This is a genomic window from Variovorax sp. ZS18.2.2 (genome assembly GCF_024701975.1).
In the GTDB taxonomy this organism is placed as follows: domain Bacteria; phylum Pseudomonadota; class Gammaproteobacteria; order Burkholderiales; family Burkholderiaceae_C; genus Variovorax.
Map to the genome: position 1 here is coordinate 56,609 of NZ_JANLNM010000014.1, position 57,177 is coordinate 113,785.

Consider the following 57,177-nt stretch of genomic DNA (forward strand, 5'->3'; position numbering starts at 1 on the left):
GAGTAAGCCTCACAACTTCATCGTCAGTGGTGGTCAGCCACTTGTAGTAGCTGGAAATCATCCCAGCGAGCGTACCCAGGCTCTCAAACGCTTGATCGGGCGACTTGTCGCCGGCCTGCCTTGCCGCAATCTCAACGTATGCAACTCTTTCGCCATTCATCGTCGCGATGGGCATCTCGTCCTCCCAGGCGGAATGGAACATGAGGTAGAACGCGATCTGTTGCTCCCGCTCGTTCAAGATTTCTTTGTTCTCGATATAGAAACTTAGAGCACTGATCGTGAAGCTTGCTTGATTGTTTTTTTGTATTGAGCTGGGGCGATCGGAGGCTGCATGTATTCGGCAGACCAAAGGAGGGATGGTCGCCACCATCCGGTCGCCAAAATCACCGGCGATGCTCCTCTGATACGCATCAACGAAGCGCAGGATGATTGTTCCGTTTTTGGTTTCAAAATCTTCGACCTTATTGATGGTCCACGTTCTCAGGTCGTTCCAATAGACGGCAATCAACAGAGGATGCCCTTTGAGTTTGGCGTAGTGCTTGAGCCTGGACAAGTAGGCGTTGCCGAAGGTGACGGGTGTGTGGATCGTCTTGGGCTCAGTGTTCTTAACCTCAACGAAGAATCTTTGACCGGTCTTGAGCGACACGAAGTAATCCGGCGCCTGCACTTCAATTCCGGCATACAAGGGGGCAGATACATCTTCCGCGGTAATCAAGTCTGCCTTTCCAAGCGACGCGACCACATACTCAAACATGCGTTCAGCCCTTCGGGCATACATCAATGAACGGTTCTCTCTGGCTAGTTTCGTGGCCACTTCGAATGAGAATTTCTCGCTCAACCGATCCAACGGCAGATTGAACTCTCGCCCCACTTGGTCAGCCAAGTCCACCGCGCCAAACCTGGACGGTTGCCGTTTCACACGCTTCATTTCAGGCTCTTTCTGCACAAAGGCGATCCCGTTCTCATTTGCACCCTCAATGACTGAGCTTGCATCGGCGGAGGCATCACGTCCGCATGCATGCGCTAGGCCCGAGCGGGCCTGCTTGCGGTCGCCGCCGAATGAGCGCCAAGTTGGCCGTCATCATGGCCGCAACCAGCGTGACCAGCCACGAGAAGTACACCCATAACAAGAACACGGGGAGCGCCGCGAACGCTCCATACAGCGCCTTGCACGCCGGCAACTTGACGAGGTAGGTGGTGAAGCCGCGCTTGCCGAGTTCGAAAGCCACGCTGGCGATCAAGCCACCCGCGAAGGCGTCACGCAGCCGTATCTTGGTGTTCGGAACGAGGCAGAACATGCTCGTCAGAACAGTGACACCGAGCAGGAGCGGACCGAGATCGAGGACGAATGCGAGCGAGTGTGGCAGCGTGCCGATTAGGTCCATAGAAATGGCTGACTGCTCTTGAACAACTTGCAGGAATCCCACGAAGGTGAAGTTGATCCTATACTCACGACGCCTTGGCAATATGCACAGATTATCAACAATCAATTAACATGTTATTCACAGCAAAATTCGCAGACTGACGCGCCCCTCACGGGGCTTGCCTTTCCGACTACTTTGAACATTCAAAACAACACTGAAGGTTCCCCGTCCGAGTTCGCGCGCTCCGCATTGGAAGCGCTGCGCGAGCCGCTGGAGACCGGCACGATCACGATCGTCCGTGCTGCGCGTCGCGCCGAATTCCCCGCACGCTTCCAGTTGATCGCGGCGATGAACCCCTGCCCTTGCGGCTACCTCGGTTCGTCGCTGAAGTCCTGCCGCTGCACGCCGGACCAGGTCTCGCGCTACCAGAGCAAGCTCAGCGGGCCGCTGCTGGACCGCATCGACCTGCACATCGAAGTGCCTGCGGTGTCGGCGCAGCAGCTGCTCAATTCACCCCCGGGCGAATCGACCGAGAGCATCCGCAGCCGCGTGGTGGCGGCACGCGAACGCGCCATGCAGCGCCAGGGCCACGCCAACCAGAACCTGCAGGGCAGCGCGATCGACAAGCATGCGGAGCTGGATGCCACGGCGCTGAAGTTCATCTACAACGCGGCCGCCAAGCTCGGCTGGTCGGCGCGCAGCACGCACCGCGCGCTGAAGGTGGCGCGCACGATTGCCGACTTGGCTTCGTCGGAGACGGTGCAGGTCGTGCATGTGGCAGAGGCGGTGCAATACCGCAGGGGGTTGCATGGCGTGGCGTGAACCCACCGGACTACAGCAAGCCGCGCGCCCCCAGATTCCGCATCAACGCGCTCAAACCGAACGTCCACCTCGGCGCCTTGTCCGAATGCACGACGCGGTTGAACAACGCGCCCAGTTCCGGCGCACCGACGCGCACGTGGTCGCCCACGACGTGGGTAAATCCTTGCCCAGGGCCGTGACGGTCTTGCGTCGGCGCAAACATGGTGCCGAGAAACAGCATGAAGCCATCGGGATAGTCATGGTGAATACCAACAGCCTGCGACACGATGTCCAGCGGATCTCGGCTGATCTTCGTGAGCGAGCTCGAGCCTTCGAGCACGAAGCCTTCGGGCCCGGTCACTTCCAACGCCACGGTGATGCGCCGCACATCGGCAATTCCGAAGTGATCGTCGAAGAGGCGGATGAACGGACCGATCGCGCACGAGGCGTTGTTGTCCTTCGCCTTGCCGAGCAGCAGGGCGCTGCGGCCTTCGAAGTCGCGCAGGTTGACGTCGTTGCCGAGCGCGGCGCCCAGCGTTTCGCCGCGGCTGTTCACGGCGAGCACGACTTCGGGCTCGGGGTTGTTCCAGACCGAGCCCGAGTGGATGCCCACGTCGGCGCCGGTGCCCACAGCGGCGAGCACCGGGGCCTTGGTGAAGATCTCGGCATCGGGGCCGATGCCGACTTCGAGGTACTGCGACCACACGCCCTGTGCGATCAGCACCTCCTTGACGCGCGCGGCCTCGGGCGAGCCGGGCACGATGTCCGCGAGGTTGTCGCCGAGCACCTTGCCGATGGCCGCGCGCGTGGCCTCGGCTTTCGACGCATCGCCGCGGGCCTGCTCCTCGATCACGCGTTCGAGCAGGCTCGCCACGAAGGTCACGCCGCTGGCCTTGATGACCTGCAGGTCGCACGGCGCGAGCAGCCAGGGCCTGGCGTTGTCACGCGCGGTCTCGTCGCTGTTGGCGAGCACGGCATCGAGCGCGGCGATGCGCGGCGCCTTGCCGCTCTTCAGCGCTTCGCGCACGGCGGCGGATGGCGAGCCCTTGGCTTCGAGCAGGTCGCTCATGGTCGGCGCGAGCTTCGAGAGGTCATGCAGGCCGCCTTCGTGCACGGCCACCAGCACCGGGCCCACATCGGGTTGCCAGATGCGGCCGACCAGGGTGGCGCGTTCGGCGTCGCTGGGGAGGCTGGTCGAGGGCGAGAGGTTCAGGGCCATGGTGCTGTGTGTCTCCGTTGATGGTGTTCAGTGCAGCGCGCGAGCGAACGATGGGGCCGATGCGCGACGCCGCATCGTAGCGTCGGCGGTGCGCTCGCGGGCGCACCGGGGCACTCCGCTCAGTGCCCCGCGCCGTGCGCCTTGGCGGCGCGTGCGCGCGCCACCTGCCCTGGCAGATCGGTCCACGCGGGCTCCTGCGGCGCGAAGCGCGCGCGCATGTAGCCGGCCAGCTCGGCGATCTGCCGGTCGTCGAGCGCTTCACGAAACGCGGGCATGAAGCCGATGTCGCGGTTCGCGGGCTCGCGCACGCCGTCGAGGATGGTGCGCAGCAGGTTGTCGGGCCGCGCGCTCGTGAGGCTGCTGTTGAGCGCGAGCGGCGTGTTCACGCCCAGCAGCGTGGGGCCGTTGCCGTCGTGGTGGCATGAGGCGCAGGCGCTGTCGAACATGCGCTGCGCGGGGCCGAGCAGCTGGCCTTGCGTGCGGGCTGCGTTGTCGATGGCTTGTTGCGCGAGGGCTTGTGGCTCCGCTGCCGGCACGGGGTTAAACGAGCCGAGATAGACGGCCATCGCGCGCACGTCGGCATCGGGCACCTGGCCGAGTTCGCGCACCACCTCGGCCATCGGGCCGCCGGCGATGCCGTGGCGTTGCGTGTGGCCGTTGCGCAGGTACCGGTAAAGCTCATCGGCGTCCCACGGCACGGCGGACTTCGACAGGTGCGTGAGCGCAGGTGCCTCCCAGCCATCGACCATCGCGCCCGAGAGGAATGCACTGCCGCCCTGCTCCGCTCCGAGCGCATTGCGCGGCGTGTGGCAGGCGCCGCAGTGGCCGAGGCCGTTGACGAGGTAGGCGCCGCGGTTCCATTCGGCGCTTTGCGTGGCGACGGGCTGCAGGGGCGCGGGGTCGTGGAAGAGCGCGTTCCATCCGGCCATGAGCGGCCGCATGCTGAACGGGAACTTGAGCTCGGACTTCGGCGTTTCCGCACGCACCGCTGGCATCGACATGAAGTACGCATAGAGCGCCTGCAGGTCGTCGTCGCTGGTCTTGGCGAACGCGGTGTAGGGGAACGCCGGATACAGGTGATGCCCGTCGCGCGAGACGCCTTCGCGCATCGCGCGCTGGAACGCGCTGAACGACCAGCGGCCCAGGCCCGTGTCGGCATCGGGCGTGAGGTTGGTGGTGTAGAGCGTGCCGAAGGGCGTGTCCATCGCGCGGCCACCTGCGTTGGCCGCGCCGCCGGGTGCGGTGTGGCAGACCGCACAATCGCCGAGCGCGGCGAGCACGCGGCCGCGCTCGATGGTGGACTCGCTGTAGACCGGTGCGGTGAGCGAGACGGGCGCGATGACGGAGCGCCAGCCGAGCAGGCCGGCGACGACGCCGATGCCGCCGATGAAGAGCGCGGCGCCGGTGGCCCACACACCTTTGCGTCGAGGCCAGATGGCTTCTGTATTGCTCCTTCCCCCTCTGGGGGAAGGTTGGGATGGGGGCACGGCAGCGTCACCACTCGAGCGCCGCAGGGCCCCCCCCCCGCCCCGCCCCCCGGGGGGGGGGGGGCAACCCCCCGGGGAGTGCAGCCCCCCCCCGGGCCGCGGGGAGCGGGGCGCCCCGGGCGCCGCCCCCCCCCCGGCAGCGTCACCACTCGAGCGCCGCATGCCCCCACCCCCGCCCTCCCCCAGAGGGGGAGGGAGCAAACCCCGGTTCAGTTCAGCCAGCACCGTCTCCGGCGTGAACGGCGGCGCCCTGAACCGCACCCCTGTCGCATCGAAGATCGCATTCGCAATCGCCGCCGTCCCCGGCACCGACGACGATTCGCCCGCACCCAGCGACGGCTCGCCCGGCCGCGGCATGTGCATCACCTCGATCACCGGCACGTCGCGGAAATTGATGATCGGGTAGCTGCCCCACTCGCGGCTCGCGACCACACCGGTCGGCAGCACGCCCGGCAACTGCGCGCCGCCCGAAGGCGAGCCCTGCTGCGGCGCGAACTTCACCTCTTCCATCAGCGCGCGGCTCGTGGTCTGGATCACGTTGCCATGCACCTGGTGCTCGACGCCCGCGGGGTTGACCATCAGCCCCGCGTCGTGCCCCACCACCACGCGGCGCACATGCACCTCGCCGGTCTTGCGGTTGACCTCGACGTCGGCCACCCACGCGGCCCACGCGGCGCCGAAGCCCGGCCACTTGCTGTGGATGTAGCGTGCGTACGCGAAGCCCTGGCCGAAGAGGATGTCGCCGCCTTCGCCGAGCCCGCCGTCCGCGTTCTCCTGCGGACCGGTGCGCATGCGCCAGCCGGCCTTCTGTGCGGTGGCCTGAACCAGCTCGACCGCGCGCGGATCGTCCAGGTGGCGCAAGCGGAACTGCACCGGATCGACCCCCGCTGCCGTCGCCAGCTCGTCGATGTACGACTCGTGCGCAAACGAACTCGGCAGCGCCGACACGCCGCGCAGCCACGAGGCGCGGACGATCGGCGCCATGTCGTTGACCTTCACGCGCAAGTTGTCGTAGCTGTACGGCGGGCGCGCGGTGCGGTCGCCCATCTCGTAGGCCTGCGCGACCGGCTCGATGGTGCGCGTGAGCAGCAGCGCGAGCGTGGGGGCGCCGTTCGATGGGTAGGAGGTCTCGAAGTCGTAGGCGGCGATGCGGCCGTCGGCCATCAATCCGCCATCGACCTCCATCAGCTGCGCCGCGCCCTTGGGCTCCCACGCATGCTCTTGCTCGCGCGTGAGCTGCACGCGCACCGGCATGCCGACGGCGCGTGCGAGCAATGCGGCATCGGCGGCCACGTCGTCGGCGCCATTGCGGCCGTAGCAGCCCGCGGCTTCCATGCGGACCACGTCGACCTGCACGTCGTCCACGCCCATGAGCTTGGCCAGATCGGCGCGCAGCACATGCGGGTTCTGCGAGCCCGCCCACACACGCAACTGCATGCCGCTTCCGTCGGCCGGCTGCCAGTCGGCGAGCGCGCACGAGGGGCCGATGGAAGCATGCATCTGGTACGGCCAGACGTAGGTGCGCTGCATCGGCTGCGCCGCGGACGCCATGGCGCCATCGACATCGCCTTCGTCGACCAGCAAACGCTGCGTCAAAGGGTTGTCGCGCAAGGCCTGCGCGAGATCGCCGAGGTCAGGCATGCCCGGCCACGGCTTCCATGTGACGCGCAGCTCGCGCAGCGCCTGCTCGGCGTGCTCTTCGCGCTCAGCCACGATGCCGACGAAATCGCGAACCACGACGACGGCGCGAATGCCGGGGATGTGCGCGATCGACGATTCATCGACCGCTTCGAGCGTGTTGCCGATGAACTCGCCGTGGTCCGCGCCCGCGTACGGCGGGCGCACGACGCGGCCGTGCAGCATGCCGGGCACGCGCATGTCGTGCACGAACACGAGCTCGCCCGCGAGCTTGGCGGGAATGTCCACGCGCGCCTGGCGTGTGCCGACGATGCGGTAGTCGGCCGGGTCCTTGGGCTTCGCAGCGGGGTCGAGGCGCAGCACCGTGCGCTGGCCGGCCACGAGGTCCGCATAGTTGACGTGGTGGTCCGGCGTCTCGATGACGCGCACCACGCCATTGCGCACCTGCAGCGCATCGACCGCGACGCCCAGGCGTTCGGCCGCGCGCGCCAGCAGCCAGGCGCGCGCCTGCGCGGCGGCAAGGCGCAGCGGTTGCGCGTGGATCTGGATCGACGCGCTCGCGATCGTCGCGCCCTGGTTCGGCACGCGCGCGGTGTCGCCCAGCATCATGCGCACGCAGGGCATGCCGAGGTCGAGTTCTTCGGCCACGATCTGCGACAACGCGGTCTGGATGCCGGTGCCGAGATCGACGTGGCCGTTGAGCGCGGAGACGCTGCCGTCGTCCCACACCGCGATCAGGATCTCGTCGCCTTCGATGGGGTTGCCGGCGATCACCGCGGGCTGGCCGTTAGCGGGTGCCAGTGCGGCGGGCGTCTCGCGCACCACGAGCAGCACGCCATCGGCAGCGAGGAACTCCGCGCGGGTCTGCGGCAGGTCGGCGCGGCGCGTCATGGTCTTGCTCCCTCTCCCCGCGGGGAGAGGGTTGGGGTGAGGGTCGGCGGCGATGGCAAGGGCAGTGCTTGTGCAAAGGCCGATGCCCTCACCCTGGCCCTCTCCCAGAGGGAGAGGGGACAAGACCGGCCGCTCATGAATTCGCCTTCGCGCTCATGCGCACGGCCGCGCGCTGCACGGCATCGAGGATTTCGATGTGCGTGCCGCAGCGGCACAGGTTGCCCGACAGCTCGCCGCGGATGCGCGCTTCGCTCGCATGCGGATCGCGCGCAAGCAGCGCCGCCGCCTGCATCACCATCCCGTTGAGGCAGTAGCCGCACTGCGCGGCCTGCGCGTCTTCGAAGGCCGCCTGCACCGGATGCCAGCGCCCGCGCATGCCCAGGCCTTCCAGCGTGGTGACGGCCCGACCTGCGACGCCATGCGCGGGAATCACGCACGAACGCGCGGCCACACCGTCAACATGCACCGTGCACGCACCGCACTGCCCCAGCCCGCATCCGTACTTTGGCCCGTTGAGCCCGAGGTCGTTGCGCAGAAAGTGCAGCAGCGACGCTTCGCGAGGCACGCCCGCGAGCGACTGCGCCTGCCCGTTGACCTGCAGGTACAGCGGCTCAGCGCCGCAACTGGCCGTCACGGGTGTACATCTCCAGGTCCACGAAGGTCGAGCCGTTGTGGTTCTTCGCGCTGTAGTCGATGGGGAAGTCGCCGAAGCGCGTGCTGCCGATGCTCTCGAGCCCGGCGATGAAGCTGTCGCGCGTGAGCGTCTTGCCCGCGCGGCGCAGGCCCTCGACCATCACGCGCGCGACGATGTAGCCCTCCAGCGTGGTGTAGCTGTCGATCTTCTCGCCGAACTCGGCGCGGTCGCGCTGGTAGTCGGCCACGATGGGCACGCGCTGCGCCGTCGGCGGCGGCACGATGCTGGCCGTGACCAGTCCGGCGAGCTTGCCGTCGAGCCGCTTGGCCGAACCGGCCGCGTCGGTGATGCCGACCGACAGCGTGTACAGCGGCGCGCCCACGCCGCCCGCGCGGTAGTCGCGAATGAAAGTCTCGACCATGCGGCCGGCCATGATCATCACGACCGCGCCGGGCTTGGCCGCGGAGATCTCGGTGGCGACCTGCTTGGCGTCTTCCGCGGTGATGGCCAGCGGCAGCGTCTTGACCACCTGCACCTTGTACTCGGCCGCGAGCTGCTCGCAGGTGGCGAGGTTCGACTTGCCGAAGGGGCTGTCCTGGAACACCACCGCGATCGACGAGATGCCGATGGTTGAGAGGTGGCTGATGATCTTGCGCAGCTCCAGGTCGTAGCCCGCGCGCACATGGAAGAGGTAGCGGTTGACCTTGGTGCGGAACGAGGTGGTGCCCACCAGCGGCGCGAACATCGGAACGCCCGCCTTCTCGGCGAGCGGCATCGCCGCCGCGAGGTTGCCGGTGGCCACGAAGCCGGTGAGCGCGAAGACCTTGTCTTCGTCGATCAGCTTGGCCGTGTTCACCGCCGTCTTCGCTGGATCGTAGGCATCGTCATACGTGACGAGTTCGATCTTGCGGCCGTTGATGCCGCCCGACTTGTTGACGCGATCGAAGTAGAGCTTGATACCGGCGCGGTAGTCGACGCCGAAGTCCTTGGCCGGCCCGCTGAACACGGCCGATTGGCCGATGCGGATCGTGGTGTCGGTCACACCGTTCTCTGCGCGCGCCGACCGGAGAAGGCCCGGGCCCAGCGCCAGCGCTGCGCCGCCCGCCACCATGGCGCGCCTTGAAATCGAAAGCTTCATGCGTCGGTTGTCTCGGTGTTGTTGTTGTCGTCGTGAAAGAAGGAACGCGATCAGGTGCTCTGGATGTCTGCCGACTGGATGCGCTTCACGCCCTTGGCGGTCATCTGCTTCCATGCGGCGGCAAGCGAGCCGTTGAGGTCGATGCCGCGCGTGGCGTCTTCGATCACGTAGGCATCGAAGCCGGCCTTGCGTGCGTCCATCGCGGTCCAGGCCACGCAGAAGTCGGTGGCCAGACCCGTGACGAACACGGTCTTGATGCCGCGCGCCTTGAGGTAGCCCGCCAGTCCCGTGGCCGTCTTGTGATCGGCTTCCTCGAAGGCCGAGTAGCTGTCCATCTCCTTGTGGAAGCCCTTGCGGATGATGAGCTGCGCGGTCGGCACCTTCAGCTCCTTGCCGAGCGCGGCGTCTTCGGTGCCTTGCACGCAGTGGTCGGGCCACAGCACCTGGGTGCCGTAGTTGAGCTTGGTGGTCTCGAAGGGCTTCTTGCCCGAGTAGGTGCTCGCGAAGGAGGCGTGGCCCGCGGTGTGCCAGTCCTGCGTGACGACGATGTTCTCGAACGCCGGTGCCAGCGCGTTGATGACCGGAATCACCTCGTTGCCGCCCTTCACCGCGAGCGTGCCGCCTTCGAGAAAGCAGTTCTGCACGTCGACCACGATCAGCGCGGCCTTGCTGCCGGGCTTGATCTTGCCGGCCGCGAAGGCGGAGAGGCCGAAGCTGCCGAGGCCGCTCATGAGCCCGAGGGCAGCGGCGGACTTCAATACGGTTCTGCGATGCATGGTGTGGACTCCGGTGGGTTGAATGAAAACAACGATCAGACGCTGAGATAGGCGCGGCGCACTTCCTCGTTGGCCGCGAGTTCGGCCATCGTGGCGTGATAGCGAATTTGGCCCTTCTCGAGCACATAGGCCCGGTCGGACACGAGTTCGGCGAAGTGCATGTTCTGCTCCGACAACAGGATGCTCACGCCCTGCGCCTTGAGCTCCAGGATCATGTTGGCCATCTGCTCGACGATGACCGGCGCCACGCCCTCGGAAGGCTCATCGAGCAGCACGAGGTACGGGTTGCCCATCAGCGTGCGCGCGACCGTCAGCATCTGCTGCTCGCCGCCGCTCATGCGGCCGCCCGGCCGGTTGGGCATTTCGCCGAGGTTGGGGAAGAGCTTGAACAGGCGCTCAGGCGTCCACAGCGGCGCCTCGGTGCCGTCGGCCCACTGGCGCGCGGGCTGCTTGCCGACTTCGAGGTTCTCCATCACCGTGAGGTCGGTGAAGACGCGGCGGTCTTCGGGCACGAAGCCGAGGCCCAGGCGCGCCGCGTGATGCGGCTCGCTCTTGGAGATGTCATGCCCCAGGAAGCGCACCGCGCCACGGCGCTTGGCGAGCATGCCGATCAGCGCCTTCAGCGTGGTCGACTTGCCCGCGCCATTGCGCCCCATGAGCGCGACGACTTCGCCGCGGCGTACGTCGAGGTCGACGTCGTAAAGGATCTGCGCGGCGCCGTACCAGGCGCACAGCGACTTGGCCTGGAGTAGAGGTTCGTGTGTGCTCATGCAGAGACTCCCAGCGCTGCGGCCTTTTCTGCGATCTTCTTCTCGAATGTCTTGCCGCTGCCGAAGTACACCTCCTGCACCTTCGGATGGTCGCGGATCTCCAGCGGTTTTCCTTGCGCGATGAGTCGGCCGCGCGCGAGCACGATCATGCGGTCGGCATACGCGAACACCACGTCCATGCTGTGCTCGGTGAAGAGCACGGCCATGCCGCGCTGGATCACGAGGTCCTTGGTCAGTGCCATGAGCGAGTTGCGCTCCTTGGGCGCCATGCCGGCGGTGGGCTCGTCCATCAGGAGCAGCTTGGGGCTGTTGGCCATCGCGATGGCGAGTTCGACGCGCTTCACGTCGCCATAGGCGAGCACGCTGCAGGGCCGGTCGGCCTGCGACTTCATGCCGACCTGGTCGAGCAGCGCGAGCGCTTCGTCGCGCTTGTGGTCGGCCGCGCGGCGCCACATCGAGAACAGCTTGTGGTCGTGCGAGAGCAAGGCCATCTGCACGTTCTCGACCACGGTGAGCGAAGCAAAGGTTTCGGCGATCTGGAAGGTGCGGCCCACGCCCTTGCGCCAGATCTCGCGAGGCTTGCGGCCCACGAGCTCGTGACCGTCGAGCGTGATCGAGCCCTGGTCGGCCTTCAACTGGCCGTTGACCATGTTGAAGGTGGTGGACTTGCCAGCGCCGTTGGGGCCGATGAGCGCGAGCAGTTCGCCCGCCGGCAACTCGAAGCTGATGCCGTCCACGGCCTTCACGCCGCCGAAGGACTTGCCGAGGTTCTCTACTTTGAGGAGGCTCATGCCTTCACCTCCTTGAGCTTGGCATCTGCTTCAGTTTCATTCTTAGGTGCGCGCCAGCGGTCGGCGAGCTGCTTGACGGAGCCTGCGATGCCCTGCGGGAACAACAGCACGAGGATCAGGATGATGGCGCCGAGCATCGCGCGCCAGTAGTCGGTGTTGCGCGCGACGGTGTCGTGCAGCCAAGTGAAGGTGACGGCGCCGACCACCGGGCCCGCGAGCGTCTGGATGCCGCCGAGCAGCACCATCACGAGGCCATCGACCGACTTGCCGACCGACAGGCTCTCGGGCGAGATGCTGCCCTTGGAGAACGCGTAGAGCGCGCCGGCGAGGCCCGCCACCGTGCCCGCGATGACGAAGGCCATCCACTGCATGCGCTTCACGTCGATGCCGATGGCATCGGCGCGCAGCACCGAGTCGCGGCCCGCGCGCAGCGCATAGCCGAAGGGCGAGAACAGCACGCGGCGCAGCCACCACACGCCCGCGCCAACGAGCACCAGCGTGAGCCAGTAGTACGCCTGCTTGTTCGATAGCCATTCGGACGGCCACACGCCGGTCAGGCCGTTGCTGCCGCCGGTGAAGCTGTCCCACTGGTAGGTGATGGCCCAGGTGATCTGCGCGAAGGCCAGCGTGAGCATCGCGAGGTACACGCCCGAGAGCCGCACCGCGAACCAGCCGTAGACCAGCGCGCCGAGCGCGGCCACGACCGGCGCGACGATCAATGCGAGTTCCATCGGCAGGTGCAGCGAACGCACCAGCAATGCGGCGCCGTAGGCACCGAGCCCGAAGTACGCAGCGTGGCCGAAGGAGTGCATGCCCGCTGGTCCCATGATGAAGTGCAGGCTGGTGGCGAAGAGCGCGGCGATCAGCAGGTCGATCATCAGCACCATCGTGTAGGGCGAATTCACCGTCAGGAACGGCAGTACCGCAAGCATCAGCGCGAGCACCGCGGCGGCGATGAGGTAGGCATTGCTCGGGCGGCGCAGCGGCTCTTCCTGCATGCCCACGTAGCGGCTGGGCGCCTGCGGCCGGCCGAACAGGCCCCAGGGCCGCCAGACCAGCACGATGGCCATCACGAGGAAGTCGACCATCAGCGTGAGCTTGGAGAACGACACGTCGACGCCAAAGATCTGCACCACGCCGAGCCAGATGCACACGGCCTTGATCTCGGCGATGAGCAGCGCTGCCACGTACGCGCCGGGCAGCGAGCCCATGCCGCCGACCACGACCACGACGAATGCGGCGCCGATGGTGTTCAGGTCCATCTCCAGCGTGGCGGGTTCGCGCGGCAGCTGCAGCGCACCGCCCAGGCCCGCGAGCAACGCGCCGAGCGCGAACACCGCGGTGAAGAGCCAGGCCTGGTTGACGCCGAGCGCACTCACCATCTCGCGGTCTTGCGTGGCAGCGCGCACCAGCGTGCCGAAGCGCGTACGGGTGAGCAGCAGCCAGACGAGGCCGAGCACCAGTGGGCCGACGACGATCAGGAACAGGTCGTAGGACGGAAACTGTCGGCCGAGAATTTCGATCGAGCCCTTCAGGCCCGGCGCGCGCGGGCCGAGCAGTTCGTCGGGCCCCCAGAGCCACAGCACCGCGTCCTTGATGACGAGCACCAGCGCGAAGGTGGCGAGCAGCTGGAACAGCTCGGGCGCCTTGTAGATGCGGCGCAGGAGCAGCACCTCGATCAGCGCACCGAGCACGCCGACCGCGAGCGCCGCGATCAGCAGCGCGGGCCAGAAGCCCAGGGTCGAACCCAGCTTCTCGACCAGCGTGTACGCGACATAGATGCCGACCATGAAAAACGATCCATGGGCGAAGTTGACGATGCGCGTCACGCCGAAGATCAACGAGAGACCGGCCGCCACGAGGAAAAGCGAGGACGCGCCGGCCAACCCGTTGAGCAACTGAACAACGAAGCCTGAAAAGCTCATAAGGACCCTGAGGAAACTGGAGACACCGCGCCCTGCCGCGCTCGATCAGAGCGGCGGCAGGCGCGTTGCAGGAGCCGTGCGGTCAGTCCGCAGGGCGCATCTTCTTCACTTCGTCATCACTCGGCTGGAACTTGGCACCGTCCAGGTACACGTAATCGACCATCACGCCCTTGCCGCCGTCGTTCTTGGTCTTGCCGACATACGCGCCCATGGTGGACTGGTTGTCCTGCGCGCGGTAGTTGATCTTGCCGAAGGGCGTGTCGACCTGCAGGCCCTTGAAGGCCGCGACGAGTTTTTCGGTGTCGGTGCTGCCAGCCTTCTTGATGCCCGCCGCGATCGAGTGGATCGCGCTGTAGCCAACGACCGAACCGAGGCGCGGGTAGTCCTTGAACTTGGCCTGGTAGGCATCGAGGAAGGCCTTGTGCTCGGGCGTCTTCACGCCGTTCCACGGGTAGCCGGTCACGATCCAGCCGTTGGGCGCTTCGTCCTTCAGCGGGTCGAGGTACTCGGGCTCGCCGGTCAGCACGCTCACGACCTCGCGGTCCTTGAAGAGGCCGCGCGTGTTGCCTTCGCGCACGAACTTGGAGAGGTCTGCGCCAAAGAGCACGTTGAAGATCGCGTCGGGCTTGGCATCGGCCAGCGCCTGCACCACGCTGCCCGAATCGACCTTGCCCAGCGGCGGCGCCTGCTCGGCGACGAACTCGACGTCGGGCTGCGCGGCCTTCAAGAGCGTCTTGAAGGTGGCGACCGACGACTGGCCGTATTCGTAGTTGGGGTACACGATCGCCCAGCGCTTCTTCTTGAGCTTGGCGGCCTCGGGCACCAGCATCGCGACCTGCATGTAGGTCGAGGGACGCAGGCGATAGGTGTACTTGTTGCCGTTGCTCCAGACGATCTTGTCGGTGAGCGGTTCGGCGGCCAGGTAGAAGAATTTCTTTTGCTTGGCGAAGTCGGTGAGCGCGAGGCCGGTGTTCGAGAGAAACGCGCCGGCCAGCACGTCGATCTTCTCGCGCGAGATGAGTTCTTCGGCCACGCGCACGGCGTCGCCGGGGTTGGCGTTGTCGTCGCGGCTGATGAGCTCGATCTTCTTGCCGTTGATGCCGCCCTTGGCGTTGATCTCGTCGACGGCGAGTTCCATGCCCTTCTTGTAGGGCTCGAGGAAGGCGGGCTGCGCCTTGTAGCTGTTGATTTCGCCGATCTTGATCACGCCCTGCGCATGCGCGGGGACGAGGGCTGTGGCCAGCGTGACGACGGAAGCGGCGCAAAAGGCAAGGCGCAATGGATTCATCGGGAAGCTCCTAGGGGTTCGAACAGAAAACACGTGTGCGGTGGTGACGGTGAAAAGACGGATCAGCGGAGACCGTCTTCGCCCTTGATCTCGCTGGCCTGCAGCCCGCCGATGCGCGGCAGCGGGCGGCCGCTGTCGGTCACGGCCACGGCGACAACGATTTCGTTGGCGCGCGGTGCATCGGACACGCGGGCCTCGATGGCATCGAAGTGGCTGCGCACGAAGGCGGCGTCTTTATGGCCGAGCGGCACGTCGATGGCGGTGCCGAGCGTGCCCTGCTTCTTCGCCGAGGGCACGAGCGCCGCGCCTTTCTCGACCGCCACGCGCAACGGTGCGCCGAGCTTGGGGTGCAGGACGGCCGCCGCATGTTCGAGCTCGCCGCGCTCGCCGACGATCGCGGCCTTGCCGTAGCTCTGCGCCTGGCCGGGCTCGATGCCGAGCGCCTTGACGGCCTTCTGGCCGAGCAGCGCGCCGAGTTCTTCGCCGATGGCGATGAGCTCGTCGAGGTTCTCGCTGTAGCGGCCGGCGTAGGGGTTCTCGATCACGGCAATGGCGACGGCGCGGCGCGTGGGCGGCGTCACGTCCTGGCCCATTTCCTTGCGGGTTTCATCGACCTGGATGACGAGCTTGCGGATGTTGGCGGTCATGTTCTGTGTGTTCCTTGTCTTGTCTCTGTATGCATGGGCTTAGCGCAGGCCGTCCCACTTGCTGATGTCTTTCGCGAGCAGGCCGCCGACGCGGGCGTGCACGCGGTAGCCGGTGCTCATCGCGAGGATGAAGACGATCTCGTCGGCCGCCGGCGCGCCGGGCACGCGCACCTCGATGGCGTCGAACTGGCCGCGCACGTAGCTCGCGTTGATGTTGGTGAGCGGCACATCGAGCGCGGCGCCGGGCGGGCCGACCTTCTTGGTCGAGGGCACGATAGAGAGCGCATTGCCGGGTTGGCCTTTTTTCTCTTCGGCGATGCCCGCGGTGTAGGCGACGCGGCTGCCCTTCCAGCCGAGCAGTTCGCGCATCGCGTAGCCGCCGGGTACGTGCCAGAGCGCACCGTGCTCCAGCTCGCCGTCGGCGCCGACGATGGCGCCCTTGCCGTAGGTGGAAATGTGTTCGAGTGGCACGTCCATTGCGGCGTGCAGCTTGTGCGCCATGTCCACGCCCACCGGGTCGAGCAGCGCCATCATCGGCAGGATGTCGGGCTCGTAGCGACCCGCGAAAGGATTGGTCAGCACCGCGCCGATGGCACCGCGCACCAACGGGGTGTCGGCGCGCGGTCCGAACTCGTGGTGGATGTGCTCGACATGGGTGAAGACGCGACGAATTTCGATCATGAAAAAGAACCTTGCTTTCGTTAAGCAAATACTGAACCAACTGTTTTCGGGCGCACGGTCTGCAGCGACTTCGAGCATAAGGGCGCTACAAGTCGGAACTGCCCCTGGCAAACGAGTAGAACGGCCCAGACGAGCCCTCCTTTTTGCAGGACCTTGGCGCAGATCGCGCCCGTATCGAGTGCGCTCTTGACCTGCGACGGTGCGAGCGGCGGCACGTCGACGGTGACGAGGGTGTCGCCCAGGTCACTGTCGTCCTTGCATTCGCTGGCGGGCTTGCGCTGGATGAGGGCGTCGTCGACATCGACGGCGTTGGCGATCACTGTCGCCGCCGCATCGGCCTGTGCTGCGGTGGCGGCCAGGACCGTCACGCTGTCGGCGATGCCCAGCGAGAAACTGCGGCCGCGCCAGCCGCTGGTGGCGACGCCGCGCACGGGCTCGTCGGCATGCAGCTCGAACTGGCCGTCTGTGGTGAGGATGCCGTTGTTGTGGTCGCGCCAGTCGAAGCGCGCGATGTCTGCGAACACGCCCACTCGCGCCGATTGCCCGGGCGCGAGGTGCAGCGCGATGTCGCCGCCGTTGTTGATCCAGGCACGCTCGATGCCGGGGCGGTCGTAGAAAGCGATCAACTCCTGCGCCACCGAGCCCGCCACCGCCGCCATCGGCGTGATGAACATCGGCAAGAACGCCGCGCACGCATCCCACATGCGCTGCCCGACGACGCCACGCGGGCGCATCTTGTCGGTCACCGGCAAACGCAAGAGCGGCAGCTCGTGCACCAGCTCGTCGAGCACGTGGCCGAAGCGCGCCCAGGCCGCGTCGTGCGCGGCCGCGACGGCATACGGATCGCCGTGCGCCTCGGCCACGATGTCAATCGGGCCGTGGTTGAAGTGCCAGCGACCGCCGTCGAGCGGGCTGCGTTGGGCGGACATGGTTCAGCCCAGCATGGGTGCGTGGCCGAGCGGCCACGGGTTGGCGTCGTCCATGACGAGCCATTGACGCGCGAGCGGCGCGCCGTCGTCCTGCCACGCACCGCGCGCGAGCGCCTGTTCGAGCGAGAAGATGTGTTCCATGTGGCCGCCGAGCGCTTCGTAGTCGGCGCGCCGCATGCTGAATTCGATGGGCGCGACGATGGCCGGCGTGGGCACGGTGCCGAAGCTGTTGTCGGGCATGCGCATGACGTCAGCCATCACGGTGATGCCGCCGCCGGGCCACACATAAGCGGGTGCGCCGCCGCAGGTGACGTTGACCAGCGCGCGCTTGATGGCGCGCGTCAGCAGTACCGGGTTTTCGGTCACGCCGGCACGCAGGCTGCCGCCGGCACCGCCGAGGAACAGCACGGTGCACAGCGAGGGCTCGCAGTTCTCGCCGATGCGGTCGACGATGCGCTTCACTTCGGCAGGCATTTCCTGTTCGATGGGCTTCAGTGCCTCATCGAGCACGTACCACTGCGCGTGTTCGCCGGTGGTCGATGTCATCAGGAGACGCAGGCCCGGGCGCGCAACGCCCTCTTCCCAGCCTTCGATAATCGCGAGCGGATCGGCGATGTCGGTGCCGCCCCAGCCGTTGCCCGGGTTCGCCACCTGGAAGTAGCGCCCCGGCGTGGACTTGCGGCCCAGCATCTGGATGCCCGAAGGCGCCATGTCCAGGCACCGGCCGGCCTGGTGTTCGGTGAGCACGCCGGTGATGTGGTCGTCGACCACCACCACCTCGTCGGCCACGCCCGCGAACTGGCGCGCGAAGATGCCGACCGCCGCGGAGCCGCAACCCACGCGCATGCGTTGCTCTTCCACGCCGTTGACGATGGGCGCCTTGCCGGCCTGGATCACCAGCGTGGAGCCGCCGTCGATGGTGCACTCCACCGCCTTCTTGTTGCCCAGGAACTGCATCAGCTCGGCCGTCATGCGGCCTTCCTTCTTGCTGCCGCCGGTGAGGTGGTGCACGCCGCCGAGCGACAGCATCTGCGAGCCGTATTCGGCCGTGGTGACATGGCCCACGACCTCGCCGCGGTAGCGCACGTTGGCCTGCTCGGAGCCGAGGAAACGGTCGGTGTCGATCTTCACCTTGAAGCTGCAGTAGCTGAAGATGCCTTCGGTGACGACGGTGACCATGTCCACGCCCTGGGCCTTGGAGGCCACGATGAAGGGAGCGGGTTTGTAGTCGGGGTACGTGGTGGACGAGCCCACGCCGGTGACGAAGACTTCGTCGGCGTGCAGCAGGTCGCCGTTCCAGTCGGGGGCGCCGACTTCGATCACTTCGTTCTTGTCGGCAGCCGGGCGATCGAAGGGCACCAGCGTCGGCGCCTCGCTTGCGATTTCGCGGCGCAGCAGCACGACGGGGTCGACGCGTACCAGCACGCCTTCGCGGTTGGCATAGCGGTCGCAGGCGCCGGTGCGGCCGTCGGAAATCTGGCAGAGCACCGGACAGGCGTTGCACTCGACCTTGGCGGTGCTCATCTTGTCGTTGCGCGGCGGCGCCTTGCCGAAGGCGCTGGCGCCGGCTTCGGCGACCACCGGCATGTCCATGCCGGGCAATCCGTCTGTCTTGGTGTGTTCGGTCATCGGGCGATCTCGTGGGCGGTATGTGTTGGGCAATCCGGTCCGGTGGGGTTCGCAACAAACGTGCCGTCTGCCCGCTTGTGCGTCGCCTGCCGTTTGTGTAGCATTCCCTACACTTTCATGTTGCATTCACTACATTTGAGATCAATGTAGCAAACAGGCCCGATGCTTGCAATGGTGTTTTCTCGCGATGTTCATCGGGGTTTTTACGACCAACGACAATGGAGGGTTCGGAGCCGGCCGGCGGCTTGCGCCCCAAGGGCGTGCATTCCGGCTCAGCCAGTCCCCTGTCATTCACCACTATTGAGTTCCGTATGAGTGCCTTCAACGAAGAACGCGTCCTGAGCGTCCACCACTGGACCGACCGCCTGTTCACCTTCACCACCACGCGCGACCCGTCGCTGCGCTTCTCGAACGGTCATTTCACGATGATCGGCCTGAAGGTCAACAACAAGCCCCTGCTGCGCGCCTACAGCATCGTGAGCCCCAACTACGAGGAGCACCTCGAGTTCCTGAGCATCAAGGTGGAAGAAGGCCCGCTCACCTCGAAGCTGCAGCACATCCAGGTGGGAGACACCATCATCGTGGGCCGCAAGCCCACCGGCACTCTGCTGATCGACTACACGCTGCCCGCCAAGCGCCTGTACCTGTTCGGCACGGGCACCGGCCTCGCACCGTTCATGAGCATCATCCGCGACCCGGAAACCTACGAGAAGTTCGAGCAGGTCATCCTGGTGCACGGCGTGCGCCAGGTCGACGAGCTGGCCTATCACGACCTCGTGACCGACCACCTGCCCAAGCACGAGATCCTGGGCGAGATGATCGAGAAGCAGCTGCTCTACTACCCGACCGTCACGCGCGAGGAGTTCCGCAACCAGGGCCGCATCACCGACCTGATCGAGAGCAACAAGCTCACCGACGACCTCGGCCTGCCGCCTCTCAACGTCGAAGAAGATCGCGTGATGCTGTGCGGCAGCCCCGGTCTGCTGGTCGACCTGAAGCACATCCTCGAGAAGCGCGGCTTCAAGGAAGGCAACACGAGCACGCCAGGCGACTTCGTCGTCGAACGCGCCTTCGCAGAAAAGTAAGCCAGGGACACCGCGCGCACGATGGCCGACAGCCGCACCGCTTCAAAGCCCAAGCCCCAGCGCCGCACGGGCGTGCGCGAGGCGGCCGCGCAGGCCACGCGCGACAGCATCCTGAAATCGGCGACCAAGGTGTTCGCCAAGTACGGCTACGACGGCGGCAGCGTGGAGAAGATATCCAAGGCCGCCAAGTCGTACGACCGGATGATCTACTACTACTTCGGCAGCAAAGAGGGCCTCTTCATCGCGGTGCTCGAAGGCATCTACCAGCGCATGGACGATGCCGAGGCGGCGATCGCGCTCGATGCAAGCCGCCCCGTGGAAGCGCTCACCGAAGTCATCCGCTTCGTGCTCGGCTACTACCGCAAGAACCCCGAGTTCGTGACGCTGCTGAACACCGAGAACCTGCACAAGGGCCGGCACATCTCCAAGTCGCTCAGGGCGCGCGAGTATTCGTCGCGGGCGGTGGCGATCATTGCTGAGATCCTTGCGAGCGGCTCGGCGCAGGGCCTGTTCCGCAAGGACCTTGTGGCGCGCGACATCTATCTGCTGATCGCCTCCACCGGCTATTTCTATACCTCCAACCGCCACACGCTCACCGCCTTCCTCGGCGAGCCGCTGGAGTCGCCGGAGGCGATCACGCACTGGGAAGACTTCGTGATCGAGACCCTGCTGCGCACCGTGCGCGCGGACGACATCCAGGAACAAGACAACACCCCACCCCACGACGAGGACACCACGAAATGGCAGAAATCGCAGCCGGCGCAAAGTCGGGCAAGGTCGTCATCAAGAACATAGGGCTGCTGCTCTCGGGCGACATCGACAAGCCCATCCTGGACGCCGACACCATCGTGGTGAACGACGGCCTGATCGTCGCGGTCGGCAAGGAAAAGGACTGCGATCTCGAAGGCGCGAAGACCGTCATCGACGCGAAGAAAACCTGCGTCGCGCCGGGCCTCATCGACAGCCACGTGCACCCGGTGTTCGGCGACTGGACGCCGCGCCAGGGACAGATCGGCTGGATCGACTCGACCATGCACGGCGGCGTCACGACCATGATTTCCGCAGGTGAAGTGCACCTGCCGGGGCGCCCGAAGGACATCGTGGGCCTCAAGGCATTGGCCATCACCGCGCAGCGCGCCTTCGACAATTTCCGCCCCGGCGGCGTGAAGGTGCTGGCCGGCGCGCCGGTCATCGAGAAGGGCATGGTCGAGAGCGACTTCAAGGAACTCGCCGAAGCCGGCGTGGGCCTGCTCGGCGAAGTGGGCCTAGGCTCGGTGAAGGCCGGCTACGAAGCCAAGGAGATGGTGGCGTGGGCGCGCAAGTACGGCATCCAGAGCACGATCCACACAGGCGGTCCGTCGATCCCGGGCTCGGGCCTGATCGACAAGGACGTGGTGCTCGAAGCCGACGCCGACATCATCGGCCACATCAACGGCGGTCACACCTCGCTGCCCGAGGCCCATGTGTGCGAGCTGTGCGAGAAGAGCTCGCGCGCAATCGAGATCGTGCACAACGGCAACGAGAAGGTCGCCATCGCGGCGGCCAAGGCGGCCCTCGAACTGAAGTGTCCGCACCGCGTGATCCTGGGCACCGACGGCCCCGCGGGCTCGGGCGTGCAGCCGCTGGGGATCCTGCGCATGGTGGCGATGCTGTCGTCCATCGCGAACATCCCGGCCGAGCTGGTGTTCTGCTTCGCGACCGGCAACACGGCGAAGATCCGCAAGCTCAACTGCGGCCTGATCGAAGTGGGCCGCGATGCCGACTTCGTCTTCATGGACCGCGCGCAGCACTCGCCCGCGCCGGGCTTGCTCGAAAGCGTGCAGCTGGGCGACATTCCGGGCGTGGGCATGGTGATGATCGACGGCATCGTGCGCTGCGGCCGCAGCCGCAACACGCCGCCTGCGACCGAAATTCCGGTGGTGGTGTCAGGCGCGCACTGACCAGCACCGGTCTTGTCCCCTCTCCCGCCTGCGGGAGAGGGTTAGGGTGAGGGCATCGGCCTTCGCACAAGCACCGCATTCGCGAGCACCGCAGACCCTCACCCCAACCCTCTCCCCGAGGGGAGAGGGAGCAAGACGGGAACCCTACCTGGCCCTGAACACGAGATAGCGCGCGGACAGGAAGTTCACGACCAACCCCGCGCAGCTGCCCAGCGCCACGCCGGCCGCCGGCGCCCAGGCACCCGTGACCCAATGCAGCACGAGCACATAGGCACCGTAGTTGACGACGGCGCCGCCCAGCATGGTCACAAGGTAGCCGAGATACTCGCGCAGCACGGAGCCGTTGGCGCTTCGCGCATTGAACGTATAGCGCCGGTTCAGTGCCCAGGTCGCGGTAGCGGCCGCGAGGAAAGACAGCACTCGCGCGCCATACCAGCCCAGCAACGGCGCCAGCAGGTACAGCACCACCACATCGACCACGAAGCCCGCCGCGCCGACCACGGCGAACGACAGGAACTCCCGCCCCAGCTTCATCGCGTGGTGCAGTTGCGCACGCCCGGAATCGCCAGGTAGCGCAGCCGCTTGGCCTCCCTCCGCCCGAGCGTCACGGCGTGCATCACGACGCCGCAGACCATCGACAGCATTGCCCCCAGCATCGCGCCGGTGGCCAGCACCGCCGTGGGGATCCGCGGCACCAGACCGGTGTGCATGTAGGTGACGAGGAGCGGAATGACCAATGCGACCGCGCCTGCCGCGAGCAGCGCCGCGATGATCGAGAAGAACTGCAGCGGCCGCTCGCTCACGAAGAGCTTGCAGATGGTCTTGAGGATGCGCCAGCCGTCGCGGTAGGTCGACAGCTTGCTGTGCGAGCCCTCGGGGCGCGTGCTGTAGGCAGTGCTTTCCTCGGCCCAGGGCATGCGCAGCTCCAACGCGTGCACGGTGAGCTCGGTCTCGATCTCGAAGCCGCGCGACAGCGCCGGGAACGACTTCGCATAGCGCCGCGAGAACACGCGGTAGCCCGAGAGCATGTCGGTCAGGCCGCCGCCGAACAGCTGTACCACCGCGCCGGTGAGCATGCGGTTGCCCAGGCGGTGGCCGGCGCGGTAGGTGAGCGCGTTTTGCCCGTCGTCCACGCGGTTGCCCACCACCATGTCGAGGTTGCCATCGACCAGCCGCTGGATGAGGCGCGGCGCGGCGGCGGTCTCGTAGGTGGCGTCGCCGTCGACCATCACGTAGATGTCGGCCTCCACGTCGGCGAACATGCGCCGCACCACGTTGCCTTTGCCGGGCACCGCCACGTGCGTGACGATGGCGCCGGCCGCGCGCGCGACGGCCGCCGTGTCGTCGGTCGAGTTGTTGTCGAACACGTGGATCTCGGCGTCGGCCGGCAGGGCCGCGCGGAAGCCCTCGACCACCTGCCGGATGGCCAGCGCTTCGTTGAAGCACGGAATGACCGCGGCAATGCGCGGCGTGGCGCTCCGTCGGGTCACGGTGTCATCGGCATCGGTCATGGTGCGGTCGGAAGGATACGGTAGGCCCGGCTGCCATCTTGCGCGAATAGCGGGGCGAAGTGGGTGTCGAAGCCGGCGCGGGTCGCGAGCGTCGGCGCCAGATGGTCGGGCATGACGATGGCGGTGAAGCCCAGCCTGGCGAGCTTGTTCGCCATGTCGCCGGGCGTGAGCAGCAGGAAGTCGGCATAGCGCCACGGGCCGAGCGTGTCGCCCCAGATCGGATTCGGGCCGTAATAGATCGCCTCGTTCAGCGCGATCTGGTAGACGCGGCCGGTGGGGTTGCGGCGCAGGTAGTCCATGACGGCGTAACCCGGCACATGCTGGCGCAGGAAGGCCTCGCGCGTCTCGGGCGTGGGCGAGATCATCGCGACCTTGCCCGCGGTCTGTCGCACCGACACCGCCGCCAGCACGGCCAGGAGCAACACCACGACCCAGTCGCCGATGCGGGCCGCGCTGCGCCGGTTGGTGAGCTCGGGCACGCCTTCTGTCGTGGCCGTCTTCATGCCGAACAGGCGGCGCACGCCCGCGGTGATCCAGCCGAACAACACCTGCCAGCCGATGGCCGCCGTCATTGCGAGCAGCGGGAACGAGGCCGTCAGATAGCGCGGATAGCGCGAGGTCACGACCCACACGGCCAGCGAATAGAAACAGAACCAGGCCGCGGCACGCACCGCGGCGGAGCGCTTCCACAGGGCGCCGAAGGGCGCGAGGAACACGGACCAGATCAGCGCGTTCGGCATCTCGGCGTGGTCGCGCACGTCGGCCAGCTGCTGCACGTAGTCGGCCGGAATCCACTCGCTGAAGCCGAACACGCGCGCGCCGATCGGGTTGAACGGGTCACCGGTCATGACGGCGTTGCGCGCATACCAGTAGATGCACGGAATGAGGAAGCACAGCAGCGCCAGCGCCCAGGCCTTGGGCCGGCGCTCGTGCCACACCACGAAGAACGCCACCAGCGGCATGAAGACCAGCGCCTGGTACTTGGAGCCCGCGGCCACGCCGAGGCAGAAGGCGGCAAGCCCGAGCCAGCGCACGCCGCTGTGCACGGGCTCCGATTCGCGCCACCACCACAGCGACACGCAGGCCGTGAGCACGAAGAGCGCCACGCCCATGTCGATCAGCGCATTCGAGTAATCGCCGAGCCCCAGCCAGATCGCCGCGCCGATGCAGGCGGTGAGCCGATTGGCATGCAGCATGCCGAGGCGATAGATCATCACCACCGAGAGGCCGCCCGCCAGCGCGTTCAGGAAGTGCGGCAACACGTCGTCGCCCACCTGCAGGGCGGCGGCGTAGAGCAGGTTGTAGTTGTACGGAAACCAGGGATAGCGCAGCCACTCGTGGATGCCGAGCGAGCCCTGCTGCGCGACTTCGCGTGCGTAGGGCAGGTGGTACATCAACTCGTCGAAGGCGGCCGGTGGCGCGAGCGGTGCGACCAGTGCGGGCAGCGCGACGAGCACCAGCGCGACCATCGCGATGCGGTCGAAGTAGGTCCACGGCACGGCGACGGCGCTTGCGCTCAGCGTGCGCCGCTCGCGCAGCCAGGAGGGCAGCTGCAGCGCGGCGACGACGACGCCGGCAGCAATCACCGCCAGTGTGGTGCCGATCTTGAACACGCCGAAGATCGCGAGCACCTGGAACGCACAGATGAAGAGCCCGACGCCGAGCACGACCGCCACCGCGGCTTCGAGCCAGCCATCGCGCCGCGGCGGCGGCGCCAGGCGAGCCAGCACGCCGCGCCCCCATCCCCAGCAGCTGACGACGAAAACCACGAGTGCCGCGTAGTGCGCGGCTGCAAACATCAGCTTCTGAATAACAACTCCCGGTGCCGGTCGGCCACGCCGGCCGGCAGGTTCAAAGGTTGGGCGCGAGGAGCCGCTCCAGATCGGACTCGCTCTCCTTGCGCCGCGCGGCCTGGTCCTGCAACTGGTCGTGCCCGATCTTGCCGACGTTGAAGTACGTCGCATCGGGGTGGCTCAGGTAGAAACCACTGACGCTGGCGGCGGGCATCATAGCGAGGCTTTCCGTCAGGGTCATGCCAATGTCCGCGCAGGCCAGAAGGTCGAACATCGGGCCCTTCACGCTGTGGTCCGGACAGGCCGGGTAGCCGGGCGCGGGGCGGATGCCGCGGTACTTCTCGCCGATCATGTCCTCGTTGCTCAGGCCCTCGTCGGGTGCGTAGCCCCAGAGGTCGGTGCGCGCGCGGTGGTGCAGCGATTCGGCAAAGGCCTCGGCCAGCCGGTCGGCCAGGGCCTTGAGCATGATGGCCGAGTAATCGTCCAGGTCGTCGATGAAGTACTTCTCTTTCTTCTCGACGCCCAGGCCCGCGGTGACCGCGAACACACCGACATAGTCCTTCAGGCCGCTGTCCTTCGGCGCGACGAAGTCGGCCAGGCACCGGCTCGGGCGCATCACGCCGTCGATCACCTGCTTCTCGGTCTGCTGGCGCATGCCGTACCAGGTGAGCGCGACTTCGCTGCGCGTCTCGTCCGTGTAGAGCTCGATGTCGTCGTCGTTCACCGTGTTGGCGGGCCAGAAGCCGACAATGCCGGCCGCGCTGAGCCAGCGGCCTTCGATCAGGCGCTTCAACATGCGCTGGCCGTCGGCGTACACGCGCACGGCCTCGGTGCCGACGACTTCGTCCTTGAGGATGGCGGGGAACGGGCCGGCGAGGTCCCAGGTCTGGAAGAACGGGCCCCAGTCGATGTACTTGGCGAGCTCGGTGAGGTCGTAGTTCTTGAACACGCGGCGGCCGATGAACTTGGGCACAGGCGGCACGTAGTTCGACCAGTCGATCGGCGTCTTGTTGGCGCGCGCCTTGGCGAGCGGCCACATCGGCACCTGCTTCTTGTTGGCGTGCTGCGTGCGCACCTTCTCGTAATCTGCGTTGATCTCGTCGATGTACGCGGTGGCCTGGTCGCTGAGCAGCGACTGCGCCACGCTCACGCTGCGCGACGCATCGGGCACGTAGACCACGGGGCCTTCGTAGTGCGGCGCGATCTTCACGGCCGTGTGCACGCGGCTGGTGGTGGCGCCGCCGATCATCAGCGGGATCTTCTTGATGCGGAAATGGTCGTCGCGCTGCATCTCGCCGGCCACGTACTGCATTTCTTCCAGGCTCGGCGTGATGAGGCCCGACAGGCCCACGATGTCCGCCCCCTCGACCTTGGCACGCGCCAGAATTTCGTGGCACGGGACCATCACACCCATGTTCACCACTTCGAAGTTGTTGCACTGGAGCACGACGGTCACGATGTTCTTGCCGATGTCGTGCACGTCGCCCTTCACCGTGGCGATGATGATCTTGCCCTTGGTGCGCACGTCGCGGCCCGCGGCCTCGTCGCGCAGCTTTTCTTCCTCGATGTAGGGCAGCAGGTGAGCGACGGCGGACTTCATCACGCGCGCCGACTTCACCACCTGCGGCAGGAACATCTTGCCGGCGCCGAACAGGTCGCCCACGATGTTCATGCCGTCCATGAGCGGGCCTTCGATCACGTGCAGCGGACGGCCGCCCTTGGCAAGAATCTGCTGGTAGGCCTCTTCGGTGTCCTCGACGATGAAGTCGGTGATGCCGTGCACCATGGCGTGCGAGAGGCGCTGGTTGACGTGCACCGGGTTCTCCGGCGTGCCGCGCCATTCGAGGCGCTTGCTCTCGTCCTTGGCGCCGCTCTTGGCGGTTTCGGCCACTTCGACCAGGCGCTCGCCAGCATCCGGACGCCGGTTGAGCACCACGTCTTCCACGCGCTCGCGCAGTTCGGGTTCGAGGTCGTCGTACACGCCCACCATGCCGGCGTTGACGATGCCCATGTCCATGCCCGCCTTGATCGCGTGGTACAGAAACACGGTGTGGATGGCTTCGCGCATCGGGTCGTTGCCGCGGAAGCTGAAGCTCACGTTCGACACGCCGCCCGACACCTTCGCGCCCGGCAGGTTCTCCTTGATCCAGCGCACGGCGTTGATGAAGTCGACCGCGTAGTTGTCGTGCTCCTCGATGCCGGTGGCGATGGCGAAGATGTTCGGGTCGAAGATGATGTCCTCGGGCGGGAAGCCCACCTCGTCCACCAGGATGCGGTAGGCACGCTCGCAGATCTCGACCTTGCGCTCGTAGGTGTCGGCCTGGCCTTTTTCGTCGAAGGCCATGACCACGGCGGCGGCACCGTAGCGCTTGACCAGCTTGGCCTCGTGCTTGAACTTGTCCACGCCCTCCTTCATGGAGATGGAGTTGACGATGCCCTTGCCCTGGATGCAGCGCAGGCCAGCCTCGATCACGTCCCACTTGGAGCTGTCGACCATCACCGGCACGCGCGCGATGTCGGGCTCGCTCGCGATGAGGTTGAGGAACCGGACCATCGCGACCTTGCTGTCGAGCATGGCCTCGTCCATGTTGATGTCGATCACCTGGGCGCCGTTCTCGACCTGCTGGCGCGCGACGGCCAGGGCTTCTTCGAACTGGCCGTTCAGGATCATCCGCGCGAAGGCCTTGGAACCGGTGACGTTGGTGCGTTCGCCGATGTTGACGAACAGCGTGCCCGCGCCGATGGCGACCGGCTCGAGGCCGGACAACTTCATGGGGGGAACGGAAATCTGTGGGGTCTGCGCCATGGGCTCACCTGCGAAAGGAACGGACAGGCGAGCGTCGTTTTGAAATCCCAAGCCTGACGGCCCGCCGGGCGGACCGCTGCAACGCTCCTTGGGAGGGGATGTATTTTAAGGGCGTTCGCCTGAGAAGCCGTGAACGAATCCGCCATGCCCGCTCATCCCGCTCCCGCGCGCCCACTCGGCGTTGCAAATGCTCGCCATAGCCCGAGCTATGGCTGCGCTTTGCGCCTTGATTGGCCGCGCGGGAGCGGGCTGCTCGAGCACGCCGGATTCATTCACGGCTTCTGAGCCCGCGGGAAAGCCCTAGTCGGGCCCCACAGGCAGCCCCCACAGAATGCGGGCGCGCAATTCGTCGAAGAACGAACGTTCGTGTTTTTATTTGAAAACAAAGGAATGAACATATGCCAAGAAAGAGGAATTCGAGGCTGCTGCGCCTCGCTGCTCGCCCGGTCCGCGCCGCACTGCTCTTCGGCCTGGTGGGGACGACAACCTTGAGCCAAGTGAGCCAGGCGGCCATCACCGACACCCCCACGCAGGTCCAGGCCCGGGTGACGTCCAGCGAAGCGAAGACGAAGAACCCGATCGTGCTGGTGCACGGCCTGTTCGGCTTCGACAACGTGCTGGGCATCGACTACTTCTATCGCATCCCCGAGAGCCTGGCCGGCGCGGGCGCGAAGGTGTACGTGGCCCAGGTCTCGGGCGCCAACAGCTCCGAGATCCGCGGCGAGCAGCTGATCCAGGAGCTGAAGAACCTGCGGGCGCTCTCGGGCGACGCGTCGCTCAAGTTCAACCTCGTCGGCCATTCGCAGGGCGCGCCCACCGCGCGCTACGTGGCGGCGGTGGAGCCCGGGCTGGTCGCCTCGGTCACCTCTGTGGGCGGCGCCAACGGCGGCTCGAAGGTGGCGGACCTCTTGCGCAAGATTCCCGAAGGCAGCGTCTCCGAGGCGGTGGTCGCGGAAACGCTGCGGCTCGCGATGCTCCTGCTCGGCGCCATCTCGGGCAAGGACGCGGGCCAGCTGCCCGAAGTGCCGCTGAACGCACTGAATTCGCTCACCACCGCGGGCGGCGCGGCCTTCGACAAGAAGTTTCCGCAGGGCCGTCCAGCCCCGGGCTCCTCCTGCGACGTGAAGAGCGGCCCGGCCGAAGCGAACGGCGTGCGCTACTACTCGTGGTCCGGCGTACAGCCGCTCACCAACGCGTTCGATGCGAGCGACGTGGCCATGGGCGGGCTGAGCCTCGTCGCCTTCGGGAGCGAGACCAACGACGGCCTCCTGGCCGTGTGCTCCACGCGCCTGGGCACGCACCTGGGCGACTACCGCCAGAACCACCTGGACGAGGTCAACCAGCTCTTCGGCCTGACCTACATCGGGCTGTGGACGCTGTTCGAGAAGAAGCCGGTGCAGCTCTACCAAGAGCAGGCCGCGCGATTGAAGAGCGCAGGCCTCTGACGATGCGGTGCGTCCTGCTGTGAAAAAAGCGAGGCCGCTGCAGCTCGGCGCGATGGCGGGCGCTGCGGTGCTCGCCATCCTTGCCGGATGGTGGCTGGTGGACGGGCTGTCTCCGGCCGACGCCCCGGAGACGGTGGTGGCGACTTCCGCCGCCCCCGCCCCGGGCGGCGCGGTGCCGGCAACGGCACAGCCGACGAGCGATGCTCACCCCGCCCCCGACGCCATGCTGAACCCATCGCTCATCCTCATCTTCGAGAGCGCGCTCGCCGAGGCGCAGGCCACCGGCAAGGCCGCCTTCATGGCGATGGCCCCCGGCCTCCTCGCCAAGCGCCTGCCCGCCGAACTGGTCGCGCGCGCGATGGGCCTGCTCGAGCGCTACATCGACATGCAGGAAGCCATGCAGGCCCTGCCGCCACCCGACGCCGGCGACCCAGCTTCGATGCGCAAGACCATCGAGGCGCGCGCCGAAGTGCGCCGCAGGTACTTCGCGCCCGAGGAAATCGAAGGTCTCTTCGGCGACGAGATCCGCCAGGACGCCCTCATGGCCGACAAGATGGCACTCGCCCGCGACGCCAACCTCACGCCCGAGGAGCGCGAAGCCGCCGCCAAGCGCAGCGAAGAGGCCCTGCTCACACCGGAGCAGCGCGAACAGCGGCGCGCCTTCACCGCCCAGGTCGACGTGCAGCGCCAGACCGACGCCATGGACGCGCGCGGCGCCAGCGCCCAGGAGCGCTTTGCCGAACGCAGCGCCGCCTACGGCTACGAGGCAGCCCGCCAGCTGGCTGCGCTGGACCAGGAAAACCGGGACTGGAACAGCCGCCTCGACCAGTACGCCAACGCGCCCCCGGAGCAGCAGGAGCAGCTGCGCGAGTCGCTCTTCAACGAGCGGGAGCGCTTGCGCCTGAGCGGGGCGCTGGCATTGCGTTCGGCACGACCTGCGCCGAACGCGGCAGGCCAAACACCCGGTCGAAGCCCCAGTTGAAGACGAAGGTGTAGACCAGGAAGAACAGCACCAGGCCCAGGTCCATCACCAGCGCCTGCCAGAGCGTGACGCCCAGGCCCCAGGCGAACATGGGCACCAGGAACGCGATCAGCCCGCCCTCGAAGCCGATGGCGTGGGCGATGCGGCGGCGCACGCTGCGCCCGCGCACGGCCTGGCGCGATTCCCAGCGCTCGAACAGCGCATTGAAGATCAGGTTCCAGATCACCGCGACGACCGAAGCCGCCACCGCCAGCACGCCGGAATGGCCGAGCCCGGCGTCCGTCATCAGGGCCAGGCCGGCGCTGGCGCACACGATGGCGATCCCTTCGTACAGGGAGATGTAGACGACACGACGCTGGAGCCCTTGCATGACTTTTCCTCTTGAACTTGAATGCGATGGGTGGACTTTATTTGCTATTTACTGATATAAAAAGTCATCTTATTTCAATTAAATTGATAGATCGGACACCATGGCCTTCTCCAGCGACAACGTCGAGGTGTTCCTGGCCGTGATCGACCACGGCTCGTTTTCAGCCGCCGCGCGGGCGCTGCACAAGGTGCCGTCGGCCGTGAGCATGGCCATCGCCGGCCTCGAAGCCGAGCTCGACCTGCCCCTGTTCGACCGCAAGGGCCGCGAGCCACAACCCACCGCTGCGGCTCGTTCGCTGGAACCGCAGGCGCGGATGCTCGCGGCGCAACTCAAGCAGTTGCAGGTGCAGGCGCTCGCGCTCACCCAGGGGCTGGAAAACCGCCTGACGCTCGCTATCGCGCCCGAACTTCTGGCCGCGCCCTGGAGCGGGCCGCTCGCCGAACTGGCGCAGGAATACCCGCTGCTGCAGGTCGAGGTGCTCGCCGCGCCGCAGGCCGATGCGCTCACGCTGCTGCACAGCGGCCGCGCGCAACTGGCGCTGGTGTTCGAGCGCCCGAGCCTGGACGGCCGCGAAGGTTTTCAGGAAGTGGGCAGCGACACGATGGTGGCCGTGATGGCGCCCTATCACCCGGCGCTCGTCGCGGCGGCCGGCGAGCGGCTGCGGGAAGAGCACCTCACGAACACGCGCCAGATCGTGGTCGCCGGACGCGACCTGGCCACCAGCGACCCACGCTTCGTGTTCGCGCGCCACGTCTGGCGCACCGACAACGCGCTGGCGGCGCTGAGCCTGATCACCGCGGGCCTGGGCTGGGGGTGGCTCCCGCGCAATTTCGCGCGGCCGCACGTGGCGGCGGGCGCGCTGGTCGAGATTCCGTTCGAGAACCTCAGCAACGGGCTCGACCTGTGGGTCGACGTGGTGTGGTCGAGGGAGCGCCCGCTGGGGCTGGGCGCGCAGCGCTTCGTGGCGCTGATCGCGCGCGACCGGCAGGCGGCCGCGCACGCCGCAGCCAGCTAGGCGGCTTCCGCTTCGCGGTAGAAGCCGGCGCTGTTGCCGCCGAGCGCGCGTCCCGCCACCGGCGCCACCGCACGGCCGATCGCCGCGATGTGGTCTGGTGTCGTGCCGCAGCAGCCGCCCACGATGTTCACCAGCCCCGCGGCCGCGAACTCGTGCAAGAGGCGCGAGGTGACATCGGGCGTCTCGTCGAAGCCGGTGTCGCTCATCGGATTGGGCAAGCCCGCGTTCGGGTAGCAGCTGATGAAGGTGTCGCCCGCCACGCGCGCCAGCTCCTGGATGTAGGGGCGCATCAACGCCGCGCCCAGCGCGCAGTTCAGGCCGATGGCCAGCGGGCGCGCATGCCGCACGCTGTGCCAGAACGCGGTGACGGTCTGGCCGCTCAGGATGCGGCCAGAAGCGTCGGTGACGGTGCCGCTGATGATGAGCGGCAGGCGCTGGCCGCTGTTGTCGAAATACTCGTCCACCGCGAAAAGCGCGGCCTTGGCGTTGAGCGTGTCGAAGATCGTCTCGACCAGGATCACGTCGGCGCCGCCTTCGACCAGCGCCTCGGTCTGCTCGTAATAGGCCTCGCGCAGCGACTCGAAATCGACGTTGCGTGCGCCCGGATCGTTCACGTCGGGGCTGATGCTCGCGGTCTTGGGCGTCGGGCCGAGGGCGCCGGCCACGAAGCGGGGCTTGTCGGGGGTACTGAACTTGTCGCAGGCCGCGCGCGCGATGCGGGCGGATTCGAGGTTCATCTCGCGCGCCAGGTGCGCCATCTTGTAGTCCTCCTGCGCGATGGTGGTCGCGCCGAAGGTGTTGGTCTCGATGAGGTCGGCGCCGGCGGCGAGGTAGCCCTCGTGGATGTCTGAGATGACGTCGGGCCGGGTGAGCGAGAGCAGTTCGTTGTTGCCCTTCACGTCGCGCTCGAAGTCCTTGAAGCGCTCGCCGCGGTACTGCTCCTCGGTGAGCTTGAAGCGCTGGATCATCGTGCCCATCGCGCCATCGAGGATGGCGATGCGCTTTTCGAGGATGCCGGCCAGGGCCTGGCCGCGGGTGTAGACGAGGGGCTTCATAGCCCTCGATTGTAGAAAGCCGTGCATCGCCCTGCGCGCGGGCGGGCTTGGCGCAAGGGGCGCGCGCATGCCCGCCGGCGGGCCCGGGGCTTGTCTTGCCTGCCACTTCGGCCTCTGGCAATGTGGGGGTTCCCAAGGAGCGCGCTTCGCCATGCAGGACATCTTCCAGGTGGGCAACGCCCATTTCGCCTTCGCCCCCGAAACCTCGGCCCAGTTCGTCGATGGCGGGATGCAGTTCGAGCTGCACACGCTGCCCGTCGCGTTCGACAAGGCGCTGCATGCACCGGCTTTCCAGCCCGACGACGTGGACAACCCCTCGGAAGGCACGATCGCGCCGCGCTTCGGCACCTACGGCCCGTTCTTCTTCTACGACAAGACCGCCGAAGCGCATCGCGTGGTGCAAGTGCCGCAGACGAGGCCGGCCACGCATGACTTCCACCTGTACGAACGCGGCTTCGCCTGGGACAGGTTCCAGGGCGAGGTGACGCTCACGCCATCGTTCGTCGAGATCCGCGGCGTCATGAAGGCCTACTCGGGCGACGGTGCGGACAGCGTTGCCATCCACGTGCGCAAGGCCTTCGAGCCGGGCGAGGTGGTGTTGAAGCCGCACACATACACCAGCCTGGCCGAAGCGGCCGAAGTACCGCCCGAACGCGTGCAGCGGCTTCTCATCGCGCAGCCCTGGGAGCAGGGCACCCCAAGGTTCGACGCGTTTCCGCCGGAGATCCTGCGCTTCTCCAGGCTGGAGTTCCTGTCGCTGCAGTTCGCGTACCCCAAGTACGCGCCCTTCACCGCTTTGCCCGATGCCTTCTGTGCGCTCGGCGAACTCAAAGAGCTGTTCATCCGCAATTCGAGCATCGTGCAGTTGCCCGACGACTTCGGCGCGCTCGCGCAGCTCGAAGTGCTCTCGATGGAATACGGCCAGCTCGAGCGCCTGCCCGAAAGCATCTGCAAGCTCCCACGCCTGCAGCGGTTGCTGCTCAATGGCAACGCGCTCGAGAGCCTGCCGGAATGCATCGGCGACCTGCCGGCCCTGCGCCTGCTGGCCGTCGAGAAGAATCCGTTCGTGTCGCTGCCCGCGTCGCTCAAGAAAATCGAGAAGGTCAACCTCGAGAGAAAACTGCAGGCGCTCTACCAGGACATCACGTACCGCAAGGATGTCAATGTGCCCATGGCGCCCGCACAGTTCCTCGCGCAGGGAGACGACCTGTACACGCAGCTGCTGGCGGCCGCCTGCGGCAAGCACAAGCTCAAGCGCTACCTGCCTGCGCTGCAGCGGGTGGCCCGCCGCGCGGTGCGCTACCGGACCACCGAACCCGAGGACTATGCGCACAAGGGCAACACCCGCTTCGGCGGCGCGCCCGACCTGCCGCCGGGCATGGCGTTTCCGCTGTCCGACGGCGGCAGCCACTGGCGCTTCTACGCGCAGCTGAACCTGGCCGAAGTCGCGCCACTGCAGCCCTACCTGCCGCGCGAGGGCATGCTGTATTTCTTCGGCGAGGATCAGGAGTCGCTGGAGAAATCTCTGGTGGTCCATTCCACGGCGCCGCTGGAATCGCTCGTCACCTACGCGTACCCGGAAGACGTCCGGTTCGAGAACGGATTTGCCGACGACCTGTACCCGGGCCTCAAGGCCGTCGCCGACGCCACGGTGTCCGTGCCCAATCTGTATGGCGCCCAGGACCGCTGGACCGGCCGCGATGCGGTGCTGATGAAGATCGAGGAGGACGAGAAGCTGCAGAAGGCCTACTGGGCGCTCGACGAGGAACTCTCCGGCAAGGAGGATCGCTGCCACCTCGTCAACGCGCATGTGTTCACGCAGCACAAGACGCCCGAGGAGCAGGCCTCCGATGCGAAGGGCGGCCTGCCCGGCGAATGGATCAACCTGCTGGCGCTCGAATCGGACAGGCGCCCGAACGGATTCTGCTTCTGGGATGCGGGCACGCTGACCTACAGCATCCACATGAAGGACCTCGCGCTGGGTGACTTCTCGCGGGTCTTCGTGAGCCTGGAAAGCAGCTGAGGCGCCGCCCAGCGGCTCAGCGTGGCGCGCGGCCCTCGACGAAAGCCAGCACCGCCTCGATCATCCGCCGCACATGCGGCTGCACGCCGGCTGCCACCTCGGGCAGGTAGTCGAAGGGCAACTGCTCCTGCATGTAGCTCGACTGCGTCATCTCCAGCTGCACTGCATGCACGCCAGCGGCCGGATTGCCGTACTGGCGCGTGATGTGGCCGCCCTTGAAGCGGCCATTGAGCACGCCCGTGTAGCCCGTGGCCGACTCCGCGATGCCGAGCAGCGTGGCCGCCAGCGCCGGATCGCAGCTCGTGCCGTTGCCGGTGCCCAGGTTCAGGTCAGGCAGCTTGCCGTCGAAGAAGCGCGGCAGCACCGAGCGGATCGAGTGCGCGTCCCACAGCGCGATGGTGCCGTGCGCGGCCTTCAGGCGATCGAGTTCGGCCTGCAGTTGGCGGTGGTACGGGTGCCAGATCGCGTCGCGGCGCTCGGCGACTTCCGCGTCATCGGGCAGGTCGTCTTTGGAAGCGTAGACCGGCGTGTCGTCGAAGGTGTCGACCGGGCACAGGCCGGTGACGCTCTGGCCCGGGTAGAGGCTCGCGCCATCCGGTGGACGGTTCAGGTCGATCACGTAGCGCGAATGCGTGGCCACGAGCACCGAGGCGCCGAGTTCGTCGGCGAAGTCGTAGAGCTGCTCCAGGTGCCAGTCGGTGTCGGGCACATGGCGCGCTTCGTCGGTGAGACGGACGGCCAGCGCGGGCGGCACATGCGTGCCGACGTGCGGCATCGAGATCAGCAGCGGGCGCGTGCCCTGGCGAAAGCGGAACGCCGGTTCGGCGGTGGTGAAGGCCATGGTGGTTTCAGTCCTGGAGGAGTTGGGTGCGCGCCGCCACGAAGGCGGACGCGGATTCGTTGTGCAGCGCGTGGCGTCCCGCCGAGACACGCTCGCGGCCGGCCACCCAGACCGCGTCGATGGCGGAGGTGCGATGGCTCGCGAAGACATGCGCCGAAAGCATGTCGGGCGCCGACAGGCCCTGCAGCGCAACGTGCGCCGCATCGAGCACGATGAAGTCGGCCTGCTGCCCCACCGCGAGCCCGCCGACCGCGCGGCCCGAGGCCTGCGCCCCGCCCTGCACCGCTTCGAGCGTGAGCGCGGTGGCGACATGCGGCTGCGCCGCGCTCGCGCCGACGTTGCGCTGGCGCTTGGCAAAGCGCTGGCTGTATTCGAGCATCAGCAGCTCTTCCGCCGCGTTGACGCTGGCGTGGCTGTCGGAGCCCACGCCCCATGCGCCGCCATGGCTGCGCCACTTCGGGAAATCGAAGATGCCGTCGCCCAGGTTCGCCTCGGTCGTCGGGCACAGGCCTGCGACCGCGCCGCTCCTGGCGGCGTACTCGTACTCGGCGTCGTTCATGTGCGTCGCGTGCACGAGGCACCAGCGCGCATCGACCGGCGCGTGATCGAGCAGCCACTCGACGGGGCGCAGGCCGCTCCATTCGACGCAATCGTCCACTTCCTTGGTCTGCTCGGCGATGTGGATGTGGATCGGCGCGGTGCGGTCGATGGCTTCGAGCCCCGCGACCGCATCGCGCAATGCCTCGGGCGGCACGGCGCGCAGCGAGTGCGGCGCCATGCCGAGGCGCGCGCCCTGCGCGTCGCACGCGGGCTTGAGCGCTTCGAGCAGGCGCAGCATCGATTCGGTCGAGCGGATGAAGCGGCGCTGCCCTTCGCTGGGCGGCTGGTCGCCGAAACCGCTGGTCTGGTAGAGCACCGGCAGCAGCGTGAAGCCGATGCCGGTCTTCTCTGCGGCGCGCAGCAGCGCGAGGCTCAGCGTCGCGTCGTCGGCGTAGGGACGGCCGTCGGCGTCGTGGTGCACGTACTGGAACTCGCACACGCTGGTGTAGCCCGCTTCGAGCATCTCGGCGTAGAGCCAGGTCGCGATCGCCTCCATGTGCTGCGGGCCGAGGCGCGCGGCAAAGCGGTACATCAGCGTGCGCCAGCTCCAGAAGCTGTCCCGCTGTTCGGCGCGGTGTTCGGTGAGGCCGGCAAACGCGCGCTGGAAGGCGTGCGAGTGCAGGTTGGGCATGCCGGGGATCACGGGGCCGGTCGCCACCTGCGCGCCTGCGGACGGTTGCGTGGCGGGCTGGACCTGCGTGAGCTGGCCTGCGTCGTTCCACGTCAGCAGGACGTTCTTCGCCCAGCCCGCGGGCAGCAGCGCATCGGCTGCGAAGAGTGTTTGTCTTACCCCCTCTCCCTCTGGGAGACGGTTGGGGTGAGGGCTGTCGGCCTTCGATAACGCCGTCGTCGTATTCATGGCCGCAGGCCCTCACCCTGCCCTCTCCCAGAGGGAGAGGGGAAAGAAATACAAATACGGCCTTGGCGCACCGCGGTGCGCAGCGGACGTTGACCGAACCAGTACGCGAGCTCGGCCGCATCGCGCACCTTCCACAGTACGAAGTTGGCGGGCATGCCTTCGGTGATAACGCCGTGCGTGGCCTCCAGGCCCAGCGCGCGCGCCGCATGCACCGTGACACCGGCCAGCGCCTCGGGCACCGTCAGGCGGAACAGCGTGCACGCCATGTTCACCATCAGCAGCAGGCTCAGCGTCGGCGAGGTGCCGGGGTTGTGATCGGTCGATACGGCCATCGGCACGCCGGCAGCGCGCAGCGCCTCGATGGGCGGCAGGTGCGTGTCGCGCAGCGTGTAGTAGGCGCCGGGCAGCAGCACGGCCACGGTGCCCGATTGGCGCATCGCCTCGATGCCGTCGGCCGACAGGTGCTCGATGTGGTCGCATGAGAGCGCGCCGTAGCGCGCGGCGAGCGCGGCGCCGCCCATGTCCGACAGTTGCTCCGCATGCAGCTTCACCGGCAGGCCCAACGCCTTCGCGGCCTGGAAGACCTGCTCGGTTTCCGCGAGCGAGAAGGCGATGCGCTCGCAGAACACGTCCACCGCATCGACCAGCCCTTCGGCCGCGAGCGCGGGCAGCATTTCGCGGCACACGAGATCGATGTAGTCGCCGCTGCGGCCCGTGTATTCGGGCGGCAGTGCGTGCGCGCCGAGGAAGGTGGTGCGTACGGTGACGCCATAGGCTTCGCCGAGGCGCCGCGCCACGCGCAATTGTTTGCGCTCATGTTCGAGCGAAAGGCCGTAGCCCGACTTGATTTCAATGGCGCACACACCATCGGCCAGCAGCTGTTCGAGGCGCGGTGCGGCCTGTGCGAAGAGCGTGTCTTCGTCGGCCTCGCGCGTGGCGCGCACCGACGAGACGATGCCGCCGCCCGCCTTCGCCACTTCTTCGTAGGTCGCGCCCGCGAGCCGCATCGCGAATTCGTTCGCGCGCTGGCCGCCGTAGACGAGGTGCGTGTGGCAATCGACGAGGCCGGGCGTGACGAGTGCATCGCCGCCGTCGTGCACAGAAAGCTCTGCGAACTCGGCCGGCAGCGCGCTGCGCGCGCCGACCCAGCGGATCGCGCCTTGCGCGACCACGATGGCGGCTTCGACGCCGGCATCGGTCGCCAGGCGCAGGCCGGTCCAGAGGCCGTCGGCCGATGGATATGTGTTGGCAGATTTCATTGTTTTGTTCTCTTTCTGCAGGTTACGCCGGCACGATGCGGACCGCTACCAGCCGCGCGTCTTCGCTCTCCGGCATCGCTTGCCACGCGAGCGGCGCGTCGGCCCAATGCAGGCCCTCGCCCTCGGTGCAGGCTTCGTCGTTCAACCGCCATGCACCGCGCAAGGCGAGCAGCACGCCGTGCGGTGCCCCCTCGATGGCCGTTGCGTGGTCGAGCACCTGCACATCGGCGCGCCACTGGCCGTGACGCGTCATCACGTTGAAATCGTTCGACGCGCCACCCAGCAGCGTGCAGTCGATCGCATCGTCGCCGCTGAACGCGAACGGCCGATGCGGCACATCGAGCCGGTGCTCCACGCGCCCGTCGTGCGTGAAGAGCCGCACCCCGTCGCCTTCGAGCAGCATGATGCTGCGGTCGATGCCCGCGAACACCGAGAACGGCCCCGCCGCCGCGATGGTCGCGATGCTCACGCGCCAGCCGAAGCTGTCGAGCCCCGCGCCCTGGGGCCAGCTCGCGATTTCCTGCGTGGTGCCGCCGCCGTTCTTCCAGGGCATGGCGGGCAGCGTGGCGCGAGAAAAACCTTGCACGCTCATCGCATCAACCCGCCTTGCCGCAGCTTCTGCTCGAAGTGCCGCAGCACCAGCGTCATCGTGCCGGTCAGCACGAAGTAGACGAGCGCGATGGCCAGGTACACCTCCAGCGACCGGTACGACACGCTGATGATCTTCTGCCCCTCGTGCATCACGTCGTGGATCGTCAGCAGCGACACCAGCGCCGAGTTCTTGATGAGCGCGATGAACTCGTTGCCCAGCGGCGGAATCATCCGCACCACCGCCTGCGGCAGCACGATCTGGCGCATCGCGACGCCGGGCGTCATGCCCAGCGACTGCGCGGCCATCGTCTGGCCCTTGTCGATCGACTGGATCGCGCCGCGCACGATTTCCGACACATACGCGCCCGAGTACACGCCCAGCCCCAGCACGCCGCACAGGAAGGCGGGAAGCAGGATGCCGAAGTGCGGCAGGCCGAAGAAAAGAATGAACAGCTGCACCAGCAGCGGCGTGCCGCGAATGACCGCCACGTAGGCGGTGCACACGCTGTAGATCCATCGCCGCTTCGGGTTCAGCCGGCCGATGCCGACGATGAGGCCGAGCACGCAACCGAGCGCGAGCGCGCAGGCGGTGATTTCCACCGTGACGAGCGCACCGCGCAAGAGGTCGGGCCAGCCCTGCCAGACCGGTGAGAAATCGAAGTCCATCGCGCGCTTACTTGGCCGTGCTGCTGAACCACTTCTTCACGATCTGTGCATACGTGCCGTCGGCCTTCAGCTTCTCGATCGCACCGTTCACGGCCTTGGTGAGTTCCGGCGTGTCCTTGCGGATCGCCATGCCGTATTCCTCGGTGGTGATCTGCTCGTCGAGCACCTTCAGGCCCGGCCGCGTGCGCACGTACTGGTAAGCGGCGGGCTTGCCGGTGACGGCAGCATCGGCACGGCCGATGTCCACGAGGTTGAACATTTCCTGGTTCTTCTCGACTTCCATCAGCTGCACCTGCGGGTACTTTTCCTTCGTGAAGGCGACCGACTTGGTGCCCACCTGCACGCTGACCTTCTTGCCGTCGATGTCGGCCGGCTTCTTGATGGTCGTGTTGCCTTCTTTCACCATCACCACCAGGCCGCCCGCGTAGTACGGCGTGGTGAAGTCGACGACCTTCTTGCGCTCGTCGGTGATGTAGATGGCAGAGACGGCCATGTCGAAGCGCCTGGAGATCAGGCCCGGCACGAGCCCCTTGAAGTCGATGTCGATCCACTCGATCTTGCGGCCCAGCGTCTTGCCGATGGCCTCGACCAGTTCCACGTCGAAGCCGGTGCGCTTGCCGTTCTCCACGTATTCCATCGGCGGGAAAGTGGCATCGGTGGCCACGCGCAGCGGCTCGCCTTGCGCTTGGGCGGCGCCGGCGAAACCGAAGAGAGCGAGGCCTGAGAGTGCGGCGGCGACAAGGGTGCGACGGGTGTTCATGGTGAAGGCTTTCGTGGGTGTGAAAAAGGTAAGAGCGACTGGCTACTGGAGCGCGCGAGAGATGCGTGCCGCCGTGACGACGGTCATGTGGAGCAATGCAGCTTCCATGCCCTCGACGCGCGTGATCGGCGCCATGAGCGTGATCGCGCCGCGCAGCCGCCGGCCCGAGGCCAGCACCGGTGCGCTCGCGCCCCAGACGCCGGCATCGACCTCGCCCTGCGTCACGGCATGGCCGGCTTCGCGGATCGCATCGAGTTCGGCCGCGCGTTCGGCGCGGCGCTGTGCGCTTTCGCCAAGACCGTCGAGCAACGCATCGCGCTGGTCGAGCGGCAGATGGGCGAGCAGGCACTTGGCGCTCGCGCCATCGCTGGCCGGGACGCTGCGGCCCCGGTCGAACGAACAGCGCAGCGAATGTTCGCTGTCGATCATCTCCAGGCACACCACGCGGTCGTTCACCGCGGTGACCAGCGCCACGCTCTCGTGGCTCTGCTGCACCAGCGCGCGCATGTCGGCGCGGGCGGCCATGACCAGGTCGGAGTTGCCGTCGAAGCCGCTCGCGAGCTGCACGCTCACCGGGCCCGGCGAGTAGCGCCCGTCGGACTCCATCACGAAGCCCCAGCGGCGCAGCGTGGCGATCTGCCGGTAGAGCGTGCTCTTGACGAGGCCGGTGGCCTGCCCGAGCTCGGCCGCCGTCATCGCCACCTTGCTCTGCGCCAGCACCGACAGCACCTGCAGGGCGCGGTCGTTGTGGGCGGGGGCGTCGGTCGGGAGCGTCATCTTGCTGGGGCTGTCGCTGGATGTCGGGAAGTGGGAGCCGGCGTGCAGTATCTTGCTCGCCGTTCCCACGTCCAAGCCTGAATTCCCATTCGGTGGGAATCGGGCTGCTTTTTCTTTCTACCTTCGTCTTACCTTCGCCGAACCGTCAATCAACCGACCAGCAGCGGAAAGCGCGCGTCGTCCATCGGCGCGCCGGCCGGCAGCGTCTCGGCCAGGCCGGGAAAGTCCGGCGAGGTCTTCCAGCTGCGCGGCGCATGGCGGATGTCGTCGCCCAGGAATCGCACCGAGAACACGCGGCGCCGGTTCGGCCCTTCGACCCCGGCGGCCGCATGCAGCGTGAGCATGTGGAAGCAGACGAAATCGCCGGGCTTGATGTTCCAGCCCACGATGGGAAAGCGCTCGCGCGCGCCCTCGATGTCGGGCAGGTCTTCGAGGCTGCCTTCGGGGAACCACTTGGCGTGGTTGTCCATGAAGGTGCGCGGCATGAGCCACGGCCCCTTGTGGGAGCCGGCCACGAACTCGAGCGTGGCGGTGCGCGACACCGGATCGACCGGAATCCACATGCTGATGTTCTGCGCGCCCTCGATGTTGTAGTAGGGCTGGTCCTGGTGCCAGGGCGTGCGCTGCCGCGTGCCGGGCTCCTTGACCAGCAGGTGGTCGTGGTACAGGCGCACGGTCTGCGAACCCATCAGGCGCTGCGCGAGTTGCGCCAACGGTGCTTCGAAGATGAAGCGGCGGAAGGCGTCGATCTCCTGCCAGTTGCAAAAGTCCTCGAAGAAGCGGCCCGGATCGTCGGGCCGGCTCGCCACCTTGGCGCGCGGGCTGGGCGCCGCGAGGTTGGCTTCGATGCCGCCCTGCAGCAAGGCCAGCTCGTCGGCGGTGAGCAGTTGGCGGATGCAGACGGCGCCGTCGCGCTGGAATTGCGCGACCAGGTCGTCGCTCACGCGCGCCTGCACGCGGCGTTGCAGTTCCCGGGCGTCAGGAACCGCTGCCATCACTTCACCATCGGCAGCTTGAGGCCCTGCTTCTTCGCGGTCGCGACGGCGATGTCGTAGCCCGCATCCGCATGGCGCATCACGCCGGTGGCCGGATCGTTGAAGAGCACGCGCTCGATGCGCTTGGCGGCGGCATCGGTGCCGTCGCACACGATCACCACGCCCGAATGCTGCGAGTAGCCCATGCCGACGCCGCCGCCGTGGTGCAGGCTGACCCAGGTGGCGCCGCCGGCGGTGTTGAGCAGCGCGTTGAGCAGCGGCCAGTCGGAGACGGCATCGGTGCCGTCCTTCATCGCCTCAGTCTCGCGGTTCGGGCTCGCGACCGAGCCGGTGTCTAGGTGGTCGCGGCCGATGACGATCGGCGCCTTCAGCTCGCCGTTCTTCACCATCTCGTTGAAGGCCAGGCCCGCGATGTGGCGCTCGCCCAGGCCCAGCCAGCAGATGCGTGCCGGCAAGCCCTGGAAGGCGATGCGCTCGCGCGCCATGTCGAGCCAGCGGTGCGTGTGCGTGTTCTCGGGGAACAGCTCCTTGATCTTGGCGTCGGTCTTGTAGATGTCTTCCGGGTCGCCCGAGAGCGCGACCCAGCGGAACGGGCCCTTGCCCTCGCAGAACAGCGGGCGGATGTAGGCGGGCACGAAGCCGGGGAAGTCGAAGGCGTTCTTCACGCCCTCGTCGAAGGCGACCTGGCGGATGTTGTTGCCGTAGTCGACGGTCGGGATGCCCATGGACTGGAAGTCGAGCATGGCCTGCACGTGCACGGCGCAGGACTGGGCAGCGGCCTTCTTGAGCACGTCGTGCTGCGAAACGTCCTTCATCGCGGCCTGCCATTGCGGCACGGTCCAACCCGAGGGCAGGTAGCCGTTGATGAGGTCGTGTGCGGAGGTCTGGTCGGTCACGAGGTCGGGCTTGATGCCGCCGGCCTTCGCGCGCTTCACCAGCTCGGGGAGGATGTCGGCCGCGTTGCCGAGCAGCGCGATCGACACGGCTTCCTTCGCATCCGTGTGCTGTTTGATGAGTTCGAAGGCATGGTCGATGTCGCGCGCCTGCTTGTCGACATAGCGTGTGCGCAGGCGAAAGTCGATGCTCGACTGCTGGCACTCGATGTTGAGCGACACCGCGCCCGCGAGCGTGGCCGCGAGCGGCTGCGCGCCGCCCATGCCGCCGAGGCCGGCCGTGAGGATCCACTTGCCCGCAAGGCTGTTGTTGTAGTGCTGGCGGCCGGCTTCGACGAAGGTCTCGAAGGTGCCCTGCACGATGCCCTGGCTGCCGATGTAGATCCAGCTGCCGGCCGTCATCTGGCCGTACATGAAGAGGCCCTTGCGGTCCAGCTCGTTGAAGTGCTCCCAGGTGCCCCACTTCGGCACGAGGTTCGAATTGGCGAGCAGCACGCGCGGTGCGTTCTCATGCGTCTTGAACACGCCGACGGGTTTGCCCGATTGAATGAGCAAGGTCTCGTCGTCGTTCAACTCTTTCAGTGACGCGAGGATCTGGTCGTAGCACTCCCAGTTGCGCGCGGCGCGGCCGATGCCGCCGTACACCACGAGGTCCTGCGGGCGCTCGGCCACCTCGGCATCAAGGTTGTTCTGCAGCATGCGGTAAGGCGCTTCGGTGAGCCAGCTCTTGCAGTTGAGCGTGCTGCCGCGCGGCGCGCGGATCACGCGCGTCGGGTCATGGCGCGGATCGGCGGCAGCAGGATTGTTCAAGGCGAATTTTTCGGGAGCGTTCATGGCGTGGTTCTCCTATCGAGTGATGTCTTACGAATGGCTGGGCAGGATGTCGAGCAGCGCGGCCGGCAGCTCGGCCTTCAGCGCCCACTGGCGCATGGCTTCGATGTCGGGGGCGAGGTAGCGGTCGCGTTCGAGGAAGGCGACCTTTTGGCGGATGCTGGTGAATTCCGCTTCGACCAGCGGCGAGCTCTTGAGCTTGCGTTTGAGTTCGATGCCTTGCGCGGCGGCCATCGCTTCGATGCCGACCACCACCGCGGTGTTGTTGACCATGTCGCCGAGACGGCGCGCGGCGAAGGTGGCCATCGAGACGTGGTCCTCTTGATTGGCTGACGTGGGCAGGCTGTCGACGCTGGCGGGGTGCGCGAGCGACTTGTTCTCCGAGGCGAGCGCCGCGGCCGTGACCTGCGCGATCATGAAACCGGAGTTCAGGCCGCCATCGCGCACCAGGAAAGGCGGCAGGCCCGAGAGGCCGGTGTCGAGCAGCAGCGCGATGCGGCGTTCGGCAATCGCGCCGACTTCGCTCACCGCCAGCGCAATGATGTCGGCCGCGAAGGCGACCGGCTCGGCGTGGAAGTTGCCGCCCGAAATCACTTCGCCCGTGTCGCAGAACACGAGCGGGTTGTCGGATGCGGCGTTGGCTTCGATGACCAGCACGCGCGATGCGTGCGCGAGGTTGTCCAGGCACGCTCCCATCACCTGCGGGATGCAGCGCACCGAATACGGGTCTTGCACGCGGCCGCAGTCGGCGTGCGAAGGGACGATTTCGCTGCCTTCGAGCAGCGTGCGCACGGCGCCTGCGACAGCAATCTGGCCGGGCTGGCCGCGTGCGGCGTGGATGCGGGCATCGAACGGTTTGATCGAGCCCTGGATCGCTTCGAGCGACAGCGCACCCGACATCAGCGCGGCAGCGAACACATCCTCGGCGCCGAACAGGCCGGCGAGCGCCAGCGCCGTCGACACCTGTGTGCCGTTGAGCAGCGCGAGCCCTTCCTTCGGGCCGAGCACGAAGGGCTCGAGGCCGATGCTGCGCATCGCCTCGGCACCGCTCACGACCTTGCCGTCCGCCAGCGTCGCTTCGCCTTCACCGATCAGCACGCAGGCCATGTGCGCGAGCGGCGCAAGGTCGCCCGATGCGCCGACCGAGCCCTTGCACGGAATGCTCGGCGTGACGCCTGCATTGAAGAGCGCCAGCAGCGCATCGACCAGCGCAGGCCGCACACCCGAGTGCCCGCGCGCCAGGCTCACCGCCTTGGTCGCCAGGATCATCCGCACCACAGGCGCGGCCAGCGGCTCGCCCGTGCCCACGCTGTGCGAGAGCACGAGGTTGCGCTGCAGCTCGGCCAGGTGGTCGTTGCCGATGCGCGTGCTCGCGAGCTTGCCGAAGCCGGTGTTGATGCCGTAGACCACCTGGTCGTTCTCGACGATGTGGCGCACCGCCGCCTCGGCCTTCTGCATGCCATCGAGCACCGACGGATCGAGCGCGAGTTGCACGCCGCCGGCCTGGATGCGTCGCAGCATCGCAAGGTCGACCTTGCCGGGCGTGAGGGTCAAAGTGGCATTGGAGGAAGCGGTGTGATTGCTTGGCATGTGAACCTGTCTATACAAGTGGTTGCGAGAGATAACGATCGGTCTGTGCGACAAAAAAAAGCTAACCGAAGCTCGGGTTACCGTCGGCTTTGAAGCGGCTGCCCAGGCTGTAGCGCGATGCGGGATGCAGGCAGCGCACCCAGGTCACCGGCGTGTTGCGTGTCCAGGTGCGGCGCGTGAGCAGGAGGCAGGGGTCTGTCACTTCCATCGCGAGCCGCTCGGCCTGTTCGGCGTTGGGCAGCACGGCATCGACGACGTGTTCGATCTGGTCGAAGGGCACGTTGCGCACCAGGTACTCGCTGGGCGGCATCAGGGTGAAGTCCTGCTCGAGGTAGTCGGGTACGACCTGCGGGTTGACGTAGCGCTCCTCCAACTGCACCGGCGTGTCGTTCTCCAGGTGCAGGCAGGCGCTGTGGAACACCGAGTCGCCGGCGCGCAGGTCGAGCCATGCGGCGACGTCGGGCGAGGCGGCGATGCGCTCGACCGCGAGCATCTCGCAGCGGTAGTCGTGGCCGCGCTGGCGGATTTCGCTGGCGATGTTGGCGATCTGCAGCAGCGTCGATTGCGGCTTGTTCTCCGCCACGAAGCTGCCGACGCCGGCCACGCGCACGATGCGCCCCTGCTCCACCAGTTCGCGCAGCGCGCGGTTCACCGTCATGCGCGCCATGCCGAACTGCGCGACCAGCTCGTGCTCCGAAGGCAGGCGGTGGCCGGGCGGCCAGGTGCCGTCCTGGATCTTGCGGGAGATGTGATCCTTGACTTGCGCGTAGAGCGCGAGGGTCGGCAGGTCGCGTTTCATCGTGCTTTCAGTGTTCCGCGGCGGCCATGGACTCGGCGCGGATTTCTTCGGTCAGGCGCGCCTTGATGTCCATGAACTCGGGCGAGGTCTTGATCGTGTAGCTGCGCGGATGCGGAAAGTCCACCGCGATCTCGGTCTTGATGCGCCCCGGCCGCGCGCTGAACACCGCCACCCGGTTGGCCATGAAGATCGCCTCGTCGATGTCGTGCGTGACGAAGAGCACCGTCTTCTGTGCCGACTCCCAGATGCCGAGCAGCAGCTCCTGCATCAGCACGCGCGTCTGGTTGTCCAGCGCGCCGAAGGGCTCGTCGAGCAAGAGCATCTTCGGATCGTTGGCGAGCGCGCGCGCGATGGCCGTGCGCTGCTGCATGCCGCCCGAGAGTTGCTTCGGAAAGTGGTGCTCGAAACCGCGCAGGCCCACCTTGGCGATGAAGAACTCGCTGCGCTCCTTCTGGTCGGCCTCGCTCATGCCGCGCTCGCGCAGGCCGAAGCGGATGTTCTGCGCCACGGTGAGCCACGGAAAGAGCGTGTAGCTCTGGAACACCACGCCGCGGTCGGCACCCGGGCCTTCGATGCGCTCGCCGTCGAGCATCACCTGGCCGGTGGTCGGGAAATCGAGCCCCGCCACGATGCGCAGCAGCGTCGACTTGCCGCAGCCCGAGGGGCCGAGGATGGTGACGAAGTCGTTCTCCTTCACCTCGAAGTCGATGGGCAGCAATGCCTGCGTGCTCTGGCCCTTGGTGCCGGTGAAGATGCGCGACACGCCTTGAATGGAGAGTTGGTTTCCGAGCGCCCCCTCGGGGGGCAGCGAGGACACGGAGTGCCGAGCGTGGGGGTCAGTATTCACAGTGCGGCCCATGCAAAGAGACGGCGGTTCAACGCCTTGAAAGCGAAGTCGGACAGGAGCCCGATGACGCCGATCACGATGATCCCGAAGATGATCTGCCCGGTGTTCAGCAGCGCCTGACTGTCGGTGATCATGTGGCCGATGCCCGAGGACGAGCCGATCAGCTCCGCGACGATCACGTAGGTCCACGCCCAGCCGAGCACGAGGCGCAGCGTTTCGGCGATGCCCGGCGCGGCGCCCGGAATGAGCACGCGCGCGACGATGCCGCGGCTGTTCGCCCCGAGCGTGTAGGCGGCTTCGACAAGGTCGCGCCGCGCGCCGCCCACGGTGACGGCCACCATCAGCACGATCTGGAAGAACGAGCCGATGAAGATCACCAGCAGCTTCTGCATTTCGCCCAGGCCCGCCCACAGGATGAGCAGCGGAATGAAGGCCGAGGCCGGCAGGTAGCGGCAGAACGAGACAAAAGGCTCGAAGAAGGCCTCGACGGTTTTCCAGGTGCCCATCGCGATGCCCAGCGGCACCGCGAACACCGCCGCCAGCAGGAAGCCGCCGAACACGCGCCACACGGTCATGCCGATGTCGCCGATGAAGCCGTACTCGGTGAAGAGCAGCCAGCCTTCCTTGACCATGGTCGGCGGGCTCGCGAGGAAGGTCGGCGAGACGAAGCCGCCGAGCGTGGCGAGCGACCACACGAGCACGAACACGACGAAGAAGCCGAGCCCCAGCAGCACGCGCGAACGGGCGCCGATGGGTTCGAGCGGCGCGAACGCGCGGCGGCGCACGGGTGCCGCCACGGGCTGGGGTGACGCGGTGTTCGCCGATGCCGCGCGAGGCGGCACCTGCTGCGGCAGCGCCTTACTTGACGTAGCTTGCATCGAAGGTGACTGCGTAGTCTTCAGGGGCCTTGCGGATCACGCCGGCTTCCAGAAGGATCGCCGCGGCTTCCTTCATGAAGGTGGTGAGTTCGCCCGCGAAGAACTTCTGGTTGGCGGCCTTGTCCTGCCAGCGCAGGTACGCCGACGACTTGGCGAACTGCTCGCCGCTCTGCTTGACGGCCGAGCCCATGAGCTCGTTCGACTTGGCCGGGTCGGCCTTGATCATCTCCAGCGCGTCGAAGTACGACTTGGTGAGCGCGGCGGCGGCCTTGGGGTTGGCCTTGAGCCAGGTGGGCGCGCAGCCGACGGTGTCCATCACCATCGGGTAGTCGAGCGTGGTGGCCAGGATCTTGCCGGCGGCGGGGTTGGCGCGCACGGTCGAGAGATACGGCTCGTAGGTCATGGCGGCGTCGTTCTGGCCGGCCACGAAGGCCTGCGCGGCGGGCTGCGGCTCGAGCGAGACGACCTTCACATCCTTGAGCGTCATGCCGTTCTTGCTGAGCATCCAGGCCAAGCCGAAATACGGTGCCGTGCCCGGAGCGCTCACGCCGATGCTCTTGCCCTTGAGGTCGGCGAAGCTCTTGACGTCGTTGCGCACGGCCAGGCCGTCGGCGCCGTAGGACTTGTCCATCTGGAAGATCTGCACGATCGGCACGCCGTTGGCGTTCCAGGCCACGTGCGTTTCCACGGTGGTGGCGGCGCACTGGATGGCGCCCGAGGCGAGGGCCAGGTGGCGGTCCTTCTGAGGGATCATCTTCAGTTCGACGTCCAGGCCGTTCTTCTTGAAGATGCCGGCCTTGTCGGCCAGCGAGAGCGGCGCGAAGCCGGTCCAGCCGGACATGCCGAGCGCAATCTTGGTGTCCTGGGCGGCGGCCGTTCCGGCCACGCCCGCTGCACATGCACCTGCTGCCAGCAGCGAAGCGACTTTCACAACTACCGTCTTGACCATGGGTACTCCTGGTTCTGTTTTTCAGATATGGCTCGGCGATGCGCCCCAGGGCCTGGGCTGCGCGCGCCTCGCATTGTTGCCAAGCGCCCCAACTTGTATATACAGGATAACCCGGGAGGGTCGTTTCGGTGCATTTCTTGAGGAAGATGCACCAGATTGCTGTCTAGACAAGAAGGGCGGCGGGACGGGGGTCACCATTGCAAAGCTCGTGCCACAGTCATAAGCGGGTGGCTGGGGGACAATCGACCGCCCTCCCGGTCCGTTCCCCTTTTATCCCTTCCCGACGTCCGCCTCCGCCGCCCGTGTCCTCCCTCGCACCCCACCCCCTCGACGCCCCCGGCAGCAGCACCTCGCCGGCCGAAATCCTCCACGAAGTCTTCGGCTATTCGCAGTTCCGCGGCGCCCAGCAGGACATCGTCGATCACGTGGTGGGCGGCGGCGATGCGCTGGTGCTGATGCCTACCGGCGGCGGCAAGTCGCTCTGCTACCAGATCCCGGCCATCGCCCGGCAGCGCGCGGGGCGCGGTGTCGCGGTGGTGGTGTCGCCGCTGATCGCGCTGATGCACGACCAGGTCGGCGCGCTGCACGAGGCGGGGGTGAATGCGGCGTTCCTCAACTCCACGCTCGACTGGGAGCAGACGCAGGACGTGGAGCGCCGCATGCTGCGCGGCGAGATCACGCTGCTCTATGCGGCGCCCGAGCGGGTGAACACGCCGCGCTTCCTGTCGCAGCTCGATTCGCTGAAGGAACGCGGCAAGCTCTCGCTGTTCGCCATCGACGAGGCGCATTGCGTGAGCCAGTGGGGCCACGACTTCCGGCCCGAATACCGCGCGCTCACCGTGCTGCACGAGCGCTACGCGGGCGTGCCGCGCATCGCGCTCACCGCCACGGCCGATGCGCTCACGCGTGCTGACATCGTCGAGCGGCTGCAGCTGGAAGAGGCGCGCCAGTTCGTCTCCAGCTTCGACCGGCCGAACATCCGCTACACCATCGTCGAGAAAAAAGACGCGACCACGCAGTTGCTGCGCTTCATCGAGCGCGAGCACGAGGGCGATGCGGGCGTGGTCTATTGCCAGTCGCGCAAGCGCGTGGAAGACCTTGCGACGACGCTGCAGGGCGCCGGCATCAACGCGCTGCCGTACCACGCGGGGCTCGATGCCGCGGTGCGCCAGAAGCACCAGGACCGGTTCCTGCGCGAGGAAGGCATCGTGATGGTCGCGACCATCGCCTTCGGCATGGGCATCGACAAGCCCGACGTGCGCTTCGTCGGCCACCTGGACATGCCCAAGAACATCGAGGGCTACTACCAGGAAACCGGCCGTGCGGGCCGCGACGGCGCCCCTGCCGACGCCTGGATGACCTACGGCCTGAACGACGTGGTCAACCAGCGCCGCATGATCGACGAGAGCCCGGCCGGCGAAGAGTTCAAGCAGGTGATGCGCGGCAAGCTCGACGCGCTGCTCTCGCTGGCCGAGGCGAGCGACTGCCGCCGCGTGCGGCTGCTGGGCTACTTCGGCGAGAAGAGCACGCCCTGCGGCAACTGCGACAACTGCCTGAACCCGCCGAACGTATGGAACGGCACCGATGCCGCGCGCAAGCTGCTGAGCACCATCTACCGCGTGCAGCAGCTGAGCGGCATCAGCTTCGGCGCGGGGCACATCATGGACATCCTGCGCGGCAAGGAGACCGAGAAGGTCAAGCAGTTCGGCCACGAGCGCATCAGCACCTTCGGGCTGGGTGCGGAATTCAGCGAGGTGCAGCTGCGCGGCGTGCTGCGCCAGCTGATCGCCACGGGCGCATTGGCGGTCGATGCGGAAGCCTTCAATACGCTGAAGCTCACCGAAGGATCCCGTGCGGTGCTCAAGGGCGAGGCGAACGTGACGCTGCGCGAATCCATCTCGTCACCGGCGGAGCGCAAGCCCCGCCGCGAGAAGGTCGCCAAGGGCGCGCCGTCGCCGGCCGCCGCCAAGCTCGACGACACCGGCAAGAAGCGCTTCGAGGCGCTCAAGGCCTGGCGCGCCGAGGTGGCCAAGGAGCACAACCTGCCGGCCTATGTGATCTTCCACGACGCCACGCTGGCGTCGATCGCCGAGCGTGCACCGGCGACGCTCGAAGACCTGCAGGGCATCAGCGGCATCGGCACCAAGAAGCTCGAGGCCTATGGCACCGAGGTGCTGCGCGTCTGCTCGGCGTTCTAGCCGAGCAGACACGCTTCTTCAGTTCGCCGGCGGCAGCGTGACCGGCACCGGCCGCGTCAGCAGATCGACGAAGAGCTCGAAGAAGCGCGCATTGTCGAAGCGCTGCACCACCGTCATCCGCTGCAGCGTCGGGCCCTCGGGCTGCGAGGTGTAGCCGATGGAGCGGCCGTTGTCCGCTGCGCCTGGCTTCGCCACCACGTCGACGTAGCGCTCCACCGTCTTGGTGGCATAGCTCGGATCGATCAGGTAGGCGAGCGTCAGCGTGTCCCAGATGTTCTGCGTGTAGTCGGGGTTGTTCTCGAAGCCGTTCGTGCCGCTGAAGCCGAAGCCGTTGAGCTTGCGGAACACTTCGGTCACCGCGGTCGGCTTGGCCGGATGAGCGATGCGGTCGTAGATCGGCTTGGTGAGGAACACGGTGTCGGTCACGTCCAGCGGCACCACCACCTGCGGGATCGGCAGGCGCACCACGAACTGCGCGGCATCGGGGTCGAACCACCAGTTGAACTCGGCGGCCTTGGTGGTGTTGCCCGGCACGTCGACGGCGCCGCCCATGTAGATGATCTTCTTGATCAGCGGCACGATGTCGGGGCTCTTCTTCACCGCGAGCGCGATGTTGGTGAGCGGGCCAATGGCCAGGATGGTGATCTCGTTCGGGTTGGCCTTCACCGTGTCGATGATGAAGTCGACCGCGCTCTTGCGCTGCACCAGCGTGCGCGTGGCAAAGCCGTCGGGCGAGGGCTTCAGGTCGGCGTCGGTCTTGGGCTCGGGGCCGCTCCAGGCGCCCAGGTAGCCGTCGCCGCCCGCACCGGCGGCCATTTCGGCCTCGACGTTGGCAAAGGTGTGGTTGAGCGCGTAGTTCTCGCCGGCGTACACGCCGATGCGGTCGCCCACGCCGAGCCGCTCGACCGACATCAGCGCATCGGCCACGCCCTGCTTGAGCCACTGGTTGCCCGAGACCACGCTGATGCCCATGACCTGGACCTTGCCCTGGGCCTGCAGCTGCGCGGCCATGACGCCGAGCTGGCCGTCGTCGCTCATGGTGTTGTAGTCGCTGTCGATGATGATCTTCTGCGCGGCTGGCGGCGCAGTGCCGAAGCCGGGGCCGAGCCCGAAGCCGCCATTGCCGTCGCCGCCGCCGCCACAACCCGCCAGTACGGCGACGACGATGAGGGTGAACACCGTCCCGATCCATTTGCGCATCTGCTTCTCCTAAACCTAAGAATTTGGTTTTCAGTCGAGGGAACTGAAATACAAACGTTTGCGCAAACCTTTGCGCAAACGTTTGCCAAACTCTAAATGGCAAAGCACGCGCATGGCAAGCGCTGTGGCTAGGTGTTTTCCGCGAGGCCGCGCGAAGCGGCCCCGGGACGCGTGTCGATGCCTGTCAGCCTGCGTTGGGCGGGGGATCGATCAGGCGGTTCTCGCGCAGCGGCGAGCGGTTGAGCAGGGCAGGCTGCTCTTCCTCAGGCGCGACCTCGGCCTTGTCCAGGCCGATGCCCGGCACGGCCTTGTTGGACGACGCCGCCGGCACCGGGCACGAACCGGAACTGCGCAGCGTGAGCGCCGCGGCCAGCCGCGCCTCGGCGGGGTCGCCGAGCTGGTGGCCGAAGTCGTCGGCCACGGTGCAATTGGCGTTGGGCGTGAAGCCGTCGCCGTAGTCGCCGAAGCCCGCCTGGTTCACGCCCTTGAACTGGATCGCGAAGTAGGTGGTGCCGCAGTTGTCCTGCGGATAGAAGCCGTAGGGCTTGCCGCAGGTGGTGCCACCGACAAGATTGACCGTGACGCCGATGCCGCGCAGGCTGTTGATCACCGACTCGCTGGCCGAGCAGGTGTCGGGGCTGGTCAGCACGGTGACACGCGAAAGGCCGAGCGTGGGCAACGGCTGGTTGGTGCGGCTGGTGCCGATGAACGGGGTCAGGGCCTGCGCGAGCGTCAAGCGGAACGGGTTCTTGTCGTTGAAGCTCAGCAGCTCGAAGGTCTTGCCGGCCGTCTGGCCGGGCCCGGCCACCATGTAGGCCAGCCGGCTCGCGATGTTGAGCTGGCCGCCGCCGTTGTAGCGCATGTCGAGCACCAGGTCCTGGATGCCGCCGTTCTCCTTGAGCTTGTTCACCGCCGCGATGAGCTGCGCTTCGGAGGTGGTGATGTGATCGTTGAACAGCAGATAGCCAACGCGGTTGCCCGGGTCTCCGATGGTCTTGACGTTCTGCACCGGCGTGCGCGTCACCTGGGCGGCCGTGAGGTCGATGGTTCGCGTCGCGCTGCCTTCCTGCAGCTTGAAGGTGTGCGTTTCGCCGGCTGCCTGCGGCGAGATGCCGCGGTTGATGACTGCCGTGTTGGTGCCGTTGAGCACGTCGACGCCATCGATCTCGAGGATCTTCGCACCGCGCGCGATGCCGGCGGCGGCGGCGGGCGAGCTCGAGTGCGGCTCGACGAAAGCCACGCGCAGGTCGCGGTTCGGGCGGGAACTGCGCACGAACGCGAACTCGATCCCGTAGCCCGGCGAGACGCCGGCGTTCGACAGCTGGCGGTACGCCTCGGTGTCGTAGATGTAGTGGAAGCGGTCCTTGGCACGGCCCGAGGGCGAGGTGGTGGCCGGCGTCTTGAGCACGTTGAAGAAGGCGACGGGCGTTGCGTAGTCGGCGGCCACCAGGGTGGCCGGCACTTCGTTGTACCAAAGGTAGGTTTCGTCGATCCAGCTGCGCACCCAGCTCTTTTCGTTGTCGACGGTGCCGGCGGTGTCGGGATAGGCGGCACCGGTTTCGGGGTTGATGCCACGACGCGGCGCGGCGCACTGGCCGGCGACGTCCGAGGATGGAACAAAGCCGCCGTTGGTGGGCGGATTGCCGCCAGGTGGCAGCCCACCGATCGGAAAGCCGCCGCCGCCTCCTCCACCCCCGCCGCCACCGCCACACCCCGCCAGCAGGCTCGCCACGGCCAGTGCCGCCGCGGCGGCCCATGCACCGGGGCGCGGCAACGGCCGCAGGTCTGTATTGCGAAAGCCCATGGATTTCCTCCTCGTGCCCGCGACCGCGAACACGTCCCTTGTTGATCTTTACTGGACGAAGCCCATGCCGCGCGATTCGCGGACTTCGGGCTTGATGCGGTGCTCGGCCTCGAGCTGGTCGAGAAACTCCGCCGCCGAAAACTCGACCGCGAGGATATCGGTCTGACGTTTCACCGCCGCGAAATCCCCCGGGCACAGCTGTGCCAATTGCGCGAGCCGCGTTTTCACTTCGCCGGTCAGGAGCGCCGCATCGCCGGCGAGCGCCTCGGTCACGAACATGCGCTCGCGCTGCACGGCCGTGAGCGGCTTGAACTTGATCTTGAAGGTGAAGCGCCGCAGCGCCGCCTGGTCGAGCCGGTCCAGCAAGTTGGTGGTGCAGACGAACACGCCGTTGAAGCGCTCCATGCCTTGCAGCATCTCGTTGACCTCGGTGACCTCGTAGGTGCGCTGCGCGCCACGCCGGTCCTGCAGGAAGGAGTCGGCCTCGTCCAGCAGCAGCACGGCTTTTTCGGCCTCGGCTTCCTTGAACATGGCGGCCATGTTCTGCTCGGTCTCGCCGACGTACTTGCTCATGAGATCGCTGGCCTGCTTGATGATGAGCGGCCGGCCCACGGCCCGGGCGATGTGCTCGGCCAGCGCGGTCTTGCCGGTGCCCGGCGCGCCGTAGAAGCACAGCGTGCCGTGGCCGCGCGCCTTGAGCGCCTCGACGATGCGCGGGATCTCGAAACGGGTCTCGACGTTGAGCATCTCGAGGTCGTAGGTGGTGACGTTGCGGCGCTCGCCGCGGCCGGTGTCGAGCGTGCCCAGCGCCAGGTCGGCGTTGCGCAACTGTCGCTCGATCAGCCCTTCCATCGAGGCGTCGTCGGTCTTCGCGAGCCCTGCGAAGCGCACCGCGGTGCGGATCTGCGCGGGCGTGAGTCCCTTGCGCTCGGCGAGCTTGGCAGTGAAGGCCTCGGACACCACGACGCCTTCGAGCGTCTTCTTCACGAGCTGCTCGCGTGCGCCGGGCGGCGGCGACTTGAGTTCGAGGTGGTAGGCGAAGCGGCGGCGGAACGCAGGGTCGATCTGCTCGATGCGGTTGGTGACCCACAGCGTCGGTACGGGGTTGGCCTCGAGGATCTGGTTGACCCAGGCCTTGCCGCTCACGCTGCCGCTGGTGGGCGCCGGAATCTGCTCGGCGCGCGCCATGAACTGCGCGGCCTCGGTGCTGATCGGCGGGAACACGTCTTCGACCTCGTCGAACAGCAAGGCGGCCTGCGCGCTGCCCTTGAGGAACACCTGTGCGATCTGCAGCGAGCGGTAGCGGTCGCGGCCGCTCAATGAGTTGCCGTCGCGGTCGGCGTACTCGACTTCGAAGAGCTCAAGTCCTGCGGCTTGCGCGACCACTTTCGCGAGTTCGGTCTTGCCGGTGCCGGGCGGCCCGTAGAGCAGCACGTTGACGCCGGGCTCCTTGCGCGCGACAGCGGCGCGCAACAGCGTGACTAGCATCTGCGCGTCTTCTTCGACGAAAGAGAAGTCGTGCGGCGTGAGCGCGCTCTTGGCCGAGGGCCGCGTGAATACGGCCATCAATTCGTTGTGGTCGCGGTACTCGCGCATCAGCACCGGCGGCAGTTTCTCGCTGACCTTCATGAGGTCGGCAAGGTCGGTGATGTTGTGCTCGGAGATCAGGTTCTCCACGAGGCCGATGCGTTCGAGCCGCGAGCCCGCGCGCAATGCCTCGCCCACTTCGCTCGCGTTGACGCCCGCGATGTCAGCGATGGCCGCGTAGGCCTCGGGCGCGTTGTTGACCTTGAACTCGACCAGCAGCGAACGCAGGTCGCGCTGGTAGCGCGCGAGCGTGCCGTAGAGCAGCAGCGCGCGCTCGGCCTTGTTGAGTTGGAGGAGGCCCGCGAGTGCGTCGATGTTCTTCTCGACCAATGTCGATTGCTTGCGCAGCGCATGCGTGAGCCAGTCGCGCGTGACGGCGAGCACCGAGAGCAGGTCTTTCGGCTGGTCCTTCGCGTATTCGTCCAGGTAGAAGAAGAGCGTGCCTTCTTCATACGGGCCGCGCCACACGCCGTGGCGTTCGAGCAGCGTGCGGCCATCGAAATTCTCGACGCCCTTCCACGCTTCGTTGCCCGCGCAGCGTCGGCCGAGGAACTCGCGCAATCGCTGCAGCACCGCGGCGGGCCACACGAGATGGCGCCCGGTGAGCGAGAGCAATCCGTTGATATCGCGTCGCACATTGAAGCGCGGCCCCTGCTTGGCTGCGAGCGTGAGCACGAAGTGCGAGCACATGAGCTCGAGCACCGGCGCTTCCTTCAGGCCAGGCGAAGGCAATGCCTGCCCGCGTACCGCAGCAGCCACTACATCGACACCCGCACGCTTGACCATCAGGCAACCTCCAATTGAGGAATTTCGTGGAGAGACCATAACGCAGACTTTTGGCTTCGGGAAGACGCCGAAAGGGTAAAAACCCTGATCTGGCGATTCCAGCCACAATGCGCGCCATGGTCGGAATCGAAGAAATCCAGCGCGCCGCAGTGCGCCTCCAGGGTCAGGTGCTCAATACGCCCTGTGTCGAATCACGCACGCTCTCCGAAATCGTCGGTGCGCAGGTGTTCCTGAAATTCGAGAACCTGCAGTTCACATCCTCCTTCAAGGAGCGGGGTGCGTGCAACAAGCTGGTCGATCTTTCGGAGGCCGGCACGCGCGGCGTGATCGCCATGTCGGCCGGCAACCATGCGCAGGGTGTGGCCTATCACGCGCAGCGGCTGGGCCTCCGGGCGCTGATCGTGATGCCGCGCTTCACGCCCGGCGTAAAGATCGAGCGCACGCGCGGCTTCGGCGCCGAGGTGGTGCTGCACGGCGACACGCTCGACGCGGCGCGTGCGCATGCATTGGAGCTTGCCGAACGCGAGGGGCTGACCTTCGTGCACCCCTACGACGACGAAGCCATCATCGCCGGCCAGGGCACGGTGGCACTCGAGATGCTCGATGTGGTGCCCGACCTCGACACGCTGGTCGTGGCGGTCGGCGGCGGCGGGCTGATCGCCGGCATGGCGGTCGCGGCGCGCGATCGCAAGCCCGGCATCGAGATCGTCGGCGTGCAGACCACGCGCTTCCCGGGCATGGTCAACGCCATCAAGGGCACGCACCACGTGCAGGGCAAGAGCACCATCGCCGAAGGCATCGCGGTCGGTACGCCCGGGGTGCTGACCAAGGAAA

The 57,177-nt window shown here is 67.0% G+C and carries 47 protein-coding genes, 1 pseudogene and 1 riboswitch (2 of these 49 only partly in view); of the genes and pseudogenes, 10 read left to right on the forward strand and 38 right to left on the reverse strand.

The features are described from left to right. A protein-coding gene (locus NU688_RS32435; protein ID WP_257865044.1) for a hypothetical protein crosses the window boundary here: on the reverse strand, window positions 1-928 show its 5' portion. The gene continues 116 nt to the left of window position 1, outside the view; 928 of the gene's 1,044 nt are visible here — the first part of the coding sequence; the start codon lies at window positions 926-928; its stop codon lies beyond the left edge, outside the window. 76 nt (window positions 929-1,004) lie between these two features. Beyond that, window positions 1,005-1,427, reverse strand: coding sequence for a YihY family inner membrane protein (locus NU688_RS32440; protein ID WP_257865046.1), 423 nt, complete (start codon window positions 1,425-1,427; stop codon window positions 1,005-1,007). A 168-nt stretch (window positions 1,428-1,595) separates the two neighbouring features. Between NU688_RS32440 and NU688_RS32445 the strand changes: the two are divergent. Then, window positions 1,596-2,186 (forward strand): annotated as a pseudogene (locus NU688_RS32445) (ATP-binding protein); the annotation flags it as partial. A gap of 10 nt (window positions 2,187-2,196) precedes the next feature. Here the strand turns inward: NU688_RS32445 and NU688_RS32450 are convergent. The 13 genes from NU688_RS32450 to NU688_RS32510 form a co-directional block, all read right to left on the reverse strand. Then, window positions 2,197-3,384, reverse strand: a complete 1,188-nt coding sequence (locus NU688_RS32450; protein WP_257865047.1) for a fumarylacetoacetate hydrolase family protein — start codon at window positions 3,382-3,384, stop codon at window positions 2,197-2,199. 119 nt (window positions 3,385-3,503) lie between these two features. Beyond that, a complete protein-coding gene (locus tag NU688_RS32455; protein ID WP_257865048.1) occupies window positions 3,504-7,400 on the reverse strand; it encodes a molybdopterin cofactor-binding domain-containing protein in 3,897 nt (1,298 codons plus the stop codon). A 133-nt stretch (window positions 7,401-7,533) separates the two neighbouring features. Then, window positions 7,534-8,034, reverse strand: a complete 501-nt coding sequence (locus NU688_RS32460) for a (2Fe-2S)-binding protein (protein WP_257865049.1) — start codon at window positions 8,032-8,034, stop codon at window positions 7,534-7,536. Further along, on the reverse strand, window positions 8,012-9,172 hold the full coding sequence (locus tag NU688_RS32465) for an ABC transporter substrate-binding protein (RefSeq protein WP_257865050.1): 1,161 nt from the start codon (window positions 9,170-9,172) through the stop codon (window positions 8,012-8,014). Before NU688_RS32465 ends, NU688_RS32460 begins: the two co-directional genes overlap by 23 nt. 50 nt (window positions 9,173-9,222) lie before the next feature. Further along, window positions 9,223-9,948 (reverse strand): bifunctional nicotinamidase/pyrazinamidase, encoded by a 726-nt coding sequence (gene pncA, locus NU688_RS32470; protein WP_257865051.1) that lies wholly within the window; start codon window positions 9,946-9,948, stop codon window positions 9,223-9,225. A gap of 35 nt (window positions 9,949-9,983) precedes the next feature. After that, window positions 9,984-10,718: an ABC transporter ATP-binding protein gene (locus NU688_RS32475; RefSeq protein WP_257865052.1), complete on the reverse strand. Its 735-nt coding sequence runs from the start codon at window positions 10,716-10,718 to the stop codon at window positions 9,984-9,986. Further along, the gene (locus tag NU688_RS32480) at window positions 10,715-11,509 is read right to left on the reverse strand and encodes an ABC transporter ATP-binding protein (protein ID WP_257865053.1); all 795 of its coding nucleotides are present in this window, start codon (window positions 11,507-11,509) and stop codon (window positions 10,715-10,717) included. The genes NU688_RS32475 and NU688_RS32480 overlap by 4 nt, the downstream gene beginning before the upstream one ends. Further along, window positions 11,506-13,434 carry an ABC transporter permease gene (locus NU688_RS32485; protein ID WP_257865054.1) on the reverse strand — a complete coding sequence of 643 codons (1,929 nt, stop codon included), beginning with the start codon at window positions 13,432-13,434 and terminating at the stop codon, window positions 11,506-11,508. Before NU688_RS32485 ends, NU688_RS32480 begins: the two co-directional genes overlap by 4 nt. Window positions 13,435-13,516: 82 nt before the next feature. Continuing rightward, a complete protein-coding gene (locus NU688_RS32490; protein WP_257865056.1) occupies window positions 13,517-14,722 on the reverse strand; it encodes an ABC transporter substrate-binding protein in 1,206 nt (401 codons plus the stop codon). A gap of 62 nt (window positions 14,723-14,784) precedes the next feature. Beyond that, on the reverse strand, window positions 14,785-15,369 hold the full coding sequence (locus tag NU688_RS32495; RefSeq protein WP_257865057.1) for an amino acid synthesis family protein: 585 nt from the start codon (window positions 15,367-15,369) through the stop codon (window positions 14,785-14,787). Window positions 15,370-15,408: 39 nt separating this feature from the next. Further along, entirely contained in the window at window positions 15,409-16,050 is a 642-nt protein-coding gene (locus tag NU688_RS32500) for an amino acid synthesis family protein (RefSeq protein WP_257865058.1), read from the reverse strand. A gap of 20 nt (window positions 16,051-16,070) precedes the next feature. Then, window positions 16,071-16,979: a UPF0280 family protein gene (locus NU688_RS32505; protein ID WP_257865059.1), complete on the reverse strand. Its 909-nt coding sequence runs from the start codon at window positions 16,977-16,979 to the stop codon at window positions 16,071-16,073. A gap of 3 nt (window positions 16,980-16,982) precedes the next feature. Continuing rightward, a complete protein-coding gene (locus NU688_RS32510; protein WP_257865060.1) occupies window positions 16,983-18,608 on the reverse strand; it encodes a 6-hydroxynicotinate reductase in 1,626 nt (541 codons plus the stop codon). A gap of 311 nt (window positions 18,609-18,919) precedes the next feature. Here NU688_RS32510 and NU688_RS32515 point away from each other — a divergent pair, with 311 nt between their 5' ends. From NU688_RS32515 to NU688_RS32525, 3 genes are read left to right on the forward strand one after another with little or no spacing between them, the layout of a single operon-like run. Beyond that, window positions 18,920-19,693, forward strand: a complete 774-nt coding sequence (locus tag NU688_RS32515; RefSeq protein ID WP_257865061.1) for a ferredoxin--NADP reductase — start codon at window positions 18,920-18,922, stop codon at window positions 19,691-19,693. A gap of 21 nt (window positions 19,694-19,714) precedes the next feature. After that, window positions 19,715-20,488, forward strand: coding sequence for a TetR family transcriptional regulator (locus NU688_RS32520; RefSeq protein WP_257865062.1), 774 nt, complete (start codon window positions 19,715-19,717; stop codon window positions 20,486-20,488). Continuing rightward, a complete protein-coding gene (locus NU688_RS32525; protein ID WP_257865064.1) occupies window positions 20,434-21,633 on the forward strand; it encodes an amidohydrolase family protein in 1,200 nt (399 codons plus the stop codon). Before NU688_RS32520 ends, NU688_RS32525 begins: the two co-directional genes overlap by 55 nt. A gap of 144 nt (window positions 21,634-21,777) precedes the next feature. Here NU688_RS32525 and NU688_RS32530 read toward each other — a convergent pair whose 3' ends face one another. The 4 genes from NU688_RS32530 to metH are packed head-to-tail and all read right to left on the reverse strand — an operon-like array spanning window position 21,778 to window position 27,710. Further along, window positions 21,778-22,167: a GtrA family protein gene (locus tag NU688_RS32530; protein ID WP_257865065.1), complete on the reverse strand. Its 390-nt coding sequence runs from the start codon at window positions 22,165-22,167 to the stop codon at window positions 21,778-21,780. Further along, complete coding sequence (locus NU688_RS32535; protein ID WP_257865066.1) at window positions 22,164-23,144, reverse strand: glycosyltransferase; 981 nt, start codon at window positions 23,142-23,144, stop codon at window positions 22,164-22,166. Before NU688_RS32535 ends, NU688_RS32530 begins: the two co-directional genes overlap by 4 nt. Further along, window positions 23,141-24,943: a glycosyltransferase family 39 protein gene (locus NU688_RS32540; protein ID WP_257865067.1), complete on the reverse strand. Its 1,803-nt coding sequence runs from the start codon at window positions 24,941-24,943 to the stop codon at window positions 23,141-23,143. The genes NU688_RS32535 and NU688_RS32540 overlap by 4 nt, the downstream gene beginning before the upstream one ends. Window positions 24,944-24,995: 52 nt before the next feature. Then, a complete protein-coding gene (gene metH, locus NU688_RS32545; RefSeq protein WP_257865068.1) occupies window positions 24,996-27,710 on the reverse strand; it encodes a methionine synthase in 2,715 nt (904 codons plus the stop codon). Between the two features lie 55 nt (window positions 27,711-27,765). Continuing rightward, window positions 27,766-27,839, reverse strand: a riboswitch (S-adenosyl-L-homocysteine riboswitch). Between the two features lie 302 nt (window positions 27,840-28,141). Here metH and NU688_RS32550 point away from each other — a divergent pair. Next, window positions 28,142-29,188 (forward strand): triacylglycerol lipase, encoded by a 1,047-nt coding sequence (locus tag NU688_RS32550; protein ID WP_257865069.1) that lies wholly within the window; start codon window positions 28,142-28,144, stop codon window positions 29,186-29,188. A gap of 19 nt (window positions 29,189-29,207) precedes the next feature. Beyond that, window positions 29,208-30,170: a lipase secretion chaperone gene (locus tag NU688_RS32555; RefSeq protein ID WP_257865070.1), complete on the forward strand. Its 963-nt coding sequence runs from the start codon at window positions 29,208-29,210 to the stop codon at window positions 30,168-30,170. On the opposite strand, the gene NU688_RS32560 is transcribed toward NU688_RS32555, so the two are convergent. Further along, on the reverse strand, window positions 30,067-30,540 hold the full coding sequence (locus NU688_RS32560; protein ID WP_257865071.1) for a PACE efflux transporter: 474 nt from the start codon (window positions 30,538-30,540) through the stop codon (window positions 30,067-30,069). The two genes, NU688_RS32555 and NU688_RS32560, sit on opposite strands and share 104 nt — an antisense overlap. A 100-nt stretch (window positions 30,541-30,640) precedes the next feature. Here NU688_RS32560 and NU688_RS32565 point away from each other — a divergent pair, with 100 nt between their 5' ends. Next, window positions 30,641-31,555, forward strand: coding sequence for a LysR family transcriptional regulator (locus NU688_RS32565; protein ID WP_257865072.1), 915 nt, complete (start codon window positions 30,641-30,643; stop codon window positions 31,553-31,555). Here the strand turns inward: NU688_RS32565 and NU688_RS32570 are convergent. Beyond that, window positions 31,552-32,610 carry a homocysteine S-methyltransferase family protein gene (locus NU688_RS32570; protein WP_257865073.1) on the reverse strand — a complete coding sequence of 353 codons (1,059 nt, stop codon included), beginning with the start codon at window positions 32,608-32,610 and terminating at the stop codon, window positions 31,552-31,554. The genes NU688_RS32565 and NU688_RS32570 overlap by 4 nt on opposite strands. Window positions 32,611-32,761: 151 nt before the next feature. On the opposite strand from NU688_RS32570, the gene NU688_RS32575 reads away from it, so the two are divergent. Further along, window positions 32,762-34,633: a DUF1963 domain-containing protein gene (locus NU688_RS32575; protein ID WP_257865074.1), complete on the forward strand. Its 1,872-nt coding sequence runs from the start codon at window positions 32,762-32,764 to the stop codon at window positions 34,631-34,633. Between the two features lie 16 nt (window positions 34,634-34,649). On the opposite strand, the gene hutG is transcribed toward NU688_RS32575, so the two are convergent. The 14 genes from hutG to NU688_RS32645 all read right to left on the reverse strand — a co-directional run bounded on the left by hutG (window position 34,650) and on the right by NU688_RS32645 (window position 48,768). Next, window positions 34,650-35,474: an N-formylglutamate deformylase gene (gene hutG / locus NU688_RS32580; protein ID WP_257865075.1), complete on the reverse strand. Its 825-nt coding sequence runs from the start codon at window positions 35,472-35,474 to the stop codon at window positions 34,650-34,652. Window positions 35,475-35,481: 7 nt separating this feature from the next. Beyond that, window positions 35,482-36,933, reverse strand: coding sequence for a formimidoylglutamate deiminase (locus NU688_RS32585; RefSeq protein WP_257865076.1), 1,452 nt, complete (start codon window positions 36,931-36,933; stop codon window positions 35,482-35,484). Beyond that, the gene (hutI, locus tag NU688_RS32590) at window positions 36,930-38,192 is read right to left on the reverse strand and encodes an imidazolonepropionase (protein WP_257865077.1); all 1,263 of its coding nucleotides are present in this window, start codon (window positions 38,190-38,192) and stop codon (window positions 36,930-36,932) included. Before hutI ends, NU688_RS32585 begins: the two co-directional genes overlap by 4 nt. Window positions 38,193-38,214: 22 nt before the next feature. Next, window positions 38,215-38,784, reverse strand: a complete 570-nt coding sequence (locus NU688_RS32595; protein ID WP_257865078.1) for a HutD family protein — start codon at window positions 38,782-38,784, stop codon at window positions 38,215-38,217. Next, window positions 38,781-39,449, reverse strand: coding sequence for an amino acid ABC transporter permease (locus NU688_RS32600; RefSeq protein ID WP_257865080.1), 669 nt, complete (start codon window positions 39,447-39,449; stop codon window positions 38,781-38,783). The genes NU688_RS32595 and NU688_RS32600 overlap by 4 nt, the downstream gene beginning before the upstream one ends. Before the next feature lie 7 nt (window positions 39,450-39,456). Further along, window positions 39,457-40,209, reverse strand: a complete 753-nt coding sequence (locus tag NU688_RS32605) for a transporter substrate-binding domain-containing protein (RefSeq protein WP_257865081.1) — start codon at window positions 40,207-40,209, stop codon at window positions 39,457-39,459. 42 nt (window positions 40,210-40,251) lie between these two features. Continuing rightward, on the reverse strand, window positions 40,252-40,986 hold the full coding sequence (locus NU688_RS32610) for an IclR family transcriptional regulator (protein WP_257865082.1): 735 nt from the start codon (window positions 40,984-40,986) through the stop codon (window positions 40,252-40,254). Window positions 40,987-41,135: 149 nt separating this feature from the next. After that, window positions 41,136-41,981 (reverse strand): phytanoyl-CoA dioxygenase family protein, encoded by an 846-nt coding sequence (locus NU688_RS32615; protein WP_257865083.1) that lies wholly within the window; start codon window positions 41,979-41,981, stop codon window positions 41,136-41,138. Beyond that, window positions 41,981-43,708 carry a urocanate hydratase gene (gene hutU / locus NU688_RS32620; protein ID WP_257865085.1) on the reverse strand — a complete coding sequence of 576 codons (1,728 nt, stop codon included), beginning with the start codon at window positions 43,706-43,708 and terminating at the stop codon, window positions 41,981-41,983. Before hutU ends, NU688_RS32615 begins: the two co-directional genes overlap by 1 nt. Window positions 43,709-43,735: 27 nt before the next feature. Beyond that, a complete protein-coding gene (gene hutH, locus NU688_RS32625; RefSeq protein ID WP_257865086.1) occupies window positions 43,736-45,295 on the reverse strand; it encodes a histidine ammonia-lyase in 1,560 nt (519 codons plus the stop codon). A gap of 61 nt (window positions 45,296-45,356) precedes the next feature. After that, window positions 45,357-46,094 carry a histidine utilization repressor gene (hutC, locus tag NU688_RS32630; RefSeq protein WP_093441180.1) on the reverse strand — a complete coding sequence of 246 codons (738 nt, stop codon included), beginning with the start codon at window positions 46,092-46,094 and terminating at the stop codon, window positions 45,357-45,359. Between the two features lie 7 nt (window positions 46,095-46,101). Next, on the reverse strand, window positions 46,102-46,902 hold the full coding sequence (locus tag NU688_RS32635) for an ABC transporter ATP-binding protein (RefSeq protein ID WP_257865101.1): 801 nt from the start codon (window positions 46,900-46,902) through the stop codon (window positions 46,102-46,104). A 35-nt stretch (window positions 46,903-46,937) separates the two neighbouring features. Then, window positions 46,938-47,819, reverse strand: a complete 882-nt coding sequence (locus NU688_RS32640; RefSeq protein ID WP_257865088.1) for an ABC transporter permease — start codon at window positions 47,817-47,819, stop codon at window positions 46,938-46,940. Then, complete coding sequence (locus tag NU688_RS32645) at window positions 47,800-48,768, reverse strand: ABC transporter substrate-binding protein (RefSeq protein WP_257865090.1); 969 nt, start codon at window positions 48,766-48,768, stop codon at window positions 47,800-47,802. Before NU688_RS32645 ends, NU688_RS32640 begins: the two co-directional genes overlap by 20 nt. Before the next feature lie 302 nt (window positions 48,769-49,070). Here NU688_RS32645 and recQ point away from each other — a divergent pair, with 302 nt between their 5' ends. After that, window positions 49,071-50,966: a DNA helicase RecQ gene (gene recQ / locus NU688_RS32650; RefSeq protein ID WP_257865092.1), complete on the forward strand. Its 1,896-nt coding sequence runs from the start codon at window positions 49,071-49,073 to the stop codon at window positions 50,964-50,966. Window positions 50,967-50,984: 18 nt separating this feature from the next. On the opposite strand, the gene NU688_RS32655 is transcribed toward recQ, so the two are convergent. From NU688_RS32655 to NU688_RS32665, 3 genes are all read right to left on the reverse strand, one after another. After that, window positions 50,985-52,166, reverse strand: coding sequence for a nucleoside hydrolase (locus NU688_RS32655; RefSeq protein WP_257865093.1), 1,182 nt, complete (start codon window positions 52,164-52,166; stop codon window positions 50,985-50,987). 184 nt (window positions 52,167-52,350) lie between these two features. Then, complete coding sequence (locus NU688_RS32660) at window positions 52,351-53,970, reverse strand: S41 family peptidase (RefSeq protein ID WP_257865094.1); 1,620 nt, start codon at window positions 53,968-53,970, stop codon at window positions 52,351-52,353. A gap of 48 nt (window positions 53,971-54,018) precedes the next feature. After that, window positions 54,019-56,343 carry an ATP-binding protein gene (locus NU688_RS32665; RefSeq protein WP_257865095.1) on the reverse strand — a complete coding sequence of 775 codons (2,325 nt, stop codon included), beginning with the start codon at window positions 56,341-56,343 and terminating at the stop codon, window positions 54,019-54,021. Window positions 56,344-56,459: 116 nt separating this feature from the next. Between NU688_RS32665 and NU688_RS32670 the strand changes: the two genes are divergently transcribed. Beyond that, window positions 56,460-57,177, forward strand: the 5' portion of a protein-coding gene (locus NU688_RS32670) for a threonine ammonia-lyase (protein WP_257865096.1). The gene runs 482 nt beyond the window's last position; only the first 718 of its 1,200 coding nucleotides appear in the window; its start codon is at window positions 56,460-56,462; its stop codon lies off the right edge, out of view.

Excerpts from the sequence above, each read along its gene's own strand:
- NU688_RS32450 (WP_257865047.1), bottom strand. The coding sequence starts at position 3,384 with ATGGCCCTGAACCTCTCGCCCTCGACCAGCCTCCCCAGCGACGCCGAA.
- NU688_RS32455 (WP_257865048.1), bottom strand. The coding sequence starts at position 7,400 with ATGACGCGCCGCGCCGACCTGCCGCAGACCCGCGCGGAGTTCCTCGCT.
- NU688_RS32465 (WP_257865050.1), bottom strand. The coding sequence starts at position 9,172 with ATGAAGCTTTCGATTTCAAGGCGCGCCATGGTGGCGGGCGGCGCAGCG.
- pncA (WP_257865051.1), bottom strand. The coding sequence starts at position 9,948 with ATGCATCGCAGAACCGTATTGAAGTCCGCCGCTGCCCTCGGGCTCATG.
- NU688_RS32475 (WP_257865052.1), bottom strand. The coding sequence starts at position 10,718 with ATGAGCACACACGAACCTCTACTCCAGGCCAAGTCGCTGTGCGCCTGG.
- NU688_RS32480 (WP_257865053.1), bottom strand. The coding sequence starts at position 11,509 with ATGAGCCTCCTCAAAGTAGAGAACCTCGGCAAGTCCTTCGGCGGCGTG.
- NU688_RS32485 (WP_257865054.1), bottom strand. The coding sequence starts at position 13,434 with ATGAGCTTTTCAGGCTTCGTTGTTCAGTTGCTCAACGGGTTGGCCGGC.
- NU688_RS32490 (WP_257865056.1), bottom strand. The coding sequence starts at position 14,722 with ATGAATCCATTGCGCCTTGCCTTTTGCGCCGCTTCCGTCGTCACGCTG.
- NU688_RS32495 (WP_257865057.1), bottom strand. The coding sequence starts at position 15,369 with ATGACCGCCAACATCCGCAAGCTCGTCATCCAGGTCGATGAAACCCGC.
- NU688_RS32500 (WP_257865058.1), bottom strand. The coding sequence starts at position 16,050 with ATGATCGAAATTCGTCGCGTCTTCACCCATGTCGAGCACATCCACCAC.
- NU688_RS32505 (WP_257865059.1), bottom strand. The coding sequence starts at position 16,979 with ATGTCCGCCCAACGCAGCCCGCTCGACGGCGGTCGCTGGCACTTCAAC.
- NU688_RS32510 (WP_257865060.1), bottom strand. The coding sequence starts at position 18,608 with ATGACCGAACACACCAAGACAGACGGATTGCCCGGCATGGACATGCCG.
- NU688_RS32515 (WP_257865061.1), top strand. The coding sequence starts at position 18,920 with ATGAGTGCCTTCAACGAAGAACGCGTCCTGAGCGTCCACCACTGGACC.
- NU688_RS32520 (WP_257865062.1), top strand. The coding sequence starts at position 19,715 with ATGGCCGACAGCCGCACCGCTTCAAAGCCCAAGCCCCAGCGCCGCACG.
- NU688_RS32525 (WP_257865064.1), top strand. The coding sequence starts at position 20,434 with ATGGCAGAAATCGCAGCCGGCGCAAAGTCGGGCAAGGTCGTCATCAAG.
- NU688_RS32530 (WP_257865065.1), bottom strand. The coding sequence starts at position 22,167 with ATGAAGCTGGGGCGGGAGTTCCTGTCGTTCGCCGTGGTCGGCGCGGCG.
- NU688_RS32535 (WP_257865066.1), bottom strand. The coding sequence starts at position 23,144 with ATGACCGATGCCGATGACACCGTGACCCGACGGAGCGCCACGCCGCGC.
- NU688_RS32540 (WP_257865067.1), bottom strand. The coding sequence starts at position 24,943 with ATGTTTGCAGCCGCGCACTACGCGGCACTCGTGGTTTTCGTCGTCAGC.
- metH (WP_257865068.1), bottom strand. The coding sequence starts at position 27,710 with ATGAAGTTGTCCGGCCTCGAGCCGGTCGCCATCGGCGCGGGCACGCTG.
- NU688_RS32550 (WP_257865069.1), top strand. The coding sequence starts at position 28,142 with ATGCCAAGAAAGAGGAATTCGAGGCTGCTGCGCCTCGCTGCTCGCCCG.
- NU688_RS32560 (WP_257865071.1), bottom strand. The coding sequence starts at position 30,540 with ATGCAAGGGCTCCAGCGTCGTGTCGTCTACATCTCCCTGTACGAAGGG.
- NU688_RS32565 (WP_257865072.1), top strand. The coding sequence starts at position 30,641 with ATGGCCTTCTCCAGCGACAACGTCGAGGTGTTCCTGGCCGTGATCGAC.
- NU688_RS32570 (WP_257865073.1), bottom strand. The coding sequence starts at position 32,610 with ATGAAGCCCCTCGTCTACACCCGCGGCCAGGCCCTGGCCGGCATCCTC.
- NU688_RS32575 (WP_257865074.1), top strand. The coding sequence starts at position 32,762 with ATGCAGGACATCTTCCAGGTGGGCAACGCCCATTTCGCCTTCGCCCCC.
- hutG (WP_257865075.1), bottom strand. The coding sequence starts at position 35,474 with ATGGCCTTCACCACCGCCGAACCGGCGTTCCGCTTTCGCCAGGGCACG.
- NU688_RS32585 (WP_257865076.1), bottom strand. The coding sequence starts at position 36,933 with ATGAATACGACGACGGCGTTATCGAAGGCCGACAGCCCTCACCCCAAC.
- hutI (WP_257865077.1), bottom strand. The coding sequence starts at position 38,192 with ATGAAATCTGCCAACACATATCCATCGGCCGACGGCCTCTGGACCGGC.
- NU688_RS32595 (WP_257865078.1), bottom strand. The coding sequence starts at position 38,784 with ATGAGCGTGCAAGGTTTTTCTCGCGCCACGCTGCCCGCCATGCCCTGG.
- NU688_RS32600 (WP_257865080.1), bottom strand. The coding sequence starts at position 39,449 with ATGGACTTCGATTTCTCACCGGTCTGGCAGGGCTGGCCCGACCTCTTG.
- NU688_RS32605 (WP_257865081.1), bottom strand. The coding sequence starts at position 40,209 with ATGAACACCCGTCGCACCCTTGTCGCCGCCGCACTCTCAGGCCTCGCT.
- NU688_RS32610 (WP_257865082.1), bottom strand. The coding sequence starts at position 40,986 with ATGACGCTCCCGACCGACGCCCCCGCCCACAACGACCGCGCCCTGCAG.
- NU688_RS32615 (WP_257865083.1), bottom strand. The coding sequence starts at position 41,981 with ATGGCAGCGGTTCCTGACGCCCGGGAACTGCAACGCCGCGTGCAGGCG.
- hutU (WP_257865085.1), bottom strand. The coding sequence starts at position 43,708 with ATGAACGCTCCCGAAAAATTCGCCTTGAACAATCCTGCTGCCGCCGAT.
- hutH (WP_257865086.1), bottom strand. The coding sequence starts at position 45,295 with ATGCCAAGCAATCACACCGCTTCCTCCAATGCCACTTTGACCCTCACG.
- hutC (WP_093441180.1), bottom strand. The coding sequence starts at position 46,094 with ATGAAACGCGACCTGCCGACCCTCGCGCTCTACGCGCAAGTCAAGGAT.
- NU688_RS32640 (WP_257865088.1), bottom strand. The coding sequence starts at position 47,819 with ATGCAAGCTACGTCAAGTAAGGCGCTGCCGCAGCAGGTGCCGCCTCGC.
- NU688_RS32645 (WP_257865090.1), bottom strand. The coding sequence starts at position 48,768 with ATGGTCAAGACGGTAGTTGTGAAAGTCGCTTCGCTGCTGGCAGCAGGT.
- NU688_RS32655 (WP_257865093.1), bottom strand. The coding sequence starts at position 52,166 with ATGCGCAAATGGATCGGGACGGTGTTCACCCTCATCGTCGTCGCCGTA.
- NU688_RS32660 (WP_257865094.1), bottom strand. The coding sequence starts at position 53,970 with ATGGGCTTTCGCAATACAGACCTGCGGCCGTTGCCGCGCCCCGGTGCA.
- NU688_RS32665 (WP_257865095.1), bottom strand. The coding sequence starts at position 56,343 with ATGGTCAAGCGTGCGGGTGTCGATGTAGTGGCTGCTGCGGTACGCGGG.